This is a genomic window from Autumnicola patrickiae, from assembly GCF_031846525.1.
GTDB lineage: Bacteria > Bacteroidota > Bacteroidia > Flavobacteriales > Flavobacteriaceae > Autumnicola > Autumnicola patrickiae.
On sequence record NZ_JAVRHM010000001.1, the window covers coordinates 461,372 to 519,042 of the forward strand.

The 57,671-nt window shown below is 37.8% G+C and carries 55 protein-coding genes (2 of these 55 running past the window's edge); 10 read left to right on the top strand and 45 right to left on the bottom strand.

Going from position 1 to position 57,671, the window contains the following annotated elements:
- Nucleotides 1–543, bottom strand: partial view of a DUF2851 family protein gene (locus tag RM549_RS02135; protein WP_311680191.1) — the start only. It extends 726 nt beyond the left edge of the window; 543 of the gene's 1,269 nt are visible here — the first part of the coding sequence; it begins with the start codon at nt 541–543; its stop codon lies off the left edge, out of view.
- Between the two features lie 46 nt (nt 544–589).
- Nucleotides 590–1,279: an SGNH/GDSL hydrolase family protein gene (locus tag RM549_RS02140; RefSeq protein ID WP_311680193.1), complete on the bottom strand. Its 690-nt coding sequence runs from the start codon at nt 1,277–1,279 to the stop codon at nt 590–592.
- Nucleotides 1,280–1,501: 222 nt separating this feature from the next.
- On the opposite strand from RM549_RS02140, the gene RM549_RS02145 reads away from it, so the two are divergent.
- A complete protein-coding gene (locus tag RM549_RS02145) occupies nt 1,502–1,750 on the top strand; it encodes a hypothetical protein (protein ID WP_311680195.1) in 249 nt (82 codons plus the stop codon).
- 415 nt (nt 1,751–2,165) lie between these two features.
- On the opposite strand, the gene RM549_RS02150 is transcribed toward RM549_RS02145, so the two are convergent.
- Both RM549_RS02150 and RM549_RS02155 read right to left on the bottom strand, forming a co-directional pair.
- On the bottom strand, nt 2,166–3,146 hold the full coding sequence (locus RM549_RS02150; protein WP_311680197.1) for a PLP-dependent cysteine synthase family protein: 981 nt from the start codon (nt 3,144–3,146) through the stop codon (nt 2,166–2,168).
- A gap of 103 nt (nt 3,147–3,249) precedes the next feature.
- Nucleotides 3,250–4,482 carry an ABC transporter permease gene (locus RM549_RS02155; protein WP_311680199.1) on the bottom strand — a complete coding sequence of 411 codons (1,233 nt, stop codon included), beginning with the start codon at nt 4,480–4,482 and terminating at the stop codon, nt 3,250–3,252.
- A gap of 9 nt (nt 4,483–4,491) precedes the next feature.
- Here RM549_RS02155 and RM549_RS02160 point away from each other — a divergent pair, with 9 nt between their 5' ends.
- Complete coding sequence (locus tag RM549_RS02160) at nt 4,492–5,730, top strand: exo-beta-N-acetylmuramidase NamZ family protein (RefSeq protein WP_311680201.1); 1,239 nt, start codon at nt 4,492–4,494, stop codon at nt 5,728–5,730.
- Here the strand turns inward: RM549_RS02160 and RM549_RS02165 are convergent.
- A complete protein-coding gene (locus RM549_RS02165; RefSeq protein ID WP_311680202.1) occupies nt 5,727–6,221 on the bottom strand; it encodes a YkgJ family cysteine cluster protein in 495 nt (164 codons plus the stop codon). The genes RM549_RS02160 and RM549_RS02165 overlap by 4 nt on opposite strands.
- Nucleotides 6,222–6,232: 11 nt before the next feature.
- Here RM549_RS02165 and RM549_RS02170 point away from each other — a divergent pair, with 11 nt between their 5' ends.
- Nucleotides 6,233–6,946 carry a class I SAM-dependent methyltransferase gene (locus RM549_RS02170; RefSeq protein WP_311680204.1) on the top strand — a complete coding sequence of 238 codons (714 nt, stop codon included), beginning with the start codon at nt 6,233–6,235 and terminating at the stop codon, nt 6,944–6,946.
- Between the two features lie 46 nt (nt 6,947–6,992).
- Nucleotides 6,993–7,802: a hypothetical protein gene (locus tag RM549_RS02175; protein WP_311680206.1), complete on the top strand. Its 810-nt coding sequence runs from the start codon at nt 6,993–6,995 to the stop codon at nt 7,800–7,802.
- On the opposite strand, the gene RM549_RS02180 is transcribed toward RM549_RS02175, so the two are convergent.
- Together RM549_RS02180 and recQ are read right to left on the bottom strand one after the other, a co-directional pair.
- Nucleotides 7,781–8,053 (bottom strand): hypothetical protein, encoded by a 273-nt coding sequence (locus RM549_RS02180; RefSeq protein WP_311680208.1) that lies wholly within the window; start codon nt 8,051–8,053, stop codon nt 7,781–7,783. The genes RM549_RS02175 and RM549_RS02180 overlap by 22 nt on opposite strands.
- Before the next feature lie 101 nt (nt 8,054–8,154).
- The gene (gene recQ, locus RM549_RS02185) at nt 8,155–10,353 is read right to left on the bottom strand and encodes a DNA helicase RecQ (RefSeq protein WP_311680210.1); all 2,199 of its coding nucleotides are present in this window, start codon (nt 10,351–10,353) and stop codon (nt 8,155–8,157) included.
- 83 nt (nt 10,354–10,436) lie between these two features.
- Between recQ and RM549_RS02190 the strand changes: the two genes are divergently transcribed.
- The 4 genes from RM549_RS02190 to lptB are packed head-to-tail and all read left to right on the top strand — an operon-like array spanning nt 10,437 to nt 13,381.
- Complete coding sequence (locus RM549_RS02190; RefSeq protein WP_311680212.1) at nt 10,437–11,402, top strand: KpsF/GutQ family sugar-phosphate isomerase; 966 nt, start codon at nt 10,437–10,439, stop codon at nt 11,400–11,402.
- A complete protein-coding gene (gene tatC / locus RM549_RS02195) occupies nt 11,402–12,253 on the top strand; it encodes a twin-arginine translocase subunit TatC (protein ID WP_311680214.1) in 852 nt (283 codons plus the stop codon). The genes RM549_RS02190 and tatC overlap by 1 nt, the downstream gene beginning before the upstream one ends.
- The gene (locus RM549_RS02200) at nt 12,243–12,596 is read left to right on the top strand and encodes a carboxymuconolactone decarboxylase family protein (RefSeq protein ID WP_311680216.1); all 354 of its coding nucleotides are present in this window, start codon (nt 12,243–12,245) and stop codon (nt 12,594–12,596) included. The genes tatC and RM549_RS02200 overlap by 11 nt, the downstream gene beginning before the upstream one ends.
- 44 nt (nt 12,597–12,640) lie before the next feature.
- A complete protein-coding gene (gene lptB, locus RM549_RS02205) occupies nt 12,641–13,381 on the top strand; it encodes an LPS export ABC transporter ATP-binding protein (RefSeq protein WP_311680218.1) in 741 nt (246 codons plus the stop codon).
- A gap of 177 nt (nt 13,382–13,558) precedes the next feature.
- On the opposite strand, the gene RM549_RS02210 is transcribed toward lptB, so the two are convergent.
- From RM549_RS02210 to RM549_RS02260, 11 genes are all read right to left on the bottom strand, one after another.
- Nucleotides 13,559–14,332: a CDP-alcohol phosphatidyltransferase family protein gene (locus RM549_RS02210; protein ID WP_311680220.1), complete on the bottom strand. Its 774-nt coding sequence runs from the start codon at nt 14,330–14,332 to the stop codon at nt 13,559–13,561.
- Between the two features lie 188 nt (nt 14,333–14,520).
- Nucleotides 14,521–16,107 carry an apolipoprotein N-acyltransferase gene (gene lnt, locus RM549_RS02215; RefSeq protein ID WP_311680222.1) on the bottom strand — a complete coding sequence of 529 codons (1,587 nt, stop codon included), beginning with the start codon at nt 16,105–16,107 and terminating at the stop codon, nt 14,521–14,523.
- Between the two features lie 264 nt (nt 16,108–16,371).
- Nucleotides 16,372–17,763, bottom strand: coding sequence for a sugar transferase (locus tag RM549_RS02220; protein ID WP_311680224.1), 1,392 nt, complete (start codon nt 17,761–17,763; stop codon nt 16,372–16,374).
- A 39-nt stretch (nt 17,764–17,802) separates the two neighbouring features.
- Nucleotides 17,803–18,813 (bottom strand): glycosyltransferase family 4 protein, encoded by a 1,011-nt coding sequence (locus RM549_RS02225; RefSeq protein WP_311680226.1) that lies wholly within the window; start codon nt 18,811–18,813, stop codon nt 17,803–17,805.
- Between the two features lie 6 nt (nt 18,814–18,819).
- Nucleotides 18,820–19,833 (bottom strand): glycosyltransferase family 4 protein, encoded by a 1,014-nt coding sequence (locus tag RM549_RS02230; protein ID WP_311680228.1) that lies wholly within the window; start codon nt 19,831–19,833, stop codon nt 18,820–18,822.
- Nucleotides 19,787–21,115, bottom strand: coding sequence for an O-antigen ligase family protein (locus tag RM549_RS02235; protein ID WP_311680230.1), 1,329 nt, complete (start codon nt 21,113–21,115; stop codon nt 19,787–19,789). Before RM549_RS02235 ends, RM549_RS02230 begins: the two co-directional genes overlap by 47 nt.
- Nucleotides 21,116–21,197: 82 nt before the next feature.
- Complete coding sequence (locus RM549_RS02240; protein WP_311680232.1) at nt 21,198–23,675, bottom strand: glycosyltransferase; 2,478 nt, start codon at nt 23,673–23,675, stop codon at nt 21,198–21,200.
- Between the two features lies 1 nt (nt 23,676).
- The gene (locus RM549_RS02245; RefSeq protein WP_311680233.1) at nt 23,677–24,663 is read right to left on the bottom strand and encodes a glucosamine inositolphosphorylceramide transferase family protein; all 987 of its coding nucleotides are present in this window, start codon (nt 24,661–24,663) and stop codon (nt 23,677–23,679) included.
- Nucleotides 24,663–25,442 carry an FkbM family methyltransferase gene (locus RM549_RS02250; RefSeq protein ID WP_311680235.1) on the bottom strand — a complete coding sequence of 260 codons (780 nt, stop codon included), beginning with the start codon at nt 25,440–25,442 and terminating at the stop codon, nt 24,663–24,665. The genes RM549_RS02245 and RM549_RS02250 overlap by 1 nt, the downstream gene beginning before the upstream one ends.
- Nucleotides 25,443–25,444: 2 nt before the next feature.
- Nucleotides 25,445–26,449 carry a glycosyltransferase family 2 protein gene (locus RM549_RS02255; protein WP_311680237.1) on the bottom strand — a complete coding sequence of 335 codons (1,005 nt, stop codon included), beginning with the start codon at nt 26,447–26,449 and terminating at the stop codon, nt 25,445–25,447.
- A 61-nt stretch (nt 26,450–26,510) separates the two neighbouring features.
- The gene (locus RM549_RS02260; protein WP_311680239.1) at nt 26,511–28,049 is read right to left on the bottom strand and encodes a glycosyltransferase family 2 protein; all 1,539 of its coding nucleotides are present in this window, start codon (nt 28,047–28,049) and stop codon (nt 26,511–26,513) included.
- A 222-nt stretch (nt 28,050–28,271) separates the two neighbouring features.
- Here RM549_RS02260 and RM549_RS02265 point away from each other — a divergent pair, with 222 nt between their 5' ends.
- Nucleotides 28,272–28,571 (top strand): GIY-YIG nuclease family protein, encoded by a 300-nt coding sequence (locus RM549_RS02265; RefSeq protein ID WP_311680241.1) that lies wholly within the window; start codon nt 28,272–28,274, stop codon nt 28,569–28,571.
- A 28-nt stretch (nt 28,572–28,599) separates the two neighbouring features.
- On the opposite strand, the gene RM549_RS02270 is transcribed toward RM549_RS02265, so the two are convergent.
- The 27 genes from RM549_RS02270 to RM549_RS02400 all read right to left on the bottom strand — a co-directional run bounded on the left by RM549_RS02270 (nt 28,600) and on the right by RM549_RS02400 (nt 56,015).
- The gene (locus tag RM549_RS02270) at nt 28,600–28,872 is read right to left on the bottom strand and encodes a hypothetical protein (RefSeq protein ID WP_311680243.1); all 273 of its coding nucleotides are present in this window, start codon (nt 28,870–28,872) and stop codon (nt 28,600–28,602) included.
- Nucleotides 28,873–28,881: 9 nt separating this feature from the next.
- Complete coding sequence (locus tag RM549_RS02275; RefSeq protein ID WP_311680244.1) at nt 28,882–30,033, bottom strand: glycosyltransferase family 4 protein; 1,152 nt, start codon at nt 30,031–30,033, stop codon at nt 28,882–28,884.
- Nucleotides 30,024–31,103, bottom strand: a complete 1,080-nt coding sequence (locus RM549_RS02280; protein WP_311680245.1) for a glycosyltransferase family 4 protein — start codon at nt 31,101–31,103, stop codon at nt 30,024–30,026. The genes RM549_RS02275 and RM549_RS02280 overlap by 10 nt, the downstream gene beginning before the upstream one ends.
- Entirely contained in the window at nt 31,100–32,533 is a 1,434-nt protein-coding gene (locus RM549_RS02285) for a hypothetical protein (RefSeq protein WP_311680247.1), read from the bottom strand. The genes RM549_RS02280 and RM549_RS02285 overlap by 4 nt, the downstream gene beginning before the upstream one ends.
- 49 nt (nt 32,534–32,582) lie before the next feature.
- Nucleotides 32,583–33,524: an NAD(P)-dependent oxidoreductase gene (locus RM549_RS02290; RefSeq protein ID WP_311680248.1), complete on the bottom strand. Its 942-nt coding sequence runs from the start codon at nt 33,522–33,524 to the stop codon at nt 32,583–32,585.
- The gene (locus RM549_RS02295; protein WP_311680250.1) at nt 33,521–34,216 is read right to left on the bottom strand and encodes an acylneuraminate cytidylyltransferase family protein; all 696 of its coding nucleotides are present in this window, start codon (nt 34,214–34,216) and stop codon (nt 33,521–33,523) included. Before RM549_RS02295 ends, RM549_RS02290 begins: the two co-directional genes overlap by 4 nt.
- A complete protein-coding gene (gene neuC / locus RM549_RS02300; protein ID WP_432264690.1) occupies nt 34,216–35,382 on the bottom strand; it encodes a UDP-N-acetylglucosamine 2-epimerase in 1,167 nt (388 codons plus the stop codon). Before neuC ends, RM549_RS02295 begins: the two co-directional genes overlap by 1 nt.
- The gene (locus tag RM549_RS02305; protein WP_311680253.1) at nt 35,379–35,915 is read right to left on the bottom strand and encodes a class I SAM-dependent methyltransferase; all 537 of its coding nucleotides are present in this window, start codon (nt 35,913–35,915) and stop codon (nt 35,379–35,381) included. Before RM549_RS02305 ends, neuC begins: the two co-directional genes overlap by 4 nt.
- A 392-nt stretch (nt 35,916–36,307) precedes the next feature.
- Nucleotides 36,308–37,303, bottom strand: a complete 996-nt coding sequence (locus tag RM549_RS02310) for an N-acetylneuraminate synthase family protein (RefSeq protein WP_311680254.1) — start codon at nt 37,301–37,303, stop codon at nt 36,308–36,310.
- Between the two features lie 9 nt (nt 37,304–37,312).
- Nucleotides 37,313–38,200 (bottom strand): glycosyltransferase family 2 protein, encoded by an 888-nt coding sequence (locus RM549_RS02315; protein ID WP_311680256.1) that lies wholly within the window; start codon nt 38,198–38,200, stop codon nt 37,313–37,315.
- A 5-nt stretch (nt 38,201–38,205) separates the two neighbouring features.
- Nucleotides 38,206–39,453 carry a glycosyltransferase family protein gene (locus RM549_RS02320; protein WP_311680259.1) on the bottom strand — a complete coding sequence of 416 codons (1,248 nt, stop codon included), beginning with the start codon at nt 39,451–39,453 and terminating at the stop codon, nt 38,206–38,208.
- A 266-nt stretch (nt 39,454–39,719) separates the two neighbouring features.
- On the bottom strand, nt 39,720–40,841 hold the full coding sequence (wecB, locus tag RM549_RS02325; RefSeq protein WP_311680261.1) for a non-hydrolyzing UDP-N-acetylglucosamine 2-epimerase: 1,122 nt from the start codon (nt 40,839–40,841) through the stop codon (nt 39,720–39,722).
- Nucleotides 40,838–41,773, bottom strand: a complete 936-nt coding sequence (locus RM549_RS02330) for a glycosyltransferase family 2 protein (RefSeq protein WP_311680262.1) — start codon at nt 41,771–41,773, stop codon at nt 40,838–40,840. The genes wecB and RM549_RS02330 overlap by 4 nt, the downstream gene beginning before the upstream one ends.
- A gap of 7 nt (nt 41,774–41,780) precedes the next feature.
- Entirely contained in the window at nt 41,781–42,773 is a 993-nt protein-coding gene (locus RM549_RS02335) for a glycosyltransferase family 10 domain-containing protein (protein ID WP_311680264.1), read from the bottom strand.
- A gap of 1 nt (nt 42,774) precedes the next feature.
- Nucleotides 42,775–43,737 carry a glycosyltransferase family 2 protein gene (locus RM549_RS02340; RefSeq protein WP_311680266.1) on the bottom strand — a complete coding sequence of 321 codons (963 nt, stop codon included), beginning with the start codon at nt 43,735–43,737 and terminating at the stop codon, nt 42,775–42,777.
- Nucleotides 43,738–43,759: 22 nt separating this feature from the next.
- Nucleotides 43,760–44,887: a glycosyltransferase gene (locus RM549_RS02345; RefSeq protein WP_311680267.1), complete on the bottom strand. Its 1,128-nt coding sequence runs from the start codon at nt 44,885–44,887 to the stop codon at nt 43,760–43,762.
- Nucleotides 44,888–44,897: 10 nt separating this feature from the next.
- Complete coding sequence (locus RM549_RS02350; RefSeq protein ID WP_311680272.1) at nt 44,898–45,812, bottom strand: glycosyltransferase family 2 protein; 915 nt, start codon at nt 45,810–45,812, stop codon at nt 44,898–44,900.
- Entirely contained in the window at nt 45,813–46,754 is a 942-nt protein-coding gene (locus tag RM549_RS02355) for a glycosyltransferase family 2 protein (RefSeq protein ID WP_311680274.1), read from the bottom strand. It abuts the gene before it with no gap.
- Between the two features lie 24 nt (nt 46,755–46,778).
- Complete coding sequence (locus RM549_RS02360) at nt 46,779–47,534, bottom strand: O-methyltransferase (RefSeq protein ID WP_311680277.1); 756 nt, start codon at nt 47,532–47,534, stop codon at nt 46,779–46,781.
- Complete coding sequence (locus RM549_RS02365) at nt 47,512–48,798, bottom strand: ABC transporter ATP-binding protein (protein WP_311680292.1); 1,287 nt, start codon at nt 48,796–48,798, stop codon at nt 47,512–47,514. The genes RM549_RS02360 and RM549_RS02365 overlap by 23 nt, the downstream gene beginning before the upstream one ends.
- Nucleotides 48,799–48,800: 2 nt before the next feature.
- A complete protein-coding gene (locus tag RM549_RS02370; protein WP_311680299.1) occupies nt 48,801–49,517 on the bottom strand; it encodes a class I SAM-dependent methyltransferase in 717 nt (238 codons plus the stop codon).
- Nucleotides 49,518–49,522: 5 nt separating this feature from the next.
- Nucleotides 49,523–50,386: a beta-1,6-N-acetylglucosaminyltransferase gene (locus RM549_RS02375; RefSeq protein WP_311680314.1), complete on the bottom strand. Its 864-nt coding sequence runs from the start codon at nt 50,384–50,386 to the stop codon at nt 49,523–49,525.
- 60 nt (nt 50,387–50,446) lie between these two features.
- Nucleotides 50,447–51,244 (bottom strand): FkbM family methyltransferase, encoded by a 798-nt coding sequence (locus RM549_RS02380; RefSeq protein ID WP_311680317.1) that lies wholly within the window; start codon nt 51,242–51,244, stop codon nt 50,447–50,449.
- Nucleotides 51,245–51,280: 36 nt separating this feature from the next.
- Complete coding sequence (locus RM549_RS02385; protein WP_311680322.1) at nt 51,281–52,141, bottom strand: ABC transporter permease; 861 nt, start codon at nt 52,139–52,141, stop codon at nt 51,281–51,283.
- A 79-nt stretch (nt 52,142–52,220) separates the two neighbouring features.
- Entirely contained in the window at nt 52,221–52,577 is a 357-nt protein-coding gene (locus RM549_RS02390; protein WP_311680327.1) for a four helix bundle protein, read from the bottom strand.
- Nucleotides 52,578–52,756: 179 nt separating this feature from the next.
- On the bottom strand, nt 52,757–55,225 hold the full coding sequence (locus tag RM549_RS02395) for a polysaccharide biosynthesis tyrosine autokinase (RefSeq protein WP_311680332.1): 2,469 nt from the start codon (nt 55,223–55,225) through the stop codon (nt 52,757–52,759).
- Nucleotide 55,226: 1 nt separating this feature from the next.
- Nucleotides 55,227–56,015: a polysaccharide biosynthesis/export family protein gene (locus tag RM549_RS02400; protein ID WP_311680340.1), complete on the bottom strand. Its 789-nt coding sequence runs from the start codon at nt 56,013–56,015 to the stop codon at nt 55,227–55,229.
- 603 nt (nt 56,016–56,618) lie between these two features.
- Between RM549_RS02400 and RM549_RS02405 the strand changes: the two genes are divergently transcribed.
- On the top strand, nt 56,619–57,671 hold the 5' portion of the coding sequence (locus RM549_RS02405) for an ABC-F family ATP-binding cassette domain-containing protein (protein WP_311680346.1). Its footprint extends 822 nt past the window's final position; only the first 1,053 of its 1,875 coding nucleotides appear in the window; the start codon lies at nt 56,619–56,621; its stop codon lies beyond the right edge, outside the window.

Here is a 57,671-nt window from a genome sequence, read left to right on the forward strand (position 1 = left end):
CTGAAATAATACTGCTTCCCAGTCATTCCCTGATTTCTCAAGAAGTTCAGTTATGAGTAAGGATTTTTCCTCCAATCTTTCAAAATACAGCCTTTCAAGCCATCGCTCTATCTGGAACTGATCTATTTCAGGAAAAGAGTTTTCACAATTTATCCATTTCTTATTATTAGAGCTAAGGCGATAATACTTTTGAAAAACAGCCAGATCCACCAAAGCTTCCAGCTCTAAAGTTGGAATTGGTGCACTATCTTTTCGGAAGATATCGACATCGTGTTGCCAGACTACGTGCAGGATAACATTATCGTAATTTTCATCTGTTTCATGATGATGCGCGTACCAATCTGAAGACTTAATATGTATCTCAACATTTCCAGCCCATAGTTGATCTCCTACTCTTACTTTTGCATTAAAGAAATCAGGACCGGAAAGCTTGTTATGAATACCAGCTTCAGAAATTACAATTTCTTCCCCATCGGTTGTCCTGGCCTCATGAAATTTAAACTTTTTAAATTTCCAGAGATAATGTAAAAAATCTTCCTGCATGCACTAAAAATAACAAAAATATCTTTCTGAAAATCAAGCACCTATATTATTTCGGAAGTTTTTTTACAATTTCAGCAACAATATCCTCAACCCAGTATCTATACATCAATCCACTGGGATGAAGCCCATCCTGAGCAACCAAATCTGGGTCACTTTCAGCTTCCCTGGAAACTGGCGTTATATTATAAAAATCTACTTCATAATCTTCAGCTACCTGTCTAAACACAGCATTATACTCGTCGATCTCTTCAGAAATAACTTCAGCATTCGCCTCTCCAAAAGGGGTAGCACCATAATCTGGAATACTCAGGGCAAAAACTCCATTCTCTCTAGTTTTACTATGATTTATAGCTTTCCTAAACACTTCCCTCAATTCTATTTCATATTCATCAATAGGTTTATTCTGATATTGGTTATTTACTCCAATTAAGATAGAAACCAGATCAAAATCCCGCTGCACATTAAGTTCACTCTCAATTCCGCGTAATAAATCTTCTGTGGTCCAGCCGGTCTGAGCTATAATTTTTGGCGGGGCAACTTTATAACCTCTTTCTCTCAGAGCCTCTACTAACTGCACCGGCCATCTTTCATCCACCTCTACACTTTCCCCTATGGTATAAGAATCACCCAGCGCGAGGTAACTGTAATTCATGTTATTGGAATTGGCAGTATCTGAAGTTGAACTACAGGCAGTTAAAAGAAATAAGCTTAGCAGGAAAGTAAATATTCTACTCATGGGAAAAATTTAAATCCAAATTAACTTATTTCACAGCAATTAAAAACTTTTTAATTACCTAAATTCATATAGCTCTAGCCATCAGAAAGCAACACATACCAGCAAACAACATCTTTCTTGTCCTTCCCAGACAAGTTAAACTTTCTGTAAAAACAACAAATTATTTTGAAAGGAATACAGGCTTTAAGTATCTTATAAAAGATATTTCGCAAAAATAAATTAATGGAAAATCCGGAAGAAAAAAACAACACCCCGAAACCCGATCCGGAAAAGAGCAGGGAAAAGATTTTAAGGCAGGAAAGAACCAGCCGGAAGTCTACCGCATCTGGTGAGAAGGCAAAAGAAACTTCATATAGAGATCACAAAAATCCTTTTATAAGAGCGATTTCCAGAACCGGCTATACTGTCTGGGTCATCGGGATGGCCATCGCACTGGTGTTGGCTTTTATTGTTTCGGTAGCTTTGCTATGAGAATTCTGCACATCACCTTTGCTATATTTGTACTAATTTTCCTTGCATTCGAAACTCTAAAGAGATCAGGAATTTCTTTCCCCGAATGGACAACCTCCTATCTTAATGATTTTCTTTGCATGCCTATCGTATTGACCATCTGCCTAAAAGCTATCCATTATATAAAAAGAGACGCTTCTATTAAATTAAGCCTGCCTCTCATTTTATCGATCACTTCCTTTTATGCCATATATTTTGAACTAGTGCTCCCGAAAATAAGCACCCGATATACTGCTGATTTTCTGGACGTAATAGTATATTTTGGCGGTGCTTTCCTTTTCTATTTTTTACAGCAGCTTAGCTTTAGGAAATCTCGCAAAAAACAAAAAGCTGCCTAAACACAGACAGCTTTTTTATTACTCTTTAAATTCGAACTTTAGTCCAAATATCCTTTTTCCCGCATCCAGTCATCATTGAACATTTTTCCAACATAGCGGCTTCCGTGGTCATGGAATAAAACCACCACCACATCATCTTTCGTGAAATGTTCTTTTAACTGAAGCAGTCCTTTTGCTGCAGCCCCTGCACTGTTTCCAAGAAAGAAACCTTCCTCTTTTGCCAGTTTTTGAGTATAAACTGCGGCATCCTTATCTGTCACTTTTGTAAATCCATCAATTATACTGAAATCAACATTTTTAGGCAGAATATCCTCCCCAATTCCTTCAGTTACATAAGGATAGATTTCATTTTTATCAAATTCTCCAGTTTCGTGGTACTTTTTAAATACGGAACCATAAGTATCAATCCCCCAGACTTTAATATCCGGATTCTTCTCCTTTAGATATCTTCCAACTCCAGAAATTGTTCCTCCTGTTCCAACACCCACCACAAAATGAGTTACTTTCCCATCGGTCTGTTCCCAGATTTCAGGACCAGTGGTTTCGTAGTGCGCCTTTGTATTAGCAAGATTATCGTACTGATTCACATACCAGGAATTCGGAGTTTCTTCAGCAAGTCTTTTGGATGTGGAGTAATAAGACTGCGGATCCTCTGGTGCAACATCTGTTGGACAAACCACTACTTCACTTCCAACGGCCTTCAAAATGTCTATTTTCTCCTTACTTTGCTTGTCTGAAAGCACACAAACCATTTTATAGCCCTTCACAATGGCGGCAAGGGCGAGTCCCATCCCGGTATTTCCCGAAGTTCCTTCTATTATGGTACCTCCCGGCTTCAGTAAGCCTTTTTCTTCAGCTTCTTCTACCATTTTCAAGGCCATACGGTCCTTTACAGAATTCCCGGGATTAAAAGTTTCGTATTTGGCGAGTACAAGTGCATCAATATCCTTGGTGATTTTATTCATTTTCACCATCGGCGTATTTCCAATTGTTCCTAGTATATTTTCTTTATAGTCCATGCTTTTTCTTTAATTCGGCAAAGGTAAAAAATTGCACCCGAACCCGAATGTTTTGTTTCTAAATCCGCAGAAATATCAGCAAAATGTATTCCGATATTTAGAATTATTCAAATTTCATAGCTTTAACCGGTGAAATTTTCGAAATAATTACTGAAGGTATCAACAACATAAGCATACATAATATCAATGTACCCAGATTTACCGCCAGGATATAATCCCAATGAAGATAAACTGGAACTTCGGTTACATAGTAGGTACGTGGATCCAGCGGAAAAAGTTTAAAATATTTCTGAAGGGCCAGCAGACCAATCCCAATTAGATTCCCCCAGAACAGTCCCTGAAAAATAAGGTAAGCGGCATTGTAGAGAAAGATTTTTCTTATCATCCAGTCTGTACTTCCTAACGCTTTCAGCACCCCAATCATTTGCGTTCTTTCAAGAATAAGGACCAGTAAAGCAGTAATCATATTAATCCCCGCTACAAGGATCATAATTCCTATAATAAGGGCGATGTTAAAATCGAACAGGGAAAGCCATTCAAAAATCGCGTAGTACTTCTGAGTAATTGTCTGCGTATCCAGGAAAGAATCTGTATTTTCATATACTTCATTACCTTTCCTATCAATTTCATCAAAATTCTGTACGAAAACTTCAAAATTCCCCACCTCATCATCTTCCCACCTGTTCAGGCGCTGAATATGCCTGATGTCGGCAATCATATAAAGCTCATCAAATTCCTGAAAACCCGAATCGTAAATTCCTGTAATTTTAAAAGCACGTAATAGCGGGCGCTCATTATCTGCCCTTAAAAAATATGTAGGCGCCTGATCCCCCACTTTAAGCTGAAGGCGGTTCGCCAGATAATCTGAAATCAGAACCTGATCATTCAAAGTACTGTCCACAGCTGGCAATTTCCCTTTTACCAGAAATTCCCTAAAATATTCCCAGTTATAATCCTCACCAACTCCTTTTACAATTACTCCTTCAAAATCTGTTGCAGTGCGTATTACCCCGAATTTTGTAGCGACAGCCTGAATATGGCTAATTCCGTCTACTGTTTCAAATTCCGGATAAAAATCCTGGTTTGTGGAAACCGGTTCCAGCGTAACCTGTGAACTGTTATTGTCGTAATTTGAAATATTGATATGACCGTTAAATGCGGCAATCTTATCCCTGATTTTATCCTGAAGCCCGAGTCCGGTAGCGAAAGAAATCAGCATCATTATTACACCAATAGCAATAGCAACCACAGCTATTTTCATTATAGGTGCAGAAATGCTACTTTTATACTTTTTGGTGCTAATAAGCCGTTTTACAACGAAAAACTCGAAATTCAAACCAGTTACATGATTAATAGGTTATTCAAAAGTACATTTTTATTCGTTCTTATTGCTTTTCTTTCCTGCGGAAACACAAACAATAAGCCGAAAATTGCCAAAAATAAGGTGCCTCTAAATTCAGAAGAAAATAGCATTTCTTCAGAAGAAATTGTGTTGGCAGCAAACAGGAGTGCTACTTATTTACCTATACTTGAAGGGAAAAAAGTCGGCATAATTGGAAATCAGAGTTCACTAATTAAGAAAAAAGATCAAACATATACTCATTTAGTAGATTCGCTGCTGACTCTAAATGTCGACGTACAAAAAGTTTTTGCTCCGGAACATGGTTTTCGCGGAGATGCAGATGCCGGCGAAGCTGTTAAGGACGGAAAAGATCCCAAAACCGGACTTCCGGTAATTTCGCTCTACGGAAACAACAAAAAACCTTCGGCAGCGCAACTGGAAGGGCTTGATATTCTAATTTTTGACCTTCAGGATGTTGGAGCAAGATTCTACACCTATATCTCTTCCCTGCATTATGTAATGGAAGCTGCCGCCGAAAATGACATTCCGCTACTCGTTTTTGACCGTCCAAATCCCAACGGAAATTATATTGACGGGCCAATCCTCGAACCTAAACATCAAAGTTTTGTGGGAATGCACCCAATACCGGTAGTTCACGGACTCACAATGGGAGAATATGCACAAATGATCAACGGAGAAGGATGGCTTAAAAACGGAGTAAAAGCCGATTTACAGGTAATTGAAATGGAAAATTACGATCATTCAAAAAGCTATGCCCTTCCTGTAAAACCTTCGCCTAACTTGCCAAATGAACAATCCATCCAGCTTTACCCTAGTCTGTGCTTTTTTGAAGGTACCAATGTGAATGCTGGCCGGGGAACAGAAAAACAATTTCAGGTTTATGGATCGCCTTTTCTGGATAAGGAAGTTTACAGTTTCAGCTACACACCAGAATCAATGCCCGGTGCTAAAAGCCCCAAACATCTTGGAAAAACATGTTTTGGAGAAGACCTGAGCGAAATTGAAATTCCGGAGAAAATTAACCTGGAATGGCTAATTGGAGCTTACGAAAATACTTCAGATAAAACTAAATTCTTTAATTCCTTCTTTACAAAACTTGCGGGTACAGAAAAACTTCAGCAGCAAATAGAAAGCGGACTATCAGCCGAAGAAATAAGGGAAGGCTGGGCAGAGGGTTTAGAAAAGTTTCAGCAAAAGAGAGAGCTGTATTTAGTCTATTAAGATTTTATCCTCGCCTTCATTTTCTCAACTATATTGTAGGCAGCAGGACAAATAGCAGTATTTTTAATTGTTAAATTGGAGATTTTGTGAAAATCCTTTCTGTCGGTATGTGGATATTCGCGGCAGGCTTTTGGGCGCACGTCATAAATAAGACAGTAATTATCCGCGGCGAGAAAAGCACACGGCACTTCCTGCAGCACATAATCTTTATCCTCATCTACCCGCAAATATTGCTCGATAAACTGCTGCGGCTTCAGCTTTAAATGCTTACTTATTCGTTCAATATCTTTATTGGTAAAAAGCGGACCCGTGGTTTTGCAGCAATTAGCACAATCAAGACAATTTGTTTGCGCAAACTCTTCCTCATGTAAATCCTGCATCTGCCTGTCCAAATCCTTCGGCGGTTTCTTTTTAAGCCTGGAGAAAAACTTTTTATTTTCCTTATGCTTATCTTTGGCCTTTTCCGAAAGGTTCTCTAAAATTTCCTGCATAGCGCAAAGATATGAATAACAAGCACAACGATATATTCGGAAAAGCAATTTCCGCATTTTTTCACCAAAAGGATGAGACAGATATCACTGTACATTCACCAGATTTTGATGATGATGTGATTCCCGTGCCTTACCTGTTTCGAAACTTCAGCGAGATGCCCGAAATTGAACAGGAAGCATTAAAAGCCTGCTTTGGAAAAGTTCTTGACGTAGGTTGCGGTGCAGGCAGTCATTCGCTTTATCTTCAGAATAAAAAGAAGTTGGAAGTCACCGCTATAGATACTTCTGAAGGTGCTATCGAAATTTGCCGATTAAGAGGAGTGAAAGATGCGCGGAACCTCAACTTTTTCAACATTGAAGATCAAAAGTTCGATACGGTGCTGATGTTAATGAATGGCACAGGAATCATCGGAAACCTTAAAAACCTGAATTCCTTTTTTAAACATCTTGAATCCATTCTGAATCCTGGCGGACAACTACTAATAGACTCTTCAGATCTCAGTTATTTGCAGGATGAAGATGATGAAGACTTCGGAAACAAATACATTGGAGAACTTCAGTTTCAGTTAAGTTACAAAGGTGAAAAATCTGAATCCTTTGACTGGCTGTACATAGATTTTGATTCCCTGAAGCATATTGCTGATTATAATAATTTTGACTGTGAATTGTTAAAAAATGGGCCTCATTATGATTATCTGGCAAGATTACAACCAAAGAGTAAGTAATTTTATATTTTAGACCGCCCTTAAGTTATAACATCTACTTTAGAAAATGTATTCTAGAAAGAAAAAATTAACCTGCACAAGGTCGAAGATCAACAAGTTTTTTCTTCTCCTTTCCCTGTTGTGTTTAAGCGTTTCCTGCAGTACAGAGGAAGACAACGATCTTAGCGATAGAATAGACAAAAGCGTAAACCTGCGCGGCCTTGGAGAGTCTGCCAGGGAACTTTTAAGCGACGAGGAATTTAAATCCATGAATGTGGAAATGGTTTACGTAGAAGGAAATCAACCTACAGAAACTGCAATTGCCACTTTTAAAGCTTTCCTGGAAGGACGAACTTTTAAGCCGGACGGTATAAATATCTCCCTACGCGCTGTTCCTTCTTCGGGAAAAGCTCCTTTTTCTATTGAAGAAATTGTTGAAATTGAGAAAGAAACCCGCACGGTTTATAATGCCGGTGACGAAATTGCTGTTTTTATTTATTTTGCAGATGGCAGCCATGAAAATGATGAAAACAATAAATTTACCCTGGGATCGGCTTTTAGAAATACATCAATGGTTATTTACCAAAAAACCATAACCGACTTCTCCTCAGGAATTGGCTCCCCTTCAAAAAGTACAGTTGAAGCTGCTGTTTTAAATCACGAATTTGGTCATTTATTCGGACTCGTAAATATAGGGACAGAACTTCAATCTGATCATGCAGACCCTGAAAATGATGGCCATTGCAGCAGTGCTGGCTGTTTAATGCGTTCTTCTATAGAGTTTGGAAGTGGTATTTTGGAATTAATAGACGAAAATGGCGTCCCCGAAATTGATTCAGAATGTATAAGGGACCTTCAGGCTAACGGAGGTCGATAATTGCCATTTTTAAGGTCATACTTTTCTGAAGCATTTAAATTATAAAGACGATAGTTGCCATTCTTGAAGTTAGCTTTTCTCAAGCTATTTTTGATAATTGATAATTGATAATTTGGAAATTTGGGTACGGTGTAATTTGTATAGTGTATAATGTATATTGCTGATTTCTTCACATTCTGCAGCTCGATAATTGGCATTTCAGAGGTCACCTTTTTCAAAAACTTTCCAGACTGAAGATCGATATTTGCCATTTTTGAGACCAAACTTTTCAGAAGATACGAAAATCAAAAAAAAAAGAAATTGGCCTGTTTAGCGCACTTTAACAAACTCTTCACTCTTCACTCTTCACCAATTAATTAGCAACTTCACTTATAAATTTAATCCGGTAAAGACGCAGTTCCTCGTCATCATAATCGCCGTCGAATTCCTCTAAAGCATCGTCAATTTTATCAGTTTCGGCTTCGAGAAAATATTCATGGATTTCTTCCTGCTGGTCTTCATCTAAAATATCCTGAAGATAATAATCAATATTAAGCTTGGTTCCGCTATAGACAATAGCTTCCATTTCCTTAATAAACTCGTCCATTGCCATTCCTTTAGCTGAAGCAATATCGTCTAAGGGCAATTTTCGGTCTATACTTTGGATAATGTAAAGTTTGAGTGCAGAATTTGCTCCGGTAGATTTCACTACAAGATCGTCTGGGCGTATAACATCGTTTTCTTCCACATACCGCTCGATAAGCTGAACAAACTCCTTCCCGTATTTCTTAGCTTTTCCTTCTCCTACCCCGTAAATATTTCCCAATTCTTCAACGCTAACAGGATATTTTAAAGCCATATCCTCTAGCGATGGATCCTGAAAAATCACAAATGGAGGTAGCCCCATTTTCTTCCCGATTTTCTTCCTGAGATCCTTCAGCATATTTACAAGTTGCTGATCTACTGCGCCGCCTGCTTTTTTTGATGCTGAAGGTACCGCCTGGGTGGTACTGTCGAAAATATGATCCTCCGTCATCATAAAAGATGATGGCTGCTGAAGGTATCCTTCCCCTGCGGGAGTGATTTTAATTACTCCGTAGGTTTCGATATCCTTTTTCAAATAACCTTGCACCAGCGCCTGACGTATTAGCGCCATCCAGAATTTACTGTCCTTATAACTTCCTTTTCCAAAAAGAGGATGTTCATCTGTACGATGGGAGGTAATCATGGCATTGGCTTTCCCCTGCAAAGTTTTTACAAGATCTTTCGCTTTGTAAAGCTCTTTTGTTTCTTTTACTGTTTTAAGCAGTAATATCACTTCCTCTTCCGCCTCTACCTGCTTTTTGGGGTAACGCACATTATCGTCCATAGTGCCACCTTCCCCGGTTTCCTGATCAAATTCTTCCCCGAAATAATGAAGAATGAATTTTCTTCTGGAAATAGAAGTTTCAGCATAAGCAACGATTTCCTGCAAAAGGGCGTGGCCAATCTCCTGTTCTGCAACTGGCTTGCCGCTCATAAACTTCTCAAGCTTTTCAATGTCTTTATAGGAGTAAAATGCGAGACAGTGTCCCTCTCCTCCATCACGACCTGCGCGACCGGTTTCCTGGTAATAACTTTCTATACTTTTTGGAATATCATGGTGGATCACAAAACGCACATCGGGCTTGTCGATTCCCATCCCAAATGCTATAGTCGCAACCACGACATCTATATCCTCCATAAGGAACATATCCTGATGCCTGGACCTGGTTTTTGCTTCAAGACCAGCATGATATGGCACAGCACTAATTCCATTCACCTGAAGTGTCTGGGCCAGTTCTTCAACTTTCTTCCGGCTAAGACAATAAATAATACCTGATTTTCCTTCGTTTTGCTTTACAAAACGAATAATATCGGCATCAACATTTTTTGTTTTCGGCCTTACTTCATAATAAAGATTAGGCCGGTTAAAACTTGCCTTAAAAGTTTTGGCGTCTGTTATTCCAAGGTTTTTAAGAATATCTTCCTGCACCTTTGGAGTTGCTGTGGCCGTAAGGGCGATAATTGGAATATTGTCACCTATTCGTTTTATGATGCTCCTGAGATTGCGATATTCCGGTCTAAAATCATGTCCCCATTCACTTATACAATGAGCTTCGTCTATTGCTAAAAAGGAAATTGTCTGCCCCCTTAGAAATTCTACATAATCCTCCTTAGTAAGGGATTCAGGTGCTACATAAAGCAATTTTGTAATTCCATTACTTATATCTTCCTTAACCTGTCTTACTTCAGTTTTATTTAAGGAAGAATTTAGAACGTGGGCTACTCCGTGTTCCGAAGAAATCCCGCGAATTGCATCTACCTGATTTTTCATTAACGCAATTAATGGAGAAACCACGATTGCTGTTCCGTCGGCAATAAGGGCCGGAAGCTGGTAACACAATGATTTCCCTCCGCCCGTTGGCATTACCACAAATGTATCCTTACCTTTTACGATACTGGTAATTACCTGTTCCTGAAGTCCTTTAAACTGACTGAATCCAAAGTATTTCTTCAGCTGTTGATGTAAATCAATTTCCGTCAAACTCATTCAATTGTCTTACAATTTTATATACATTTGCAATACTAAATATACATATTTCTTTAGTACTTACAATTCATAACTCATCTAATTTGAAACTTCAAGAGAAAATTCTTACAGCTGCAAAAGAGACTATTTCTACCGAAGCCAAAGCAATTGCCAATTTAGAAAACTTAATAGATGATGAATTTGTTAAGGCTGTAGAAACGATTTATAATTCCACCGGAAGGGTAATTGTTACCGGAATAGGAAAAAGTGCAGTTATAGGTACTAAAATCGTTGCTACACTTAACTCTACCGGAACGCCTGCGGTTTTTATGCATGCCGGTGATGCCATTCACGGTGATCTTGGTACGATTCAAAAAGAGGATATAGTTCTTTGTATTTCCAAAAGCGGAAACAGTCCCGAAATAAAAGTGCTGGTGCCCTTTATTAAGAATTTTAATAACATCCTCATGGCAATTACCGGTGACAAATCTTCTTTTCTAGGGCAGGCAGCAGATTTTGTCCTTAATTCTTACGTAGAGAAAGAAGCTTGTCCGAATAATCTTGCACCTACCACAAGTACGACTGCTCAATTGGTGATAGGTGATGCTGTCGCGATTTGTCTCCTGAAGTTAAGGGGGTTTTCAAAAAAAGATTTTGCTAAATATCATCCCGGTGGTTCGCTTGGCAAAAAATTATATTTACGTGTCAGCGACATTACTTCGCAAAATCAAAAACCCGAAGTCGCCCCAGATAGCAACCTCACTGAAGTTATTTTGGAAATTTCAGAAAAAATGCTGGGGGTAACCGCAGTTATTGAAAATGAAAAAATTGTTGGTATTATTACAGATGGTGATATTAGGAGAATGATCAGGAACAATGAAGAAATTAAAGACCTCACCGCAAAAGATATAATGAGTGCAAACCCAAAACTCATTAACTATAATGCATTAGCGGTTGATGCGCTGGAAATTATACAGGAAAACAAGATCTCCCAATTACTTGCCGCTGAAAATGGAAAATATACAGGAGTGGTACACCTTCATAACCTAATTCGCGAAGGAATTTTATAATGAAAAAATTAGCTTCACCTCAACCTGAACAGGAACATGAGATGTCCTTTCTGGATCATCTTGAAGACCTGAGATGGCACCTTATACGGGCAACACTTGCGGTTCTTATAGCAGCGGCAGCAGCCTTTCTAGCAAAGAGCTTTATTTTTGACGTCCTGCTTTTTGGACCGAGCAAGGGTAGCTTTTTCTCGTACGACATGCTCTGCCGGATTTCTACATTTGTAGGAATCGATGGCGGATTTTGTTTCGACGACATGCCCTTCAGGATACAGAGTAGAACAATGGGGGGACAATTTTCAGCACATGTATGGACCTCTATAACAGCAGGTTTTATTGTCGCATTCCCATATGTAATCTATGAATTCTGGAAGTTCGTAGCCCCGGCAATGCACGACTATGAAAGAAAGAATGCAAAAGGATTTATTTTCATCTCCTCCCTGCTATTCTTTATTGGCGTATTGTTCGGATATTATGTAGTAACTCCTTTATCCATAAATTTCCTTGGAAAATACCAGGTAAGCGAAACTGTTTTTAACGATTTCGATCTTAGTAGCTATATCAGTTTGGTTAGGGCATCGGTCCTCGCCAGCGGACTGATTTTTGAACTGCCAATCGTTATTTATTTCCTTACAAAAGTAGGAGTGGTAACTCCAGATTTCCTCAGAAAGTATAGAAAATACGCCCTGGTTATTGTATTAATACTTTCGGCAATTATTACTCCGCCGGACATTGTAAGTCAGGTAATTGTAGCTATTCCGGTTCTTATTTTATATGAGGTAAGTATTTTTATATCGAAGGTGATTTATAAAAGAGAATTAAAAAAATTAAAGAAAAATGGTTATGGCCAATAAAGTAGAAGAATTTAATTCATACCGTGAGCAAATGAATGATAAAATCCTGAATGAGAACAACAAAGTTCTTAAAAGGATTTTTAATCTGGACACCAATGCTTTTACAGAAGGTGCTTTGGACAAGAAAACAAAGGAACTGCTTGGCTTGGTTGCCTCTCTGGTTTTAAGATGTGATGATTGTGTTAAATACCACCTGGAATCCAGCTATAAACAGGGTGTGGCCCGCGAAGAAGTGATGGAAACCTTAAGCATAGGAACCCTGGTTGGAGGAACTATCGTAATTCCTCATTTGCGAAGAGCTTTTGAATACTGGGAAGCACTGGAAGAAGCTAAAGAAGAATAACATTTGGTACAATTAGTGCTTCAATTAGGATTAAATAATCAGAAATGAAATTACGCGCCGATAAATTAATTAAATCTTACAAAGGAAGAGCGGTTGTTAAAGGAATTTCCGTGGAAGTAAACCAGGGGGAAATTGTTGGTTTGCTGGGCCCTAACGGGGCGGGAAAGACAACTTCTTTTTATATGATCGTAGGATTAATTAAGCCAAACAGCGGTAATATTTTTTTAGATAAAGCTGATATTACTAAATATCCCATGTACAAACGAGCACAACATGGGATAGGATATCTGGCTCAGGAGGCTTCTGTTTTTAGAAAATTAAGCATCGAAGATAACATTATGAGTGTCCTGGAACTGACTTCTCTTTCCAAAAAAGAGAGGCATTTGAAAATGGAATCACTCATTGAAGAATTTGGTTTGGGTCATATCCGCACAAACCGGGGCGATCTTCTAAGTGGGGGGGAACGCCGGCGTACCGAAATTGCACGGGCGCTTGCCACCGATCCTAAATTTATTCTTTTAGATGAACCTTTCGCCGGTGTAGATCCCGTGGCAGTTGAAGATATCCAGAGGATTGTAGCACAACTGAAGAATAAAAATATCGGAATTTTAATTACAGATCACAACGTACAGGAAACCCTCGCGATCACCGACCGTACATACCTAATGTTTGAAGGGAATATCTTAAAACACGGACAACCCGAAGAACTGGCCGAAGATGAAATGGTAAGAAAAGTGTATTTAGGTAAAAATTTTGAACTTCGGAAGAAGAAGATTTTTGACTAAATCTATTGTCGGTTATCAATTATCAATTATCAATTATCAATTATCAATTATCAATTATCAATTATCAATTATCAAAATATCGGATGTCTGGAACAAGCTCACAAACTCTAATCAAGAAAGTTTTTCACATTCTATCAAATCTTTCCTCTCTCCTCTCCTCTTTTCTCTTTTTCCTTTTCAGTATTCCACTTCCTTCTCCTTCTTCTGATCTCCAAAAATCAGAGACAACAGCACATAACTGATAATTATTACCGGAATAGCAGCAAATTGTAGTAAAATAACGAGAATCAGGCAAAGCATTATAAAGATATATCTGATTTTATTATTCTTAAATGACCAGTCAGAGAATTTTAATGCAAACAATTTCACTTCAGCGTTTAATAAATAACAACTCAATAATGTTAATCCAATTAGGAACCATTCATTTAAAATTAGAGAAGAGACAATTTCTCCCGGCTGAAAGGAAAGAATTAGGGGCAAACTCAAAATAAGCAGTGCATTCGCGGGTGTAGGAAGTCCTATAAAAGAATCGGTTTGCCTGTCGTCTACATTAAATTTTGCAAGTCGGTAAGCAGATGCAAGCGAAATTAAAAGTCCGATTAGCGCCAGATTATTAAAGTTCCATTCCATAAAAGTATCATCCACAACCCATTCAGTAGATATTCCACTACTTGTATTGGGAAGAGCGATATTCAGCATTTGATACATCACAATTCCGGGCACCACACCACTGGTCACAGCATCTGCCAGGGAATCTAACTGAAGTCCAACCTCACTCTTTACATCCAAAACACGGGCTGCCAGACCATCAAAAAAGTCAAAGAAAATCCCCAGTGCGACAAAAACGGCTGCCATTATTAGACTGCCCTGTACAGCAAAAATAACAGCAATACATCCGCTCAGTAAATTTAGAAGTGTGATAATGTTGGGAACGTGCCTTTTAAGATCCATAGAATATTTTATATGAAGATACTAAAGTAAGAATAAAAATGAAGTACTATATTAGAAGTGTCTGTTGTTTGTAGTTATGCTAGTGTACCTCGTCTGAATCTCACCTACAATGGCCAATTCTCAACCGGCATAAGTACACCAAATCTTTCCTTCTCAACTATCTAATCCTTAAATTTTTGGCTTAAAAATCACACCGGCCTTTTTCGCTTATATTTTACCATAGCAAACAGGAAAATAAATAAAGCCAAAAACTGGGCTACACGTGCAATATAATCGCCGTATTCTACATAAAATGTCTTTTTATTGTTCAGAAGCACCTCCGATTTTATGCTTCCGCGTTTTTCATACTCTAAAGTTTGTCCGACATCTCCCAGAGGGTTTATAAAAGCTGAAATCCCGGTATTAGCACTTCTTACTACCGACTTCCGGGTTTCTATTGCTCTTAATTTTGCATAACTCAAATGTTGCTGGTGACCTTGTGTGTCTTCCCACCACGCATCGTTGGTAATAATTGTAAGAAATTCGGCTCCATTCTGGACATAGCCGGTAACATATTCTCCATACACAGATTCATAACATATAATGGGTGCCGTAAAAGCACCATTATCGAGTTTAAATACTTCCCGATCCGGTTGAGTGGTCTTCATAGCCACTGTTCCGCCTAAATCTATCATTACGTCCCCTAAAATGGGTTTTAAAAGACTCTGATAAGGGAAATTTTCGACCCCAACAACCAGTTTTGACTTATGATAGAGCTGGGATTCATCATCACTTATCAAAAATGCCGAATTATAGTCGTCATACCAGTCATTTGGACCTAATTGATTGCTTTGCCGTCGTACCTGACCCGGATCGCTGAAACGCTGATAAAAAGAGACACCCCCCAAAAAATTCAAATTATCGTACTTCTGCACGATTTGTCGGCCGAAGTAAGCTGCTTCAGAATTTTCAAATTCCTGTAACACTGTACCATCTGCAAAAACAGTTTCCGGAGCAACAAGAAGGTCTGTAGATTGCGTTGTTTTCTCCTCAGCTAAATCTGAAAGCAAGCTGGCGATACGAGCGTCGTTAGTGTTATATTTTTCCGTATAAGGATTAATATTTGGTTGAAGCACGACTGCTTCCATAGATCTCTCCGGCATTTCATAGTTGTACCGAATAATATATGAGACTGAAATTGGTATGATAAGAAGAAGTACAGTTTTAAGTATTCCGCGGTAGATGAATGCTTTATCCTGAAATTCACGGTAAAGTAGAACTGCTTTAAAAACAGCAATATTAACCAGCCAGATCCACAATGTACCACCAAAAGTACCGGTATATTCATACCATTGTATCAAATTGTGATATTCCGAAAAACCATTCCCAAGATTTAACCACGGCCAGGAAAAGTCCCAGTTGAGATGAATTTTTTCAAACACGATCCAAATACTGATAAGAAATGAGGAGGCTGCGGTAAAATTGGTTCTCTTAGCTACTACGTGGTAAATGAGAAAAACGATGCTCATAAGGAGCGAATTAGCAAGAATTGCAAAAGCGCCCCCAAAAGGAGTAGAAAAGTAAATCCAGTAGGTGGTTATGATGTTCCAGATAAAAAATGTGAGGTAGGCTACTCCAAAAACTGTCAGTTTGCTGTAACTGGAAAAGTTTCTGATTTTAAATTCCGCAAACAACAAAGGCACAAAAGCAATAAATAAAAAGAACGGAAAACCGTAGGTTGGCCAGCCTATTGCGAGTAAAAATCCGCTTAAAATAGCTAGTAAAATATTTTTCATAACCGTACTTGTATGGTTGAATTTTATTAATGAATCGCCGCTGAAGTTCTGTTGTTAAATAAGATACTTCTAAAGCCACATCAGAAGCATGATATTGTCAGCGCAAATTTAGAGCCAGCTGAATTAACCTGTTACTGAAGTCAAAAATAGTAAACACAATCTTATTCGGGTGGTAACCCAACTGAATTTCTGAAATGGATATCAATAATTCTTCCTATATGATAAACCTTTTTATAAAGAGATTTTCATCCCATTAACTTCCGGTCATTGTCCTCTATAGAATATAATAGTACTAAACGTTTTCAGGAGAATATCAATATCCAGGAATAAGCCCCTGTGCTTAATATAATACAAATCGTATTGAAGCTTTTCCAGACTGTCGGTATGGGAAGTTCCGTAATTGGCCATTACCTGTGCCCAGCCGGTAAGTCCCGGTTTTATAACATGCCGCGTCTCATAAAAAGGAATTGCTTCAGATAATTCTTTCACAAAAACCGGTCTTTCGGGACGGGGGCCAATCATGCTCATTTCTCCCTTAAGCACGTTGAGAAACTGCGGAATTTCATCTATTCTCGAACGCCTGAGAAATTTTCCGAAGGGAGTTATGCGGAGATCATCTTTTTGAGCATATTGCGGACCTGCTAATTCCGCATCGTGCAACATAGTCCGGAATTTCAATATAGTAAAAGGTTTTCCATATTTCCCTATCCTCTCCTGGGAATAAAATAGTTCCCCCCGATTAGCAAGTAAATTCCCAACCAGGATGAAAGGAAGAATTGAGACACCAAAAAATATTCCGACAACTGCAGCAATTATATCAAAAATACGTGAGGAAAGCCTGTAAAACTGATTGGCATTATTCCGGCTAAAGGGAAAATAACGATAAAAATCTTTATCTACTTTATCTACGGGGATCCTCCTGGTTGTTTCCTCGTAAACATGATAATAATCTTTAATTGGAACTCCCCTCATAAGCAACTCATTAAGCTGATTATAAAGAGGTAATATTAAATTTCTTTTGTGTGCATGCGCCACGATAACCTCGTTAATATGGTATTCTTCAACTGCAGAAGACAATTCCTCCACCTTAAACCGGGTCAAACCCTCATAATCAAAATCTGCGTACTCTTTCTCTGTATTAATAAACCCAATGACAGAGTAATTTGGATCAGAATTACGAAGTGTCTCTGCAATTAATTTAATATCAAAAGAATCTCCCACAACCAATACCCTTTTGTAAAATCGCGGCGTGGTAATTAAAGCGATATAGGCATATCTCCAAACCAATAAAATGCCCGCAATAGAAAGAAAAAAGAACAAGATCTGCAAACGATTTTCCGGTAAACTAGGGGTAATAAAAGGAGTTAAAATATAAAATAGTACAGTGAGCGATGTGGTAAGAATGACGTTCTGAAGAACACTATCAAACCTACTGGCTTTCTGAAGGTCGTACAGTTCGAATACGGTAGCAAAAAAATTAAAAAAAACAACAAGAACTACAGTCCAAACCCAATATTGACTATCTATTCTGAAATAGCTAAACTGAAAGATGATACCTACAATACTAAGGGCAAGCAGTACAAAAAAGGTGTCAAAAAGACGCAGAAATATCTTTCGCTCGGAAATTTCAAAATGAAATAGGGGCTTATCAGACATGCGGTAGGTTAATTCGGTAACGCGATAAAGATATAATTTTTAGCATAGCAATTCCAACCAAATCTCTTTAACTCTTTCCCAGTCGAAACCTTCTGCTTTTTGCCGGGCATTAAGAATAAGCCGTCCGGCTTCCTCCGGATTACTGATCAAAAACTGAATTGCCTTAGCAGCTTCCTCTTCATTATTTTCGGTTATAAGAAGTCCCTGCTTCTGATTTTGAACTAAATAAGGAATACCTCCAACATTGGTAGAAACTACCGGCAAACCCAGTGCCATAGCTTCGATTACACTTACCGGTGCATTGTCTGTATTAGATGTGTTTAAAAAAACATCATATCCTGATGCCAGACTATGCCATTCTTCTTTCTGAAGTTTACCGGTAAACTTTACCTGAAGGTTGTGAGCTTCGGCAAAGCTCCTACAGGTTTTTAGATTTCCGTCTTTATCCGGCCCAACCATGCACAATTGCGCATCAGGAAAATCCTTCTGTAAAATCTTCAAAACTTTTAAAGCCAGCATGGGATTATATACTTCTGCAAAAGACCTTACCCAAAGAATTTTTGGCTGAATTTTTTTACGTGAAATGAACCTGTATCGTTTCAGCGGAATAGAATTCGGAATATATTTCAGGTTCTGGAATCCATGCTTCTCAAAAACTTTCATAAAATATTGGGAAGGAGCTACATTGCAAAAAGCTTTTCCGAATAGTTCACGACTAACCATCTCGTTCTCTCTTAATCTCTGTTCCAGGTTTCCACCATGTAAGATAGGTATGTAAGGAAGTCCTAAGTTACGGCAGAGCTTGGCCGAAAGTACGGCATACAAAAAATTTGAGGTGCTATAAGTATCAATTAGTACTAGATCTGAACTTCCGTAGTTTCCTGCAATTGTTCTCATCATATCCAGTAAACGGAAAATCTTATTTCTTTTTGAAGATGCTGTAATTATACTGAAACCTTCTTCTTCTAATAATTCCGAAAGAGTGTCAATCGCGGTAGGTGAGGCTCCGTGTTTCTCCAGCTTATTACCAATGTAGATAAGTCGCTTCATACAGACCTACTTCAACACACGGTTCCAATCTTCTTTTACGGTTTCCCATCCAAAGTTTTCTACCTTTTTCCGGGCTTCTTTACAAATTTCCTTTGTCTTTTGAGTATCTTGAATTAACTCTGAAATAGCTTCTGCCATTGCCTTTTTATCATTTTCAGAAACAAGTATGCCATCCTTTTCATCTTCAATAAGCGCCGGCATACCACCAACATTGGTAGAAACCACAGGAAGACCAAGGCTCATCGCTTCAATAACACTTATTGGAGTATTATCGATGGTGGTGGTATTTATAAAGAAATCATAATCGGATGAAAGTTTTGCCCATTCCTTTTTCTTTAATTTCCCGGTAAAGCGCACGGGAAGGGAATGCTTCCGGACGTAGGATTTACAGGTTTTCATGCTGCCATCCTTTTCGGGGCCAACCATACACAACTCCGCATCGGGATATTCCCTTAAAAGTTCAGTTAAGACTTTTATTGCCAGTAACGGATTATATCTTTTCTGAAATCGTCGCACCCACAAAAGCTTTGGTTTAAATTCCGTACGCTCCTTAAAAGGGTAATTTTCAAGCTCAATAGAATTAGGAACAATTTCAGTATTATCAAATCCCTTTGCTTTAAAAATGTCGTATAAAAATCTGGAAGGCGCAACATTAACTTTTGCTTTTCCAAAAAGACTCTTGCTGTAAGACATAGAGTCTTCCAGTCTTTCGGGTAGGTTACCGCCATGAAGGATTGGAATATATTCCAGACTATAATATTGACACGTTTTTGCTACCAGATAAGCATAATAAAAGTTCATAGCGCCGTAGGTGTCAATAAGAACAACATCTGTAGTTTTCCGGTATTTTGCAACCATTCCCAGCATCTCGATAAGACGCAAGCCTTTATTATTTCTTGTGGATGCGGTTTTTACAATATAGCCTTCCTTTTTCAGCATTTTACTGAAGAAAGAAATATAAGTTGCCGTAAAGCTATTTACCCGCAAGTCGTTTCCTATGTAAAGGATCCTTTTTTTCATCTACAATATATAGTAATGCCAAGCCATACACGAAAGCCGGAAGGGCAATTCGCATGGCAGAATGGTTTATTGTTAAAAACCAAAATGCTAAGAACGCCAAAAAATAATAATTGTTTCTAAATTTTGTCCAAAAGATTATGGGGACAAATATAAGAATTAGGATTGCCACCAGCCCGAGCAGGCCATGTTCAGATAATAATCGGCTAACTTCATTATGAGAAGCCGTTTCTGTTCCCGCTTCTTCAGATCTGAATTCTTTTGCTTTGCCCACCCCAACCCCTATAACAGGATTATAATAAAAGCCTTTTAGTTCGGTAATAATTAGTTCTGCCCTTCCGGTGGTAATATCATCTTCAAGTTTACCCGAGGCATCCCGGTTGGTATATCTATAAGTGATAAGACCCTGGGTTTGTACGGTAATAACAGCCCAGGTAGTAACTACTGCAAACAAGAGCAGCGCCATCTTTTTTATCAACTTGGACTGTGATTTTGAATCCTGCTTTATGTAATAAATAAAGATAAAAGCCAATGCACAAACCAGTGCTGTAAAAACTCCACCTCTGGAAAAGGTAACAATTGCCCGATAACTCATTAGAGTTAGCAGAACCATATCTATTATATTGATCGTTCTGTCTTTGATGGTAAATAGTCGCGTACATACCAAAAAGGCGCCGAGTCCCATTACAGTAGAGATCTGATTAGGCCCATAACCCCCTGAAGCAGCATAATTGGAGTTTGTCCCACTCATAAGCGCCTCACCAATACTTGGGGTATAAAAATAAAGGTATGCCATATTAGCAACCAGTGGCATCAGTAACATCATCAAGACGTAATTGAATTCTACTTTAGAAATTTTCTTATAGTAGCAATATAATGCTGAAACCCCAAGGCAAACTGGTCCACTCAGGTTAAAAGCAATTGCCTTTCTAAAGACAACATCATAGTCTAGCGTAAATGAAGCTACTACAACTCCGGGAAACAATATAAAGAGATATATCCAAAAGGGTACGGTTCTGGAGGAGGTACCTTTATAGAACATGCCAATTAAAAGAAAAAGAATAACAGAATATTTTCCGGTTTCGTAAAAAACCATTCCTCCGTTCATTCTAAAAAAGACCTCCGCACCTGCCATATAAGCCGCTGCCATAAGCGCTTCATTGTTCTTGTTTTCTTTTAATATTACGTACAGGAGAAAACCTCCCAAGATTCCAAAAAGCATAAATTGAGCGGCAGGGCGATAGGCATATACAGCAAACCCCATTAGCACATGGAGAAGCAGCACTTTTAAATAGGATATGTAATTAAGCTTTTGAATATGAAGATCTTTTTCAGGGGCTAATTTACTACTTGTCTGAATTTTACACTCACAACTGACGATAAAATCCTATAACTTTATGAATCACTTTATCTACAGAATAATTTTTACTAACAGAACGGTTTAATGCGTTGGCATCTCTTGCCATTTTTTCCTTATCATGATGATAAGAACAAATAGCATTAGCCAAAGCAGTGGCGTCTTCGGGATCAACAACGAAGCCGTTCTTCTGAACAACCTCAGGAATCTGGCCAACTTTTGTTACTACCACAGGGAGACCTGCCATTGCATACTCCAGCAGAGCCAGAGGCAGTCCTTCAGACCGGGAAGACAATACTCCAAGGTCTGCCGCCATTAAATATTTATAAATATCGTCCTGCTCTTTATATAAATAGATATGATCCTGAACCGGTGATTCTGCAATTTTTTTCTGCAGGTTTTCTGAATAAGTCGTTCCGGGATCACCGCCAATAAGGTGCAGACTTGATGGGAATTGATTACCGAAAATTTCAAAGGCTTCCAGCAGCGTAGCATGATCTTTTTGAGGACGAAAGTTTGCCACACAAATTATTTTGAACTCATTTTCTTCACCTTTAAGCCTGAATTCCGATTGAAACTTTTCTGAAGGAGGAGCAACAAAGTTGTTGATATAAGTAACCCGTGGACAATGAAGATTGTTTACCGCCCACTCCTTTAGATCTGAATTTACTGAAATAATTCCGTCGAAATACCGGGAGAAGAAAGCCAAAGGCTGAAGAGGCCTTTTCTCTAAAAATTCACTATTGCCGTAGTGATCGTGCCATATAAGCTTAATCTGCACCCCTGAAAGTTCTAGCAGACCAGCCAGAAAATATGAAGTGCCATGCGCATGAACAATGTCAATTCTCTCTTTTTCAAGAAAGCTTTTCAGTTTCCAAATTGCAGATAAATCGAGGCTGCTCTTTTTATTCAGAAATAAATAACCGACTTCAGCTCCAATATCTTTTTTGAGCAAACCCTCTTTCCGGGTGCAGCATAAATAAGATCGGTGATAATTTTTACTAAGAGCATTGGCGTAAGCAACGGCCATCTTTTCTGCCCCTCCCGGTCTTAGGGAATCTATTAGTTGAAGGATCCGGAGGGGCTTGGGGATGTCGGTTGTCGGTTGTGGATTTTCGGTTGTGAGTTTTGAGTTGGGGGCTGGCAGTTGTGAGTTGTCGGTTGTGAGTTGTGGAGTATGGTTTGTAGTTCTTCCTTTGGTAGAATTTGGGAGTCTAAATCCCAGGATTTCCTGGATCGCCTTTTCAAATTTCTCTAAAGTATATTGCTGACTCCACTCCTGTGCTGCCAAAGACATTTCCTCTAACTGTCCGGGATTATTTAAAAGGCTGATTATTTCTGCCAAATTGAATTCCGCACTGGACATTAATTTGTTTTCTTCAGAAAAACCTGTTCTCGATACATTTTCAGGAACTGCTCCCGCAGCTTCCTGAAACCACTCGAACTGACGATCTTTCTGCAAATCGTTGAAAAGTCTATTCCTTAGTAAAATCCCTCTTTTTGTAACAGTAGTTTTTTCGAGAGCTCCCCCTTCGGGGGCGGGGGGGGCTCCCAGCATCCATGGCAGACAGCTAACGGGCGTCGCTATCGGGATACAGCCAAAAAACATGGCCTCTGCCACGGCTTTTGGCCAGCCTTCACTCCTTGAAGGCAGTATCAAAAAATGGCAATTTTCGTACTCCGTTTTCAGCTCAGCTAGTTTTTTGTTTCCGTGGAAGGTAACGAAAGCATCCAACTTGTTCGTTTTTACATATTCTTCCAGTTCTTTCCTTAGAATTCCGTCTCCAAAGATGTCCAGGCTCACTTCTACACCTTTTTCCTGAAGTTTTTCTACCAGTTGAATGGCAAATTTGGGATTTTTTCCTTCCACCAGGCTTCCTACAAACATAAACCCATAGGGAGAACTAAAATTATCTTCAATTTTCCTCTTTTCAGTTTCTGAAAAAGAGGCAGTGAAAAAAGGCACAATATTGGCCGATTGGTTTGGCCAATTTCCATATACGAGAACTTTGATATTCCGGCTTAAAAAAGTGTTACTTAAAATTTTCTTCTGAAGTTTATACGTCCACGGCTGCGCAGCTTCAGGATCCCAATTCCCGGCGTATTTTACTGTTTTTGGCTTTTTGGGAAAAAAAATCTGAAGAAAGCATCCAATTAAACTTACATTTCCGGGACAACGAAGGTGAATATGATCTGCTTTACGCATTACCTTCAGTATTCCCCAGATCACCTTCGGCATTTTAACGAGTGATTTTATACTGTTGCCAATATTTGTAAAATTCAGGGCAGGAACCTGGTAGAAGTCAGTTTCAACTTCAGTATAAGAAGTTTCAATGGCAGCGGGAGCACCGGAAATTTTTGGAGCTGTGATTAGTAGTTTATCTACAGATTTCAGCCAGATATCCATCTCTTTTATATAAGGAGCGTAGGAATAGAATTTCCCTTCCTGCTCCTTGTGCAAAATGTAGCTGATAATTCCGAATTTCATATTACTGAAACAGATTGTAAAGATCGGAATATACAAATTTTAAGCTGCGCTTTACCTGGAAGTAGTTTTCCCTGGTCTTGTTGTAATCACCGTCGTAGACCATGTAATATTCTGCACCCACTCTTTGAATGTCCAGTTGATGCATTCCGCGGTTAAACCACTTAATATTTTCCTGCGGACCGAGATATTCCTTTTGCTCCCGGACCAATTCCAGGTGATCGTCTTCATTGGATAACCTAAAAATAGAAACTGCGGAGCCATAGCCATACCTACGATCCTGAATTGGCAAATAATGATTGCCATTAAATTCAAAAAATCTTCCTCCCGGGCGGGTTTCATTTCCCAGCCTACCGGTATAATTCTCTGCTTCTGTCCAGGTGCCGGTAAGAGAATCTGCCGTGAACATATACTGCTGCATGTGATCGTCTACAGCCACAATAAGGTTCAGATCTTCGGATAATAAAAGGGCTGGATCTTTTAAATTTTGGTTTCTTATTAGGGTATCGGTTTTTTGCCAGTTATAAGGAAAATCAACCGACTTATATAAAATCACATTCCCGGTCTGATTAGTTTCCGGAAGCATATAATATTCATTTTTATGCTTAAATACCTGCGGAAATGACAAATGAAAATTTTCATCCAATACAACACCTTTATATTCATAATTTTCTCCTTCAGCTGAAGTAAAAAGAGCTATATCGGCATCGTTTTTCCCCTTTAGCTCAACAAAAAGATAAAAAGTATCCTTTTCCTTTATAAAAAAGGGGTCAGCTATATAATGTCCGCTTTTCTTCAGAAGAATATCCACTTCGGGATACGTAATGATATTCTCCTGGTCGATAATTGGCTTTTTTAGCACCTCATCTGTAAAGGAATATCCCACCGACCATTTACCAACCACAGGGTTAATAAGGGGATATTTATAGTTGATAATACTAATAACAATCAGTATTACGACACCCGAAAATAATAAGAGTTTTTTATTCATTAGGCTTCCTGTAACTGAGGTCCTGCATAGGTAATAATTTCTCCGTCTTCGAAAAATATAGTTTTATATGGATATTCTAACTCTTTGAAAAAAGCTTCCACAGCTATATAAGTATATTCTTCATTAACGAGATGATAACTGGCAATAGCAAAATTAGGTTTAAGGGATCGTATAGTCTCAACAGCTCCCGCCAAAGCTTCTATCTCGGCACCTTCAATATCCATTTTAATAAAATCTAATTTTCGCAAACTTTCCTGTCGCACAAACTCATCTATAGAAGTCACATTAATGGTCTTCTTAACAGAATCCTTTCCTTCGTAATACATGGAGGATCCTACTGTGCCGGCTTCATAAAACTCAACAACATCGCTTTTATTCCATAATCCCTTTTTCTGAAGATTGATATTCCCGGTATCCTGATTTAGAGAAATATTTTGTTGAAAAGTACTTATGTTTTTATTATCAGGCTCAAAGGCATAAACGCTTCCGGCTCCATTTACTTTTCTAGAGTAAATCAACGTTAAGATTCCTTCATTTGCTCCCGCATCTATGACGATGTCTCCCGAAACTACATTATAATATTGTTCATACCGCTTTACGTCTTTTACAATAAAATAGAGTGGAGATAGGCTAAGAATAGACCAACCTTCATTAGCCTTCGTTATATAAAAATCATTCTCTTTTGAAAATGAAAAATCCTTTATTTTTGTATTATAAAATAACAGTTTTATCCTCTCCTGCATTCCTTTGGGAACCAAATCAAAAATTTTTCTGATCATACTCATACTGCTTTATCCTTTGGCTTCTTAAAAATTAAACTCAACCACCCCGTTATTCTACCGATACTTTCTGTAAACGCCTGTTTTCTATTGGAGGTACTTACAGTATTCGAGAGCCTTATTAAAATGAGCAAACCGGTAATCATATGCCACCTTAGGGCTGAATGAGTATTTGGCCTGGGGTATTTCACCCGCCAAACATACCAACCATTTCTCACGACCATTTTTCCATATTTAAACTGGTTTGGTCTTCCATCTTCATCATGAAAATGATATAATCCTGCGGAGGTATTGAGATATAGTTTACCAACCTTTGATAATCTCAGAGTGAAATCGGTATCTTCATAAAGGCCATACCCTTGAAAAAAGGCAGAAAAATTAAAATGGTCAAAAACATCCTTTTTATAAGAGGATACCCCTCCCATAAAAGTTTCAACCTGATAAGTTTTTCCTGATGGCGGCAAAAAGCCCACAGATCTGCCATGCCCTTCCGGAGGCATATCAGTGGGAAAAGTTTCCGGCATCAGGCCTAATTTTTTCCTTAATAAGAATCGCGAGCTATCTCTTCGCGCGTATCCATTTATACTATATTCGTTAGAATTTCCTTCCTCTTCACTTCCAAGTTTCCTCCATTCAACATCATCAATAATATAACCTCCCACTCCCACAGCATCGGGAAAGGCGGTGTATGTGCTCATCAGGTTTTTAAAATAAGAAGGAGTAAGTACAATATCATCGTCCAGAAAGCAGACAATTTCAGAAGATGTGGCTACCTTTTTAATTCCGAAGTTACGCTGTTTTGTGAGTCCGCGATCTTCTTTACTAACCTGAAAATATTCCAAATTCTTGAACTGATTTTGTTGCAGGATCTTTTCGGTTTTCTGATCAGTAGAGCCATCAATTATGAGAATTTGATCAGGATATAATCGCTGCTCCTGTACCGAATGAAGAAGCTTAAGCAAAGCCTGTGGCCGCTGGTAAGTGCAAATGATTAGGGAAAAATTCATTGCTGTAAATATATAGTTTTTGAATTGTCAATTTTCAATGAAAAATAATAGGAGTTAACCGCTACTCTTCCTTCTTTAAAAGTTTTACTGCCCAGGTGTGGCTTTTTTTCCACCTCAACCGCATATTTTTTATATATGCGTAAGGGTTTTTAATTGTTTGTTTCCTGTAAAACTTAATAAAGAGAGAGGTTTTATATCCTCTTATTTGCTCCAGTGTATAATAGTTAATTGCGAACGCCATCACTGTGGGAGAAGGTTTTGGCAGAAGATCTTCCTTTTCCCAGTCCATTACAGGCTTTTGCCTGAATCCTCCCATCGGCGCTTTTAAGTGTTGGATTTCCAGGTAAGGGTGATAAATAATATCACATCCCTCCTTCCTCAACTGCATTCCGTAGTCGGCATCCTCTCCAAAACCATGCTCGTAAACCTCAGAAAATCTGCACTTTTTCGCAAAGGAACTCTTCACTATACTGGTTCCCGCTCCAAAACTCCCCCACTGCTTTATTTTATGGAAAACCGTTTCTTCGCCGGGTTGTTTGCAATTTATATTGATCGCTGAAAACCGATATTTTGTTGCTTCGGAAATAACTTTTTCCAATAAATCGGGCTGCAAACGAATGTCATCATCTGCAAAAAATATCCAGTCTGAAGTCACTTCAGCCAAAGCTATATTTCGTGCATTACAGGCTCCGGTCTGAGGGATGAAATGATGGATGATCTGAAATGGCCATTTTCGGGTATGTAATTCCGGTAATTCTGAAATTGCATCTACCTCCGGATTCTGTTCTACGATAATTGCCATTTTTGGAAGCAGGCTTTGGCGGCTTAGATCCTCCAGCACCTGCAGTAAATACTGAGGTCGTCCCATCGTGGGAATGAGAACATCTATAGAATCGGAGAAATTCCTTGATTCGGATTCCAGGTGGACTTCCGGTAAATCAATTTTTTTCTGAAAATATTTTTCTTTAGAGAAAGACTGCACATACGCCCACAGAGGAAATTTATGCTCGTACTTAAATAAACACCAGAGTAAGATAGTAGTCCAGATGCTGTTATAATTCTGATAAACGAAAGAAAAAAGCTGACTGATAGTAGCTGTAGACCTTAATTCCTGCTCTTTATTTATTCGTACTAATCCGGGATCGCTATAACAAAGCAGACCATTTTGTTGCCCGATTTTTGCCACGGAATTCAGCAGGGAATTGAGGTTTGAAATATTTTCAAAAAGCTCTTTAAACCTCAACAAAACCGCTCCATTTATTCCGCCGACATCATTGCTCATTTGCCAGGTAGGATATTTCACATCTCTATTCACATTTATAAAAGGTAACTGGTCTACATAACCTATACTTTCAGGGAGAAAAGTAGTTTTAACAGCATAGGAAGCCATGACTAAATTGTGATGAAAAATTTTATTCCAATTCTCCAGTGCCACATTCTCATAAAATTCCTCCTCGCACCAGCCAATAATCTCATCGGAGAATTTCTCTGTCAGCTCCCATAAGGCGGCAACGCAATCAGATGATTTCACCTTCAGTTCCTGTTCATTTTTTAGAACACGAACAACGCTTTTACCATTTTTATGTATAAGGAGAATCATTAAGGCGCATTAAATTTCTTCAAAAGTAGTATTTTTAAATACAACTGGTTCAGCACGGCATTGCGATTGCTTCGGCTTCGGCTTCGCAACGGAGCGAAGCAATCTGTTGTGGAGGAGTTACCATCATGTAGAGTGAGTGTGTTTCATGAGATTGCTTCAGTCGCCCTTTCAGGCTCCTTCGCAATGACTGGTCGTATTGATGTAAAAAATATAAATTTAAAGATGAAATTATCTCATGTATACATAATGACAAATAAAAACCACACGGTCTTATACACGGGTGTTACTTCGAATTTGCTCCGAAGAGTATATCAGCATAAAACAAAATTTTACAAAGGTTTCTCCTCCCGGTACAATTGCAATCAATTAGCTTATTATAAGGAATTCACTAATATAAAGGAAGCAATTGCTTATGAAAAGAAATTGAAAGCAGGTAACAGAGCGAGAAAAGAGAATTTGATAAACGAGATGAATCCGGAATGGAAGGATCTTTCGGATGGGTGGGTTTTTGATATTGAATGAGTTGTGACCATCACGTTCGGGATTAACTTTATGAAATTGCTTCAGTCGCTTTTTGAGATTCCTTCGCAATGGTGGTTCCAATTATGTTTCCACTGGCATTGCGAGCAGAATGCAGTGGAGCGAAGCAATCTGTTGTGAAGAAGTTCCCATCTCTTTTGGAGTACATTTTTATAGATTGCGTCGGCCTGTCGGCCTCGCAATGCCGACTACAATCATGATCCCACCGGCATTGCGAGCGGAGTGAAACGAAGCGAAGCAATCTGTTGTGGGGAATTACCATCATGTGAGAACTGTGCTTCATGTGATTGCTTCAGTCGCCTTCTGGGCTCCTTCGCAATGACCTGTAAAACTCAATATTCCGTTGCACTACTACTTCCGTGGAAAAATTATTGATCACCTGCTGGCGTGCAGCTTTTCCCATTTGTTGTGAAAGTTCGGTATCATTTAATAAACGTAGAATTTTTTCAGCGTAGGCGGAATGGTTGGTTGGATCTTCTGTAAATCCTGTCTCCCCCTCAATCATTACTTCCTTTGCCCAGCCTATATTTGAAGTCACCAAAGCTTTTTCCATAGCCATGGCTTCCAGCCAGGTCATGGGCAGGGCTTCGGCAAAACTCGGCAGGACGACTACAGCGGCGGAAGCTATGTACTCTCTTATTTTCTCATAAGACACTCCGGGGATATGCTGTACCCGTCCCTTTGCTTCAGGAGAAAGTTTTTGCTGAAACAATTCTAAAGTAGATCTTTCTTCAAAAATATCCTTCACATCCTTTCCTAAGAGTAACAATTTAACTCCAGGTTTTTGCTCCACTACTTTATTAAATATCTCCGCCAGCTCCAGGATTCCCTTTTTCCTGATCAGACTACCGAAGTAAAGCAGCGTATCTGGCTCTATGGTTTTCTGATACGGACTGAAGTAATTAGTATCCACAGAATTTGGAATGATTCCAATATTTTTATTCAGTATAAAGATTTCAGAGGTTTGTTTTGCCGTGAATTCACTAACCGATAAAAGCTGATCTGCACCTTTCAAAGCTTCCTTTTCAAACCAGAAATTCTTCTTTTTTTGTATCCGCCCCTCGAGCTTACAAAAATATGCATCACTGCCATGCATCCTGATCACCAACGGGCAACGTAGCTTCATAAAAGCAGTGATTCCCGTCCAGTCAGGCGCCTCAATAGCTTCTATTTTATCTACTATAATAAATTTGTTCAGGTAATTCTGGACGAACTTCCGGTATAAATACCAACCAGCCAACGGAAATTTCCGTTGCCTGATCAAATGGAATTTGACACCATCTTCAGAGAAAACGGCATCTTCTTTTTGTCCGTACACAAAGACCGAAACCGCTACCCCTTCGGAAGCCAATGCAGTGACCATGTTACCTAAACTGGTACCGATTCCTGCGGAAGAAAGCACCTTCGGATGTGGATATTCCGGAGTTAAAAAGCCTAGGTGCATGGAAGTAGCTTTATATGATTTGTGACCATTTGTTCCAGGCTGTACTCCCTCTCTATTAATCCGCTGACATCTTGAGAAATGTCTAATTCCCGGGCCATTACCCTTTGCAGTAGCTCTCTTAATTCTTCTATATCTCCTGCCTGAAAAAGATAACCATTCTTTCCGTGGGATATAATCTCCGGATTCCCACCTACCGGAGTGGTGATTACCGGTACATTGGCCCCCAGGCTTTCCAAAATAGACAAACTGAAACATTCCATATACGTAGGCTGCAGCATATAAGAATAATTCCTGAAAAGTTGCGGCAACTGCGGACTGCTTCCTTTAAAGCTAAACTGCTCTTGCAGATTGTATGCCTCCACCATTTGCTTTAAATCTTTTTCAAAAGGTCCTTCGCCAAAAATTTCAATTATCAGTACTTTTCGCACAGGTTCCGGTAAATTTTTTACAGCTTCAATTAAATCCTGAATGCCTTTGGATTCCCTTAAATGTGAAGCCACAATAAATTTTCCCCGGTTCTCCTCTTTTCGTTTTAGATATACGGAAGTGTCAATGCCGTTGTAAACCACCTTTGTCTTCTTTCTGAGATTGCTGCCGTAATCCTGAAGGATATAATCAGCAGTGTATTGGGATACTCCCACGAAGCAATCAATATATTGAGAATAGAGTTTTCCTTTTAACTTATTTTTTATCCGCTTTTTCAATAAAAAACCGTGCAGCGGACGCGGATTATGGTCTACTGCAATGATGTAAGGCTGATTAAAATATTTCAGCTGTTTATAAAACGAAGTGCATAGCGCCAGGAAATGAGTAACCACAATATCAAAACTTTCATTCTCCTTCAGGAAATTTAGGGCAAAAGTCTCTACAGATTCTTGCTGTGCTGCCAGATGAAGTTCAAAATCTGAATAGAACTCAAACCTCTCCCCACCGGAAAAAAACCAGGTCAGTTTATGCCCTTTTCGAAGTAACTCTTTATTATACGCTTTAAAGAAGCGATCCATTCCCCCTATACGATCCGGTTTCAGTTCGTAGTTGCAAATTACAGCTATATGTTTCCCGGCACTCAAGCTTTTGAAAATTCATTTAAATTCTCAGCTATTCTTTGACTGGTTCCTTTCAGCGGCTTTCCAATCTGCAGTTCTAATAATTCCTTTTGCTCTTTAAGCCGGGCTTCAGGATTTTTCAGACTGAAATTAATTTCCCGAACCAATTCCTCTTCATTTTTAACGATTGCTACTGCGCCACTCTCCAGCACACGCTCGTAATGGCTGTATCGTAAATATTTTTGATCATCATAAAGATCATTTTCCCCTGTACCGAAAGTCGGATTTATTACAGGTTTGTCAAACAACATAAAATCCAAGCTCATCGTGGAGCACATATTAATATTTAAATTACAATATTTTAGGAATGATCTCAAATCTTTCAAATCCTCAGGAAGTGGTACCCGCTGAGACCATGGTTCCGGATGATCTTTTCGGGTTAATTCCCATTTCGGATAATTCCATTTGATAAAGGAAAATCTTTTATTTACTTCTTTAAACCTTGAACCATCCTCCGCCGGGGAAGTACGCACCAGGAAATTAACCTTTTCAATTAATTTGTTCTGCTCCATAAGTTTAGCAATAACCTCAATGTAAAAAGGATCATTTTTACTGGTAGAAGCGTCACCACAACTATAGCAAATGGTTTTAAGGTCAGGATCCAGCTCAAATTTGTGGTAAAAATCCTCTTTTGAAGATGTATATCTGTCCAGCACGTAAGGTTCAAACTGTGGTGTTCCCACCACCTCCACCGGCTGTTTTTTTGTTTCAGGATAAAAAAAATGCAATTCTTTTTTCATTAAATCGCTCCATACCAGAAAGGAATCAAAGGGCGCTGCCATTCTTCCTTTTGACGGTAAGTTATCCCAACTAAAAAGAAAAGAGCAGGTTTTAATCCCCAATTTCTTCGCGGCATAATCAAGTGGTGCGAGATAAGGTGGCCTTTGGTGTGTAAAAAATAAAAGATCCAACTCCTCTCTTTTCAATAATTCGCTGTACACTTTTGTAACTTCATCTTTCTTAAAAGAACTAACTTGATTTCTGTAAAACCTGTTAATCCATTTTTCTGAATGAAATACAGAAGTTATTCTGAAAATCATTTTAGTAATTAGCGCCCGTTTAGTTTTCGTAATGGGATAATTCTTCTGAAGATTATAATCTATACCGGCAAAGTTGTACTTATGCAGTTGCATATGGGCTACTTCCTTGGCTTTACGCCAAAACCAGGTTTTACCTGATTCCTGAAAAACAGGCAGCTCGACAATACTCACATTAGCTCGCTCCTGCATTTCAAAAGATTCAGAAGGTAAGCCCGAAAAAATCACCACCTCATCAAAAGTATTCAAACTTTGATTAACGAAATCACTTAAAAGAAAGTTACGATACCCCACTCCATCAACTATTACCAGTCCCAGAATATGCTTTGATTTCTTTGCTGAACTATTAGTCTGCATAAAACGCTCTTTGAGGGGCTCAAAATAAGAATTTAAATATGAAGGAAAGTTATGCCTGCAGGATTTCCATCCACTTTTTTATTACAAACTCTTCTGTTCTCCACATAGATTCATAGGTAGCACCGGCAATATGAGGAGTAATGATTATATTCTCAAGTTTCTTTGCTGCGTTTATTAAGGTATTATTCTTACGTGATTCTGAAGAAATTTCTAAAGCCAATACATCTGTAGCCAATCCGGAAAGTTTCTTTTGAACCAGCATATCAGCCAAAACAGGTTCATCAATTACTTCTCCCCTGGAGGTGTTTAGGATATATGCGGTTGGTTTTAGATATTTCAGGTTTGCTTCATTTAGAAATTTGGTATTCTCCTGGTTTAGCGGAATATGAATGGAAAGAATATCTATTTCTTTCATAAATTGTTCCAGATCTTCCACAGCATTAGGGTGATTGTTAAGATTGGGATCGGTGTCATAAAACACAAACGGCATTTTAAATACTCTGGCGTACTCCGCTATTTGTTTCCCTACCCTTCCAAAGCCCAGAATTCCGAGTTTATAATGATAAAGGTTGTGTGCCTTAAAATGATCTCTTTTCCAGTTTCCATTCATTACATGGTGATGAGCTGCAGGAATCTTCCGCAGCAAAGCTAACATTAACGCCCAGGTATGTTCCGCTGTAGAAGGAATACCTGCCAGGAATGCTGATTCACCTTTTAAGGATATCACTTTTATTCCTCTTTTTTCAGCGGTATTAAACTCAATATGGTTTAATCCGGTGGTAGGAGTCAGAATGAATTTTAGCTTGTTGGCTTTTTTAAAAACTTCTTCATCAATAACGTGTCCTAACCGAATCATAAGGACATCTATATCCCCGACAGCTTTTAATAAATCAGATCTTGAAAATGGCCCTTTTTTAACTTCCGCTATTTCCTCAAGCAGTTTCAGATTCTCTCTTCCAAAATCTAAAGGTTCGGTTATTAAAGCTTTCATTGGCTTAGGTTATTCCATTTCTTTATCAACGCATTCAGAATAAGAACATCCATTTCAGTATCGATATTTACTGCCCATTCCGCATCCATTACGTAAACAGCTTTGGATTTTGGCATAAAGGTTTTTTCTTTTTTAAGAATCTCCGTTCTTACCAGGTAAATACATCCGTTTCTGATATATTTTTCAGGCAGGTCCTGCCTTCTGGTATTTTCAAATTCCGGCATCTCACTCACGGCTTTATTGTCTTTCATTCTATACATTCTCGCCGGATGATGATCTCCTACGGAAACCATACTTATTACAGCATCTGTACCTTCAGATTCTAACATTTTAATTGCATTATCGATGTCCTTTGCGGTTCGTAAAGGCGCTGTAGGCTGAAGCAGCAGCACAGCATCAAAAAAAAAATTTTCAGCTTCAAATTTCTGAAGTGTGTCCAAAACAGTTTCTACCACATTGGAAGTATCTGAAGCAAATTCAACAGGCCGTGTTATTACCCGACAATTATATTCTTCAGAAATCCTGCTAATTTCCTCATCTTCAGTGTTCACTACCAATTCGGAAAGAAACTTACTTTTCTTTCCGGTTTCAATGGCATAAGAAATTAAAGGTTTTCCTTCAAATTTCCTAATATTTTTACCCGGTACTCCTTTGCTTCCGCCTCTTGCCGGTATGATCCCTAAAACCCTCATTAGTACGTGATGGTTTTACTGAAGGTCAATTCAGTTTCAGCTAAAATATCAGCAATTTTTTTTCCTGAATTTCCATTTCCGTAGAGGGTAGAACTTTGAAAATGCTTTTGTTCTATTGCCGATTTTGTTGCTTTGAGAATTTCTTCTTCTTTATAATCGACATCGGTTACATTTCCGGCACGACTCCTCCGGTGCTGCCGGTTTCCAATATTCACAACCGGAACCCCCAGATAAGCACATTCCCTGAGTCCGGCGCTGGAATTACCTATTAGAGCTTTGGAATTTTTCAATAACTTCAGAAAGCCCATAGGCTCCATATTCTTGAAAAAATGGATGTTCTTTGGTTGTTCCAGTTCTCTAAAAGCACGTATTCCGTTGGAGGTGCCATCAGATCCAGCATCCACATTGGGCCAAAACCAGAAGGCAGGATAATCCAAGGCTTTAATTGCCCTGAGGGTTTCCTGTATATGTTTTTTTGCTTCTTTATATTCAGTAGTCACCGGGTGTTGCATTACTACAATATAACCGTTTTTCCAATTCAATTCGGCACCTACCCCACCGTATTTTAGGATCGGATCAAAATTAAGCTCCGGATTTTCTTCTGCTTCTTTGGCTAGATCTATTGAAGGACAACCGGTGTTGATCACTTTGTCCGGCTCCTCGCCAAGCTTGATTACCCTTTCCCTTGCATCTACAGTACAAACCAGGTGCAGGTCTGCCAATTTAGTATTGGCGTGACGCACCTTTTCATCTATACTTCCCGTCACTTCCCCTCCCTGAACGTGTACCAGCGGAATATTTTGATATGCAGCGGCAATGGAAGTGGCGATGGTTTCGAACCTGTCGGCAACTGTTATCACGGCATCTGGCTGCAGATTATAAAAAACATTGGTGAGTTCCATTACGCCAATTCCGGTAGTTTTGGCCATAGTGGTAGGATTTTCTCCTTCCAGCACCATAAACACTTTTGCTGCAATCGAAAAGCCATCCCTCTCGATGAAATCAACCGCATTCCCATACCTGTCCAGTAAAGCGGAACCAGCTATCACCAACTGTAACTCCAGATTTGGATGGTTTTTTATAGCGGTAAGCGCAGTTTTAATCCGACTGTAGGACGGGCGGGCGGTAACTACTACACAGATTTTTCTTTTCAATCCATTCATCATAACAATTTCCTTAATTGAAACCTTGCAGCTGTACTTGCTTTCATGTTAATCCAGTGCAGACTTTGCTTCGCTGTTGGTGTAGTAAATATTATTTTGAGACCACCCTGAAAATCAGCAGATCTTTTTACTGAGTATTCTCCATTCCTGTTTAATGAAATTAAATGGGCATACCCGGAATTCGGAAAAATATTCTTAATTATTTCTACCTGATCTTTTCTATCCCCTTCAATTAAAATAATACCTCCGGGAATCATCTTTTGTTTTACTTCTCTTAGGTTTTGCTCACTTCCATCAATGATAATTAAATCAAACTTTTGCTGTAATGGTATGGCTGAAACTTCTGGATATAAATCTAATTGGGAACGATTCTGTCCTAAATTATTCGGTATCTGGCTTAGACAAAAATCATTTGCTTCAGTCCCTGTAAACTTTATATCAAGCCCCTCTTCTTTTGAAAATTTAATCAGAGACCCGGAAATAGTTCCTATCCCCACACCAACTTCTAAGATCCTTTTAAATTTGTATTTTTTCACAAGGTTCAGAATGTGGAAAAGTGCAAATTCACTTACAATATGTTGACTTCCCTCAGCCAGGCAATACTGCTTATACTGAGTATGGGTGAATTGTTTTAAATTCATAATGATTGGGGATGCGTAGAGGCTAAAAATATAAAAAATCAATGGAACATTTTTGATTATTACGAGGGACTTTAAAACGTTGTAGTAAAGATGTCATTGCAAGCGCAGCGTTGCTATCGCCTCGCAATGGCAGTTCCATTAGTGATACAGCCGGAATTGCGAGCGTAGTGAAACAAAGCGCTACAATCTGTTGTGGCTTAGTCACGATCATGTTAGGAGACAGCTTACAACGGATTGCCACGTCCACCTACGGCGGATTCGCAATGACGGTTCGCATTGTAAATACCTTAGCTCAAATCCTCCTCCTTTAAAAAATCCCACTGCTTTAGGTCTTGTTTTATCTTCTTTCCTATCACCTTCTCAAATTCGGAAGCAGGAATACCGAAGCCTTTTGGTTTTTTGGCCTCCAAGTCTTCAAATTTAATAATATGTCCTGGAGGCAGATCTTTATTTACTGCTAGGGATTTTTCGAAAATGTTTTTTAATTCGTTAAAAGAAGAATTATCTTCTTTATCTACAGGATGTTTTAATGCCGATGAAATGCTTCTTACCGATTTAACCAACTGATTTATTTCATCTATTTCCAAAGAAGATTTAGCATCGGGGCCAAAACTCCTTCTATCAAAAACCGCATGGAACTCCAGGATCTCCGCCCCCAAAACAGCGGCGGCAATACAGGTTTCTATTTTTGCTGAATGATCTGAATAGCCAGTTTTAACACCATACCTTTCCTTTAATTCTTTTATCACATTGAGACCGTAATTTTCCGGCTGAGTGGGATAAGCTGTGGTACACTGCAGTAAAGAAAAAGGCACTTCTCTTTCTCTCAAGAATTCAACAGATTGATCAAGTTCAGCAAATGAACTCATTCCCGATGATAAAATAATGGGCTTTCTCGTTTTAGCAATCTTCTCCAATAGCAAAAAATTATTCACTTCTCCCGATCCTATCTTATACTGCTTTACCCCCAGTTCTTCCAGAAGGTCTACCGCGTCATTACTAAAAGGGGAAGCCAGAAACTCCACTTCTTGTTCATCGCATCTCGTTTTAATTAGTTTCCAATGTTCCGGCGAAAATTCCATCCGCTTCCAATACTCGAAGCGGGAATAATCCTGTTGGGAAAATTTTACTCTAAAAGGTTCATGAATACTACTCTCTGCATCGGCGATATGCACCTGAAATTTCACGGCGTCCACTCCTGTTTCTGCCAAAGCGTCAATATAACTTAAAGCAAGTCCTAAACTTCCCTCGTGAGCTTGTCCTATTTCAGCAATTATCTGCATAAGTTGATTTTAATAAGTAGGATTTGAAAGGTTATTAAACCTGGCTATGGTTTTTTTTGAAACCGGTTTTCTGTGTTTCAGAACGTTATTTAAATGATAGGCATTTATACCTAATGCTCTGGCATATTCTTTTAGAAATTTACCATTCTTCATCCCATACTTCTTAAAGTTCAAAAAATATAACCTGAAAATCTTTTTTAGCAATAACGGAAAAGGATAATATACTAAATAAAAAGAAGCCGTATTTTTCAGTTGCTTCCCAAACCGGAAATAATTTGCTCCTCCAGTATTATTCTTTTGTTTTTGAGTGCGATGATTTACAACGATTTGATGTGTAAACAAAATATCGTAGCCCAGTTCCAGGGTCTCCATCGCTACACAAACTTCTTCCCCATAGATATCAATCCACACAGGAAATCCACGGGTTTTCTCATATACCTCCTTTTTTATCGCAAATCCACAACCCAGGAAATCCTTAACAAGGTAATCCGGCCCCTCTTTCAGGACTTCAGGGATCTCCGCATCAAATTTAAATATTCCTTTGATTTCTTTAAATGCTATAATACCTACGCGGCTGTTTTCAGCAAAAATATTACTGGATATTGTTATAAAATCGTGTTGCAAAGGATGGGCATCATCATCAAAACCAAACAATATATTTCCTTTTGCTTTTTTATAAAGAATGCTCCTGGCTTTTGATGCTCCCAAATTTTCTTCTGAAATCTCCCACTTCACCTCAGGATGCAGCTTGATAAGCCTTTCTGAATCATCTTTACACCCATCCAAAAGCACCAGGATTTCATGACGATCAAAATCCAAATATTCCTGAAGCACCTTTAAGGTTCTATGGAGTTCTGCTGATCTGTTATTTGAAACAATTAGTACTGAAGCCTCCATCTCTTTTAAGTAAGATTCTCTATTTTCTTCTTTAAGTAATCTGTTGAAAGATACGAATGCAGATCCTCTCTATTTAACTGCAAAGATTCAGGATCGGCTTTCCATTTTACATATAGCTGTTCCAGTTTTGCAGATATCATTTCTACATCATTAGCTTCAGCATAATACTCATAGTCGGATCCAAGTAATCTTCTCACTTCGCTTTTCTCCGGCCCCAGGTGCAAAATAAGCTTGTTGGCAGCAACACAATGTGGAAATTTTCCCGGCAGAAAAGGACTTACTTCAGCAGCCGACTCTAATATAATATTAGCAGAGGCTTTTTCCTGCATTTCAAGAACCAGGTCATAAGGAACATAACCATCACTTACCACAAGTTGTTCTGTTTCCTGTTCCTTCTTCTTTAAAGCTGAAATATGATAAGATGCACTACCGACCAGCAGTAACCGGGTTTTAAATGCGGCATCCGGATTTTTATTTAGAAAAATTTGAAAAGCCTGTATCAAAGGAAAGGGATCTCTTTGTTTCATAAGGTTTCCTGCGTGTAATAAGTTGAATTTTTCAGGATCAAAATACGCTGGCACCTCTAATGGCTCATTTTCTTCCCTCATCTGATGTGGAATTACTAAACCTTTCTCTTTAAAAGCAGGATAAAACTCTTCCATCCATTCCTTTAGCAGCTGACTCGGAAAAGCTGCCCAGCGGCACTTCTGTGAAACTTGGGCAAAGAACTTAATCTTCTGTTCATAACCGGGCTCAGACCAATTATACGGTTCAGGATAATAGTGAAAAGGGTATGGATCATGGATATAAGCCATCCATTTTTCGTGAAGATTTGGAGTATTCAGCAAAGCATAGTGAGGTCTGAAACTAGCTCCTTTACTTAGAGTCAAAACGATATCCGGCCTAAAATCTTTCTCCTTTCTTAAAGCTGCCGCTATACTTCTTACATCATTAAAAAAAGTAAACGAAAAGCCAAATTTCGGTTCCAGATGTTTCGCCAGGTTTATCTTCAATCCATGCTGAAGTTTTCGCTGAAGCCTGCTTAAGAGGAAAACTGCATTCGATCTTTTTTCTTTTATGGCAATACATTTTACTCCCGGCAGCTGAATTTCCTTTCGGGTATAATGATAAACCAACACCTCAAATCCGACATCTTTTAAATTAAGAATAAGCCCCACGTTGGCTTTAGAACCACTACTATCCTCCACGTCAATGGATTCAGCAACAATCAGAATTTTCTTTTTTTGGGGCACTGTTAATGGATTTAAAGCGAAAATAAAGATTTAAAGTGAATTATGTCAGTTCTCCGTTGGGGTCATTGCGAAGGAGCATTTTCGCGACTGAAGCAATCCCTGTACCTAATCTTAGTCTCAAACATTGCGAAGGAGCCCCTTACCCGAATCTTCGTTTCAATCATTGCGAAGGAGTTTTTGGCGACTGAAGCAATCCCTAACTTGAATCTTCGTTTGGATTATTGCGAAGGAGTTTTTTCACGACTGAAGCAATCCCAATCTCTGATTTAACACAAATCCTTCAAAATTTCCACAATCCTCTCCGCAGCCTTGCCATCACCATAAGGATTCGGCTTTTTTTTTAGGTCTGGAGGATTTTGTAATAAGCGAATAGTTTCCTCCACAATTTTCTGTTTGTTTGTTCCTACAAGCACAGAAAACCCGGCTTCCACTCCTTCCATTCGCTCAGAAAATTCACGGGTGACCAGAACGGGTTTTCCAAAAGCAGGAGCTTCTTCCTGGATTCCCCCCGAATCCGAAATAATTACTTCAGCTCTTTGCATCAACCATAGCATGGTTGGATAAGCGACTGGTGCCACCAGGTGAATGTTTGGTTTATTTCCGAGCAGCTCATTCACCGGATTTTTAACATTAGGATTAAGGTGCACCGGATAAATTATTTCAAAATCATCATTTAAAGATAATTCGAGCAGCGCTTCTCCTATCTCTTCCAGACCTTTCCCGAAATTTTCCCGACGGTGACCGGTAACAAGGATCAGCTTTTTATCATCATTTAATCGAGATTTTAGCTCGATAATTTCCTGAGTAAGCTCTTTTTCCGCAAATTTTCCTCTCGCCCAATATAGTGCATCTACCACAGTGTTCCCTGTCAATACTATTTGCTCTGCCGGAATCTTTTCTTTTAAAAGATTTGCATTTGCTTTCTCCGTCGGAGTAAAATAAATGTCTGCAATTCTACTTATCAGCTGCCGGTTGATCTCTTCAGGAAATGGGGAAGTTTTGTTGTAGGTACGTAATCCCGCTTCCACGTGTCCTACTTTTATCTGCCTGTGAAAAGCTGCCTGGGCAATCATAGAGGCAGTAGTAGTATCTCCATGTACCAGTACCATCTCCACGTCAGACTGAGCTTGTCGAAGCCAATCATCAAATACCTCATCCATCCCGCTAAGAATAGACGCACTTAAACCATTAAGGGTTTGTCCGGATTTCATTAGATCAAGATCATAATCCGGAGTTATTTCAAAAAAATCCAAGACTTGATCTAGCATTTCCCGATGCTGTGCAGTTACACAAACCTTAAAAGGCATTTTTTCCTTCTTAAGCTCATGAATTACCGGCGCCATTTTTATGGCTTCAGGGCGGGTACCAAAACAAAGGAGGAGTTTCAAGATAGATTCTTTTTAATAAGTTTTTTTGTGCGATGACCAATAACGAAGATTGGATAAAATTTATAGAGCATTCGATATTTTGCACGGATTAAAATATTGACGTACGATATTTCCAGAACATAATCCACTATTGATTTTTCTTTCAGAAATATTCCCATTTGCACAAAATAGCGAATTAACCTTCCGGAAAGGAGTCTTTTTTGCTTCAAATTTTTAATTATTAATTTGACAGCTTTCACCTGAGAAGCTTTTCTTCCCTCATTCCCCAGCCAAAACTCCCCGGTATTGGACTCCGGGTGTTTTCTATTATAGTACAAAACCTCATCAATGCCAACACCTTCATAGCCTTCCAACAAAATTTTTATATAACACTCCCACTCCTCCGCATAACTCAAGGATTCATTGAATCTGATACTAGCAAAACATTCCTTTTTCCACATCACGGTACAGGAAGCAAGGGCAATCTCGTTCATTACCACCTGCTCAATCTGTGCGGGGCCAATGCCATAGCAGTTCACGGGATCAGGAATTTGCCCAACCAAAGGAATAGATTCGGCAAAAGACTGCTTCTTATAATGGCAAAAATCAGCTCCTGTATTCTCCAATAATCTTTGACATACTTCAAGATTTTGTGGGTGGGCAATATCGTCATCATCAAAGAATATGATGTATTTTCCTTTGGCACATTCCAAACCATAATTTCTCGCACCAGGAAGTCCCTTTTGATGAGAATCAGACCTTTGTAGATACTTGAATCGCTTCTCTTTTTCAGTATATGAGTGGACAATTTCTTTTGTGTTGTCAGTACTACCATCATCAATGATGAGGCACTCCCAATTTTCGAATGTTTGCTTTAAGACAGAATCGAGCATTTCTCCAATAAGATGAACACGGTTAAGAGTCGGAAGGATAATACTTATTTTATTTCCCATTTTACTTTTAACCTATAAAGTTCTTCTTTATCTTTTGAAGAAAGTTTAATCTTCGATTCAAGAAGATCAGTTTCTTTTGAAGTTTTCTTTTCTTGATATTTAGCTGGTGTAAATACTTTTTTGCAGTTTTTGCCACCGGTTTCCTATTTTTGCTTTCTGAAATGCAGTAAAACAGAAATTGACTCAAATTATCTATCTCAAGGACATCGGGAATTGTATTATTCCTGAAGACAGGTTTCCTCAAAATCTCCATATACTTTTCCTTGTCCTTTTCCATATTAAATATAGTAGCAAAAATATCTTCTTCGTTCTCTCCTGGTCTATAATGAATAAATCTCTCAACATTAAAAACATTACCAACTAACGGATCCCCCCAATAAACAGGAATACCTCCAGCTAAGATTCCATCCACGAGTTTTTCTGTTAAATAGCCTGGAAAAGATTCGTTTTCAAATGCAAGTACAAACTTATATTTTGAAATGAACTCTAACTTATTACTTATGCGACCTCCGATGTTATTTAATGTACCTCCTCCTGAATCTACCTTTTTTAAATTATTTAGATTTTGAAAAAATTCTATTCTTTTTTTTGCACCCGGATTGGAAACTACCATACAACAAAACCTTTTCTTTTGTTCCCACTGCCTTTCAGCTTCCTGCTCGGTAAATTTTTGACATAACTTATCCAAGTTATTAGAACTCAAAATCCTATAAGCGTAAAAGGGAAAACGATAATGATTTTTTCTGTCTAAAAATTCAAAAGAAATACCAAAATCAGCAGCTGTGAAATCCAGTTTTTTATTCTCAGCGGTATAAAATATTCTAATGCAATTAAATTTTAGATACTCCCAACCATAACAGGAATAAAAAAGTATATCCGGATCCTCACTTATTATAACCTCATATTTTTCCGAAAGAATTCTATAAAATAAATTGTTTTTCTTATCAAATGTCGCCCAAAAATCAGCAAAATTAATTTTAAGACTTGGTGAACTTGTCATATTAATACAAGGTTAACTTTACCTCATTTGAGAATTTTGTCTCCCCTCTTCCAGTTAAAACAAAAACTAGACCTATAAGAAGTAATTTCCATTTCAACCTTCTACAAAAAGAACGATGCTTAGAAAGATTATAAAAAAATAGTTTATATCTCTTTGATAATAACATCTGTCTATAAACTAAGAAATAATATAAAATGGATTGTTGGGCTTCTTTTTCACTCCTTTTTTTAAATAGAAATTCTGCTATATCCTTCCTAACTTTTAATTCCGACAATAATGCTTCTGAAGTAATACGGTTTAAATAGTTTCCACTTATCGAAAGTTGATGAACTCGCACTTTCACCTGAACCTTGTTTAATGGAATATGTTTCATCTGGTTCTTAATTAAAATTTTAAACCCGAAATCTAAATCCTGAGCTCTACATAATTTCTCATCAAATCTGGTATTCCCAATAATTTCCCGAGAATACAAAAGGGACGGCGTGTTCAACACCAGATTACCGAAACAAAAATCCTTTAAAATATCGTCCGTTAAATTCACATTATAGGATCTAGGGCTATTCATTTCTTTATCTGTGAATTTCTCAAACCCACAGGAAATAATATTTACCTCACCTTGATTCTCAATAATTTTTATTTCTTCAGCTAGTAGAGATGGAAACATCAAATCATCACTATCAAAAAATTTAATATAATCCCCTTGACTAACATCTATACCATAATTCCTGCACGCGTTTGCGCCTGAAGCCATATCTTCTGGGCGAGTATAATATTTAATTCTGGAATCGATTCCACAATAAAAACTCATAAGTTGTTCAGTGTTATCGGTAGAACCATCATCAATAACAAAACATTCCCACCTCTGATTAGTCTGGGCTAAAATGGAATCTAACGTTTGGCCTATCATTTCACACCTATTAAAAGTAGGTATGATTATAGATATTAAGGGTTCCAATTGCGGCATTGTATAATTCTACTAAGAGCTATTATTTTATGCTTTTATCTTGTTTCTTTACTTCGTAAAGTAAATCATTCAACACTGAAATATGTCTTGACAATGTAAAGGAATTTTTTATTATGCCTCTTCCTTTTTCCCCCATTTCTTTGGCCAACTTATTATTACAGAGGAGTTTTCTCATAGATTTCGCCATTCCTTCTACATCATGTTCATTTACTAAAAATCCGCTTTTATTTTCCTTTATTATATCCACAATTCCTCCATGGCGCGTGGAAATTACTGGTAAAGCTGCTGCTGATGCCTCCAGAATAGTTAAAGGAGTTCCTTCCATATCCCCATATTCAGTTCTTACAGAATGCTGGACGAAGGCTAAAGACTTTTCTAAATATTTTGACATTTTCTTTTGATCTAAAACACCCACAAATAGAACATTCTTTTCTAAACCCAGAAACCTGACCAGATTCTTACAAGAATAAATTAAAGGGCCATCACCTGCCATTATAAGTTTTGCTTTAGGAAATTCCTTTATTACCTTTTGAAAAGCAAGAATAGTATAATGGGGCGCCTTTTTGTCAACAAACCTTCCTGCAGCAAAAAACTGAAGATTTAGGAAATCCGGTTGATTATTGAAAAATAAATCATTTGGACCATATACATTATATATTAATTTAGCTCTAGGACACCCCAGGCGCAGGATGTCCTCCTCCATTTTTCTAGAGACAACAATTATAAAGCTAGCATATTCAAATATATCTTTATAACTTTTATTTATTTCAATTACTTCTAATATGGAAGCATCATAACCGTGAAAATGAACTATCAATGGTAAATTTAATTTCCTGAGAACTGGCAAGTAAGGTCCAATGGTATTGCCATATTCAGCTAACACTACGTCAATTTTATTTTGTTTGAAGGAATCAAGAAGAATTTGTTGGTAATACCAACTATAATTTTTTTGAAAAAAATTTCTTTGAATTTTATAGAAAGGCTTTTTCCAGGTATTTTCAAGTATACCAAAGCCACTTAGCTTTTGTTTAGCTAAAGTACCATAATAAAAGTACACTTTCCCTTTTAATAAATTTTTATGTGCCTGAATAAAAGTTTCAGAATAGGCGTCATCAACCGGAGAAATAATCGCAATACGATTCTCTTTCATACTTTTCAATTTAAAGCTTGTATTTCTCATGAACAATTTTAACAACGGCTGAAGAAATGTCCAATAAACCCAGAAATTTTAAGCAAATAATATACTGCCGAATAGCAAACAGATATTTTCCTTTATAAATACTATGACGAATGTATTTAGAAGCTTTCTCTCGTTTTAAATTCTTAAAATCTTCTTTAGCAAGAAACCTACATGCTGTAATTTCCTTTTTTTCTTCTACATCAGTAATGCATCTTAGATAACTTTCCATTTTTTTTAGTGGCTTTTCTTGAAAGTTTGTATTAACTGAACTACTACCGGTTATATTCCATTGGGTAGTAACTTGGTTTACAGAAAAAAAAGGAAACTTGATTAAAAGCCTTAACCACAGATGTTGATCCTCCCAATAAGAAAATTGATCAGGAAATTTGTTATAGTTGAACGCTTCCCTTGACACACAAATTGCATTAATATATAAAGACTTACCTTGAAGAATAAAATTTGCAACTTGTTTATTGTTTAGATTTTCAAACCATTTTTCATGATGTATTGATTGCTTCTGACAAATATTTAATTCAGTATGAAAAATTCCTATAACAAAATTCACTTTATTTATTTTCTCTAGAAGTGCGACTAAATGGTTTGGGAAATAAATATCATCACTATCTAAAAAACAGATGTATTCTCCTTCGGCTATCGCAATTCCGAAGTTTCTTGCCTTACTTCTTTCTTCATGGCTCTTGTAGTAATATTTAATGCGAGAATCTTTAAATGAATTAATGATTCTTTCAGTACCATCAGTAGAACCATCATCAATAACAAGACACTCCCAATTATCATATGATTGTTCTAAAACGCTCTTTATGGCTTCCTTAATTATATCAGCTCGATTAAAAGTCGGGACAATTATAGAAAAAAGTATTTTTGAATCATTCATCTACTGCATCTTGTTTTGTGTATTTTTTTTAAACTGCACCCATTTAATTTTTAATTTCTCGAATATCGTCTGTTTCTTCGTTTTCTTGTGAATATTCACATCAAAAAAGTTTTCATGTTTACCAATTAGAAAAGGATAGGTGTTTTCTAAATTTTGGAATATCCTTTCTTTTGCTCTTGTTACAAAATAGATACTATCCTCTTTATACTGTATTTTAAGATAGGATTCTATAAGTTTCCAGCTATTTATTAGATCTTCTACTTTTTTTATTGAATCATAAGAACTCGTATTTCCTTCAATACTACGTCTATAATACACTATTCCCTCTTCAGAATGTTTAATTTTCTTAGCGTTAGAAATTATCCTTACCATAAATTCTCCATCCTGATTCATTAAAAGAGATTCTAACCAAGGGCCTGCTTTTAAAATAAGGTGGCGATGCATCAAATAAGCGTGAGGGGGGAGGTATCCAAAAGAATCTGCCAGGGCTTCTAAAAAAGAGTATGAAGAGGAAAAATCCTTATAAATTTTTAAATCTTCAAAACCACTTTCTTTTTCCCGATTTGAAAATCTTGTCCATTTACAAGTTAATAAGGTTAAGATATTACCATCTAACAAGGAAATCTGCTCTTCTATTTTATTAAAAGAAAGCAGATCATCTGAATCTAACCATTGGATGTAATCACCTTTACTTTTTTGGAAGCCATAATTTCTGGAGGAGTTTGCTCCTGTTGGAAGATGATCAGGCTTGGTATAAAATTTAATTCTGGGGTCTTTAATACAATAAAATTCCATTAATTCCAAAATATAATCATTGGAACCATCATCAACAACTATACACTCCCATTTTAGATAAGTTTGTGCAATCACAGATTCCAAGGTTTCCCCAATAAGAGAAGCCCGGTTGTAGGAGGGAATAATTATGGAAACTAAAAGATTCAAAAATGATTATTTAATAATAGGTTTTTATATTTGGAAAGGACTGACATCAAAAGTTCTTTGGCTGGTAAAAAAACCATATCTCTCGTGAATTTTTGATGTCCTCTTTAACACTTTCTCCCATTCTTTTAATATCTCTGCTTCATCAGGCCTTTGTACATCGTCCAAAAAAATACTGGCTTCTCTTGCAATACGACTTTTTAAAAAGGGAATTGCAGAATACCTAGCATAAGGGGTACTGCCACCAAAAGGTCCATCTACCAGAACCAAATCAATTTCTTCCTTACTCGTAAGATTATCTTCTAGAACTTGAGTATCATACCAAGTATCCTGTTCGCGGAAAGAATAATTATTAGGAACTTCAACAAGAGGAGCAATTATTATATTTACTCTATCAAAAATGTCATATAATTGGAGCTGTCTCTTCAATTCTTTGGCCCATTTTTCATCGGATTCCACAGTATAAAAAATAGCATCTGAATTGAGTACCTTTAATAATTTTGCTATATAAAAGGTGGAAGCTCCCGAACCGAGTTCAATAATATATTTACGGTTGTTAATAGTGATATCATTAAGAACATGAAGAATTGTGCTTGGCGAAATTGCCCACGCGGAAAATGATATAAAAGAATCCTCATGAAAAAGCTGCTTAAGCTGACTATGATTAAATAGGACCTGATGATGATACAGTAAATCCTGATGATTTTGATGCTGCTGGTCTCTTAAAAGCCGAAACCTGATATCAACGATCTCTTTTATTTTATTTTTTAATTTCCTTATCATTGAATTTATAATCAAAATTGGCTAAAATTCTACTCTGACTAACTGGCACCTCAATTCCTGTTGAGTAGAACATTCCTGCTTCCACATTAAAACTAAACGCATTCTGAATCCAATCACTCACTACACCTTTAGCTTTGATATGAATTGTCATTAAATAACTTCCTTGATTTAAAATACAATTTTCCATTTGAATGGTTAAGTTTTTTAGAATTCCATTAATGCATTTTCCAGCCATATTAGAGCTACCCCAAATTAATCTTTGACCGACATTATCATCAATCCTAAACTCAATCACGATATCTTGCTCTAGGTAATTTAAAGGATTATAAAAGTGTAATTCTATATTCAATGGCCCGCCACTCTTAGGTAGTAATTTTCTTTCTGCTCCGTAAACGGCGGCATTCCTTAATTTCACCTCTCCAGTTCCTTTTCTATCTACCTCTGCTAAATCTATAAAATCCTGCGATCTCTGATTACTTTCTAAATAATTATCAATCACTTGATCTACCGACCCATCAACACTTAAAAATCCATTTCTAATTAGCACCCCACGGGAACATAAATTTTTAATGCTCGCCATATTATGACTAACAAAAAGCACTGTTCTACCCTCTCCAGTAGAAAGGTCTTGCATTTTACCAATGGCTTTTTTCTGAAATTCAGCATCACCAACGGCTAACACCTCATCAACCACTAAAATTTCGGGTTCCAGGTGGGCCGCAACTGCGAAACCAAGTCTAACAGTCATCCCGCTGCTATAGCGTTTTACTGGGGTATCTATATATTTTTCACAACCAGAGAAAGCGATGATCTCATCCAGTTTACTTTTAATCTCAGCTCTACTCATTCCTAAAACAGCACCGTTCATAAAGATATTTTCCCTTCCGGTAAGTTCCCCATGAAACCCCGTTCCCACTTCCAGTAAAGATGCAATTCTACCTTTGGTTTTTATACTACCGGTGGTAGGCGCCGTCACCCGGGAAAGAATTTTTAATAAAGTAGATTTTCCTGCGCCATTTTTTCCTATTATCCCTAAAACTTCTCCTTGCTTCACCTCAAAATTTATATCGCGTAACGCCCATACATAATCTTCGGTGGCGGTGGCACTTCTGTCGTTCACGCCTCCTACTTTTAAATAAGGATTTTCTTTGCCACGAAGCTTATGCCACCAACGATTTAAATCATGCTGTAAGCTTCCCGTACCTACATTACCAAGACGATATTGTTTTGAGAGATTCTCTGCCTTTAAAATCACACCTCCCATTCTTATTTCTTTTTATCAATAAAGCTTTTAAATTCTTTAGGGTCCTTTAATCCTATTCTACTTTGGGGATTACATCTAAGATTGTCAAAGGTTAAGTTATCAATTTCTTCAAAAAGCGCTCCATCTTTTTCTAGATTTAATTTACTTATTTCTCTAAAATTAATAACTCCCAAACCGTAATCGCTATTTAAAACCTGGATATCTAATTCCTTACTATATCTTTTCTTTAAGTACACTATGGTTTTCCAAACATCACCACACCATTCCCCTGTCCAACCTTCTAATTTTAAACTCCTGGCATGTTGATATGAATCTGCAGGATATGCTGCGGCACTATTTGGGGGGAAACAGTCGTGCATCACTATAGTTCCCTTTTCACTTAAATATGTCAAAGAGTTTAATACATCTCTTAAACTTGCTTCATATGTATGCAAACCATCAATAAATACGATATCAGGATTTAAATGGTTATTCGTTTTCATTTCTTCATGAAAAAAATCATCGCTTTTTAATTCAAAATATCTGTTTTTAAAATTTCCAGGATTTTTAAAATACCACTTTAGTTTTTCTAATCTACTAAACTGGAAAAAGGGATCTACAGCTATTTTATTCTTACATTTAACTTTAAAAAATGTAGCACCTTTAAAGACGCCAATTTCCAAATAATTACTGTATTGGTTTTTATCAATCAAATGCTGAATAAGAGTTGTTCTGTCCATAACTTCTATCTTAACTTTAGATCTATTTCCCTAATTACCTCGTTAGAATCATCATTAAATTTCCTGGCAAAAAAAGGATGATAATTACCGTAAACGCTGGTAAATGAATGTTCCTTAGAAAATAAATCTAGATGGTTTTTATTAATGATTGCCGGTGGAGGGTAACAATTCCAATCTGTGTATGTGAGATTATTTTTAAATTTTAAGTTTAAAGGAGCATTTCCTAAAATTGTTGGTATTAAAGATTCCTCCGGACACCAACTAGTTTTAAAAAATCGGATCAATAAAGAATTGCTTTCGATAACTTTTAAAATATATTGTACTGAAAAATGACTAAGAGCCCACCAAGTTGAACCATGATATATTTTATCAAATGGATACTTTTTTTTGATAAATACTTTCCTCATACTATTTTCTAAAGTCAAAAATAATTTAGTTTTATAACTATATAAATCTCGCCTGTCGAAACAATCAAAGTAATAATATTTTATACGTTTTTCAGGTTTATGACTTTGGAAACCCTCAATTATATTAATGTACTCTCCACCTTCTTGTAGTTTTTTATATAAAAATGAATTCGGCCGTATAGGATAGTCAGCACCACTAAGCAAAACGTAATAATCGAAGGAAGATTTTGAAGCTTCTTTCATTAGAGAAAGTATAGCATCCAAATGGGACCAGCCACCCCACCAAACTTTTCTTCTTTTGATAAAAAAAAGATTTTCAATATCATTTAAATTTTCAGGAAGAGGACTTTTCTTGTCTATATGCAAATAGAAGGAAGGCTTTGTTTCATCACTTAGAGCTTTAAGCAACCTTCTTAAGTGATGGTAGTTCCCGAAAGCAGTAATTAAATAAGCTATTTTCATTTTTATATTTTGAAACTGAACAATTTATAGACCCTTCACAGCTATATAGAATTTCCCTCTTTACACTCGCATCTCCTCTTTCAGTCTATACCAATCATGAAATAATGAAAATTCTGTATGAACCCTACAGTATCCATTTTCTATTAATAAATTATAAATTTTTTCCCGTACTGGAGAATAATTATGTTCCACACTTATTACTCTAAATTTATATTTTTTAAAATTAAAGGATTGTAAGATTTGATATTCACTTCCTTCTGTGTCTATGGAAATGTAATCTATGATAGGAGGTGCATTGTATTTATCTAGTAAGTCTATTAAAGAAATAGTAGTAATATTATATTTCTTTCCTTTATTTCGAAGAGGTCCATGATTATCTTCAATTTCAATTCCTGAAATAGTCGATAATTCAGCTTTTTCAGTTTCATTGAAGCTGAATTCTTTTCCAGATTCACTCCAAATACAGTCTTTTTCTATAAAGCAACCCCTATTTTTTAACAATTCCGAATGCCAACATTTTGCTGGTTCTGCTAATATCCCGTTCCAGCCGAATTCATTTTCCAATATAAAGGAATTACTAAACGACAAGCCATCTGTAGCACCAAATTCCACGAAATAACCATTCCGTTTAAAATCCAGCTCCATTAGGACAAATAGATCTTGTTTAATTTGAGATCTAGAAAGTTTTTTATAAAATAAATAATCAGAGGCATTTTTCGAGGGGTAATTTAAAATAAACTTATATTCTTTTGCATAATCCTTATTTCCGATATGCTCAATTAATACATTTTCCTTAACCAACTTTAACCTGAAAGGCTGCAGAAATAGGTTAATAATGTTTTTTAAACCTTTTTTCATTAAGTTTTATTAGTGATTAATTTGCTGAATTTGGCTTTACACCGTATCGATAAACGTCTTCTCTGTCCTATTAAAAATAATTAAACCCAGTAAAAACATAATCACCGAAATTGTAAGTGTATATAAAAATCCTGCCCAGGTAAAGGTTCCAGTGTCCAACATTATATACCTAAAACCTTCAATGATTTGCGTAAGTGGGTTGTATTTTACCAGCCAGGCCCAATCCGGCATTTTTTCAGAAACTTCACTTAAAGGATATGGCACTGCCGAAATATACATTAACAAGGTAGTTGCGAAACCTACTAAAACCGTGAGATCACGATATTTTGTGGTTAATGCGGAGATCGTCATGCCTGCCCCAAGTCCAAATAAAGCCATCATTAAAAGATATACAGGGAATAACGCAATATTAGCATTTGGACTTAGCTCGGCCCCTTGGAATAAATAATAGCAATAAAAAATGATTAGTATAATCAACTGAATTCCAAATTTAAACAAATTAGAAATCACTGTTTTTAAAGGCATTATCACTCTTGGAAAATATACTTTTCCAAAAATCCCTGCATTTGCAGTAAAAGTATTTGAAGTTCCGCTAAGGCATTGGTTAAAATAGTTCCAAGCCGTGATCCCGGTTAAATTAAAAAGAAAAGGAGGAACATTTCCGGTAGGGATATCCGCTATATTATTAAATACCAGCGTAAAAATAACTGAAGTAAAAAGAGGCTGAATAAAATACCACAACGGCCCCAGAATTGTTTGTTTATACACGGTTACAATATCCCGCTTCACAAATAATACCAACAGATCACGGTACCGCCAGATCTCCTTAAAATTAAGGTCGATCAGCTTCCGCTTTGGGGTGATTTCGTAGAGCCAGTCGTTATTTGCTTCGCTCATGTTATAGTGAGTCGTGATTAGTGAATGGTGAATAGGTAAAAAGGGTCTTCGCTTTGCTCATCTTTTTAGTGAATGGTGATTAGTGATTAGTTTTTTTCTTAAGATAATTTCTGAAGCCAATGATCAATTTTCGAACTTCGGTGATATTTTTAAATACAGTATCCCCATCAGATATAAAACCGAGTCGCAGGGCGATTTCTATCTGTGTTTCAACTTCCGCAAGTGATCCTAACGCCACATTCAGAAAATATAGTAATTCCTTATCACTGTTCCTACCAGCTCCTTCAGCTATATTTGAGGGCACAGAAACCGAAGCACGCCTGATCTGATTAGTTAATCCGTACATTTCAGAAGATGGAAATTTAGTTGAAACTTTATAAATAACTTCCACTAAATCAATGCTTTTCTTCCAAACATCCAGTTCCTTATGATCCATAACACCTAAGTGTAAGTTTATTGTTTCCTCCAAAAAAGTTTAACCTGAGAAATGACAATTATTGACAATATAAAATTTCGTACTTCCCACCTCGTAATTCGTACTTCAATTTCTCCCGCAAATGTCGCAGGTATTCGCTATTCACTACTCACCATTCACCATTCACCATTCACTAAAGATCACTCAAAATTCCTCATAAATTTCTTCCAGCTTTTCTTCATCTGGGATAGCTTGGATGGTGCTTCCCCGTAGTAGCCCTTAGCATAACGATTATAGCCGTAGCCGTAACCATAGCCGTAACCATAGCCGTAGCCATAACCGTATTTGGCGCGGTGCACGAAATGGTTCAGTACAAAACTGATATTTTTTAGTTCTCCTTTTTGATATTTTTCGTTTATGGTTTCCAGCATTCCGCGTTTAGTGTAGTCCTGCCTGATGAGGTATAAGGTGGCATCGGCATATTTTACCAGGTTGAGCGCATCGGCCACCATTCCGATAGGCGGAGAATCCAGGATGATATAGTCATATTTTTGCCGCAACTCCTCCATCAACTTATCCATTTGTTCTGTAAGCAGCAATTCTGAAGGGTTTGGAGGTACAGGTCCCGCCGTAATAACATCCAGATTTTTTATCTCACTTTTCTGAATTATCTGTTCGGAAGTAGCTTCAGAGATCAGGTAATTCACAATACCCAATTCGTTATTCAGCTTAAAATCATCAAAAATTTTCGGCTTCCTTAAATCGACCCCTACCAATACGGTTTTTTTGTCACTCATTGCAAACACCGTCGCCAGGTTCATCGCGCAGAAGGTTTTTCCTTCTCCCGAAACAGAAGAAGTCACCAGCAATGTTTTGGAACCTGTTACGCCTTGTTTTTTATACATAAACTGCAGGCTGGAACGAATTCCCCTGAAACTTTCTGCGACTGAAGATTTCGGACTACTAAAAACTGCAAGGTTACTGTCCAGCTTACTTTTCCCAATTAGCCCCAGAATAGGCACGGGGGACAGGCGTGAAACCTCCTGCGCATTAAGAATATTTGTATTCAGAAAAACCAACAGGAAAACGAAGGTTAACGGAATAACCCCGCCGACCATTACCGCCATTACATAATTAAGCTGCGTATTGGGGCCAATTTGCCCACCACCGGTATCCTTAGCTTTATCAATAACCATTACATCGCTAACATTCGCCGCTTTTACAAGTCCGGCTTCACTACGCTTCTCCAAAAAGAGATTGTAAGTCTTTTCGCTGATACTGTATTTACGCTGAATCTTCAGAAGATCCTGCTCTTCCTGCGGTAGCTTTTTAATTTCAGCTTCAAAACTGGCGATCTGCCTGTTGATATCAGACAATTCTCCGCTTAAAAGTCCGCGGGAGGAACCAATATTTTCCAGAAGAATAGATTTCACAGAATTAATCTGGCGGTCGATATCAGAAAAAACAGGAGAGCCCTCTTTTAAAGAATATTGATAATTACTACGTTCCTCTGCCAACTCCACAATTCTTCCCACTCCGCTAACGATACTGCTTTCACTGATTCCCGCTACAGAAGGTGCCGGAACGCTGGAATAATCACTCCGGGTTTCCAGGTAAGTATTAAGTGTTTCGTAATAGGCCAGTTGTCTTCTAATATCTTCTTTCCGCACATCCAGAGTGGAAAGTTTATTTGAAATTTCACTACTTTCCGCAGAAATATCGAGAATAGAATTTTTGTTTCTAAAACTATTCAGTTCATTCTCCACAACCTGCAGCTCCCGGGATTTTACAGCGAGACTACTGTCTATAAACCGAATAGTATTTGTAGCAAAAAGGTTCTTCCGCGCCAGCATATTTTCACTAAGCACGGTCACAGATCCGTTTAGGTAATCTACCAGTCTGGCTTTGTTGAACCCCGTTTGGCTTAATCGTAAAACCGAAGATCCGTTCTGGTCTGTTGCGACATTTACCGATCTGTATTTACCAACTGCGGAATCGAAATTCAGAAAACTAACGTAAAAAGGTTTTCCTGCCTGAAGTGCATGATCTGTCCGTGTAACAATTCCACTAAAAAACGGAAGATTTACAGGTTCCCCCACCCTGAAATTCTGAGAGAATTCTGAATTATTAACGGCAATAGATTTTTTCTCTTTTGTCCTGAAATTTTGTGCAGCTATATTTTCAGGCAAATCTGCTTCAATTAAAAAATTCACAGAATCCTGAAAAGTAACTGTAAAATTTGTATTCAATCCCTGGTAAGCAGTGGTATCCACCAGGATTTCAAAGGGAGCTTTTCCGTAGGCATCCACCCGCTGATATTCGCCGTCTTCCAGGTACTGCACATAAAACTGAAGCCGCTCCACCACCTCCTCATTATGGGACCTGGATCTTAAAATAGTGACTGCAGTATTTACCTTATCTGAGGTTCCTCCCCAGTTAAAAGTAAGACTGGTATTTGATGTAAAAAAAGGGTTTTGATCGTCCTTAATACTAATACTATTGTCCATCCTGTAGACAGGGAGTTTCCTTACGTTGTTGTAGTATGCAACTGCAAAACTTATCGCTACAGAAAGTAATATTAACTTCCAGTAGCTTATAACTTTTAGAACAAAACCTTTAAAATCGAAGGTTGAACCTACGTCTGATATGTGATCATCTTCATGTGCCATTCTATCTGGTAAAAATCAATACTACTGAAGTAATTAAGGTAAAAAATGTAGCTATGGTCCTGAAAGATTCCAGTCCCGTAGTACCAAATCCCAGCGCCTTTTGTGGCAGCGGATTCACAATAATAACATCGTTAGGCTGAATGTAATAATATGGGCTGGAAGTGGCTTCTATACTGGTAACATCTATCATATGAATTTCCTCACCCTGCGGATATTGTCTAACTATTTTCACTTTGGCGCGGTCTCCCACATCGGTTATTCCGCCTGCATTTGCAATTGCTTCTATGATCGTTACCTGCTCTTTGTAAATCACCTGACTACCGGAACCGATTTCCCCCAAAGTGGTATAACGGATTCCCGCAAGCTTAACGGTTACAAATAAATTTGCCTCATCCCTAAAATATCTTTCCAGCAGTTCCTTTTCTACCATTTCCCGTACTTCATCTACTGTATAACCCAAAACGTTTAGCTCACCCAAAGTTGGAACTCTAATATTTCCATGATCATCTACGGTAAACCCATCAAAATAAACGCGCTCCTCGGTAGTTGCATTTAAACTGGCTTCATCAATAGGATTAAACATCCCAACCAGCTCCTGATCCAAAGCTTTCACACGGATGCTTAAAAGATCGCCAATCTGGATTCTGTAAGGCTTCTTTAATCTTTGCACATCTATCACACTATCTACAGCATCAGGATTTTCCTGAAGGTAACTCAATTTTTTAGTAGAAATACACGACGAAAAGGAAAGTATCATCGCTAAAAGGAAAAGCAGGCCTTTAATCTTCATATTAGCATTCACAAATAATTAACAAATATAGGCTTTGTGAGCTAATAACAAAAGTATAAATTCTTTAACTTCGGAATTAACATTTTAATAGCGTGATTTGATAATTAAGTAATTAGTCTTGAAAAAAGAAGTCACAGAAGAAAAAGGGGGAAAAGAAAAATAAAAAATGAAAAGTGAAGAATTTGAATCACTTTTCGATTTTACCCTCCGAAAAAGTCAAAGCCTGAAAATGGCAATTATCGCTTTCCGAAGTGGAGAGTTTGAATGACTTTCTACTTCTTTTTTGCTCCCATATAAGTCAAAGCCCAGAAATGGCAATTTTCGATATACAGAGTCCACACGTGCCTATTATATTTGGTTCTCCGAAAAGGGCCAGATTGAGGTTTTAAGAAAAAAATTTTATCTATAGAGTCATGGTTCTTGCTTCTTGAATCCAGGTTCAGCTTTTCTTTGATCTTACTCTTTCGTTTTTTTTAAAATTTTTCACTAATTACAGACTCTTGACTAACCAATTTGCCTCTAAACCAAACTAAAAAATTAAATTATTCGTTTATTGACAGGATTTCCGACTAATCAATTTAATTTTACATCAAAATATATTACGTGAATTATCTTTCAGTTGAAAACATATCAAAATCATACGGCGAACGCCGACTTTTTGAAGGAATTTCCTTCGGAATTAATGAAGGTCAAAAAGTAGGCTTTGTCGCCAAAAACGGAACGGGAAAAACTTCCCTTCTCAACATCCTTGCAGGATTCGATTCGCCTGACGATGGCCAGGTGGTGTACCGTAAGGATATTACTACGGCATTTCTTCCGCAGGAACCAGATCTTGATCCGCATTTAACTGTAGAACAAACTATTTTTTCTTCAGAAAATGAAACCCTGCGGATTATTGAGCGCTATGAAAAGGCCCTGAAAAATCCTGAAGACGCAGATGCTTATCAAAAGGCTTTTGAAGAAATGGACGCTGCCCAGGCCTGGGATTTCGAAACTCAGTACAAGCAAATTCTTTCTAAACTAAAACTTGAAGATCTTTCGAAAGAAGTAAAATACCTTTCGGGAGGGCAAAAAAAGAGGCTTGCCCTGGCAAATATGCTCCTTCATAAACCTGATTTTATTATCATGGATGAGCCTACCAACCACCTGGATCTGGATATGATCGAGTGGCTGGAAGCTTATTTTAAGAAGGAGAATTTTACGATTTTCATGGTTACTCACGACCGTTATTTCCTGGAAAGGGTTTGCAATGAAATTGTGGAACTGGAAGACGGGCAACTTTATACCTATAAAGGAAATTACTCCTATTACCTGGACAAAAAAGAATCCAGGATAGAACAGGAACAAACGAATACCGATAAAGCCAAGCAGCTTTTCAAGAAGGAATTGGACTGGATGCGCAGGCAACCAAAAGCCCGTACCACTAAATCCAAGTCGCGGATTGATGATTTCCATGAAATAAAGGAAAAAGCCAGCAAGCGCAGGAATGATCACACTGTTCAGCTCGAAATTAACATGGAGAGGATGGGAAGTAAAATTGCGGAAATCCATAATCTTTCTAAGGAACTCGGCGGAAAACAACTTTTCAAAAATCTGGATTATAATTTTCAGCGTGGTGAGCGCCTGGGAATTATCGGAAAGAATGGTACCGGAAAA

Excerpts from the sequence above, each read along its gene's own strand:
- RM549_RS02140 (WP_311680193.1), bottom strand. The coding sequence starts at position 1,279 with ATGAGTAGAATATTTACTTTCCTGCTAAGCTTATTTCTTTTAACTGCC.
- RM549_RS02145 (WP_311680195.1), top strand. The coding sequence starts at position 1,502 with ATGGAAAATCCGGAAGAAAAAAACAACACCCCGAAACCCGATCCGGAA.
- RM549_RS02150 (WP_311680197.1), bottom strand. The coding sequence starts at position 3,146 with ATGGACTATAAAGAAAATATACTAGGAACAATTGGAAATACGCCGATG.
- RM549_RS02160 (WP_311680201.1), top strand. The coding sequence starts at position 4,492 with ATGATTAATAGGTTATTCAAAAGTACATTTTTATTCGTTCTTATTGCT.
- RM549_RS02165 (WP_311680202.1), bottom strand. The coding sequence starts at position 6,221 with ATGCAGGAAATTTTAGAGAACCTTTCGGAAAAGGCCAAAGATAAGCAT.
- RM549_RS02170 (WP_311680204.1), top strand. The coding sequence starts at position 6,233 with ATGAATAACAAGCACAACGATATATTCGGAAAAGCAATTTCCGCATTT.
- RM549_RS02175 (WP_311680206.1), top strand. The coding sequence starts at position 6,993 with ATGTATTCTAGAAAGAAAAAATTAACCTGCACAAGGTCGAAGATCAAC.
- RM549_RS02180 (WP_311680208.1), bottom strand. The coding sequence starts at position 8,053 with ATGGCAAATATCGATCTTCAGTCTGGAAAGTTTTTGAAAAAGGTGACC.
- recQ (WP_311680210.1), bottom strand. The coding sequence starts at position 10,353 with ATGAGTTTGACGGAAATTGATTTACATCAACAGCTGAAGAAATACTTT.
- tatC (WP_311680214.1), top strand. The coding sequence starts at position 11,402 with ATGAAAAAATTAGCTTCACCTCAACCTGAACAGGAACATGAGATGTCC.
- RM549_RS02200 (WP_311680216.1), top strand. The coding sequence starts at position 12,243 with ATGGCCAATAAAGTAGAAGAATTTAATTCATACCGTGAGCAAATGAAT.
- lptB (WP_311680218.1), top strand. The coding sequence starts at position 12,641 with ATGAAATTACGCGCCGATAAATTAATTAAATCTTACAAAGGAAGAGCG.
- RM549_RS02210 (WP_311680220.1), bottom strand. The coding sequence starts at position 14,332 with ATGGATCTTAAAAGGCACGTTCCCAACATTATCACACTTCTAAATTTA.
- lnt (WP_311680222.1), bottom strand. The coding sequence starts at position 16,107 with ATGAAAAATATTTTACTAGCTATTTTAAGCGGATTTTTACTCGCAATA.
- RM549_RS02220 (WP_311680224.1), bottom strand. The coding sequence starts at position 17,763 with ATGTCTGATAAGCCCCTATTTCATTTTGAAATTTCCGAGCGAAAGATA.
- RM549_RS02225 (WP_311680226.1), bottom strand. The coding sequence starts at position 18,813 with ATGAAGCGACTTATCTACATTGGTAATAAGCTGGAGAAACACGGAGCC.
- RM549_RS02230 (WP_311680228.1), bottom strand. The coding sequence starts at position 19,833 with ATGAAAAAAAGGATCCTTTACATAGGAAACGACTTGCGGGTAAATAGC.
- RM549_RS02240 (WP_311680232.1), bottom strand. The coding sequence starts at position 23,675 with ATGAAATTCGGAATTATCAGCTACATTTTGCACAAGGAGCAGGAAGGG.
- RM549_RS02245 (WP_311680233.1), bottom strand. The coding sequence starts at position 24,663 with ATGAATAAAAAACTCTTATTATTTTCGGGTGTCGTAATACTGATTGTT.
- RM549_RS02250 (WP_311680235.1), bottom strand. The coding sequence starts at position 25,442 with ATGATCAGAAAAATTTTTGATTTGGTTCCCAAAGGAATGCAGGAGAGG.
- RM549_RS02255 (WP_311680237.1), bottom strand. The coding sequence starts at position 26,449 with ATGAATTTTTCCCTAATCATTTGCACTTACCAGCGGCCACAGGCTTTG.
- RM549_RS02260 (WP_311680239.1), bottom strand. The coding sequence starts at position 28,049 with ATGATTCTCCTTATACATAAAAATGGTAAAAGCGTTGTTCGTGTTCTA.
- RM549_RS02265 (WP_311680241.1), top strand. The coding sequence starts at position 28,272 with ATGAAATTATCTCATGTATACATAATGACAAATAAAAACCACACGGTC.
- RM549_RS02270 (WP_311680243.1), bottom strand. The coding sequence starts at position 28,872 with ATGAAGCACAGTTCTCACATGATGGTAATTCCCCACAACAGATTGCTT.
- RM549_RS02275 (WP_311680244.1), bottom strand. The coding sequence starts at position 30,033 with ATGCACCTAGGCTTTTTAACTCCGGAATATCCACATCCGAAGGTGCTT.
- RM549_RS02285 (WP_311680247.1), bottom strand. The coding sequence starts at position 32,533 with ATGCAGACTAATAGTTCAGCAAAGAAATCAAAGCATATTCTGGGACTG.
- RM549_RS02290 (WP_311680248.1), bottom strand. The coding sequence starts at position 33,524 with ATGAAAGCTTTAATAACCGAACCTTTAGATTTTGGAAGAGAGAATCTG.
- RM549_RS02295 (WP_311680250.1), bottom strand. The coding sequence starts at position 34,216 with ATGAGGGTTTTAGGGATCATACCGGCAAGAGGCGGAAGCAAAGGAGTA.
- neuC (WP_432264690.1), bottom strand. The coding sequence starts at position 35,382 with ATGATGAATGGATTGAAAAGAAAAATCTGTGTAGTAGTTACCGCCCGC.
- RM549_RS02310 (WP_311680254.1), bottom strand. The coding sequence starts at position 37,303 with ATGCAGATAATTGCTGAAATAGGACAAGCTCACGAGGGAAGTTTAGGA.
- RM549_RS02315 (WP_311680256.1), bottom strand. The coding sequence starts at position 38,200 with ATGGAGGCTTCAGTACTAATTGTTTCAAATAACAGATCAGCAGAACTC.
- RM549_RS02330 (WP_311680262.1), bottom strand. The coding sequence starts at position 41,773 with ATGGGAAATAAAATAAGTATTATCCTTCCGACTCTTAACCGTGTTCAT.
- RM549_RS02335 (WP_311680264.1), bottom strand. The coding sequence starts at position 42,773 with ATGACAAGTTCACCAAGTCTTAAAATTAATTTTGCTGATTTTTGGGCG.
- RM549_RS02340 (WP_311680266.1), bottom strand. The coding sequence starts at position 43,737 with ATGCCGCAATTGGAACCCTTAATATCTATAATCATACCTACTTTTAAT.
- RM549_RS02345 (WP_311680267.1), bottom strand. The coding sequence starts at position 44,887 with ATGAAAGAGAATCGTATTGCGATTATTTCTCCGGTTGATGACGCCTAT.
- RM549_RS02350 (WP_311680272.1), bottom strand. The coding sequence starts at position 45,812 with ATGAATGATTCAAAAATACTTTTTTCTATAATTGTCCCGACTTTTAAT.
- RM549_RS02360 (WP_311680277.1), bottom strand. The coding sequence starts at position 47,534 with ATGATAAGGAAATTAAAAAATAAAATAAAAGAGATCGTTGATATCAGG.
- RM549_RS02365 (WP_311680292.1), bottom strand. The coding sequence starts at position 48,798 with ATGGGAGGTGTGATTTTAAAGGCAGAGAATCTCTCAAAACAATATCGT.
- RM549_RS02370 (WP_311680299.1), bottom strand. The coding sequence starts at position 49,517 with ATGGACAGAACAACTCTTATTCAGCATTTGATTGATAAAAACCAATAC.
- RM549_RS02375 (WP_311680314.1), bottom strand. The coding sequence starts at position 50,386 with ATGAAAATAGCTTATTTAATTACTGCTTTCGGGAACTACCATCACTTA.
- RM549_RS02380 (WP_311680317.1), bottom strand. The coding sequence starts at position 51,244 with ATGAAAAAAGGTTTAAAAAACATTATTAACCTATTTCTGCAGCCTTTC.
- RM549_RS02385 (WP_311680322.1), bottom strand. The coding sequence starts at position 52,141 with ATGAGCGAAGCAAATAACGACTGGCTCTACGAAATCACCCCAAAGCGG.
- RM549_RS02390 (WP_311680327.1), bottom strand. The coding sequence starts at position 52,577 with ATGGATCATAAGGAACTGGATGTTTGGAAGAAAAGCATTGATTTAGTG.
- RM549_RS02395 (WP_311680332.1), bottom strand. The coding sequence starts at position 55,225 with ATGGCACATGAAGATGATCACATATCAGACGTAGGTTCAACCTTCGAT.
- RM549_RS02400 (WP_311680340.1), bottom strand. The coding sequence starts at position 56,015 with ATGAAGATTAAAGGCCTGCTTTTCCTTTTAGCGATGATACTTTCCTTT.